Origin of the sequence: Modestobacter sp. VKM Ac-2983 (genome assembly GCF_026967885.1) — a bacterium.
Taxonomy (GTDB): domain Bacteria; phylum Actinomycetota; class Actinomycetes; order Mycobacteriales; family Geodermatophilaceae; genus Modestobacter.
Genome location: NZ_JAPVBK010000007.1, coordinates 57079 through 111408 on the forward strand (window position 1 = coordinate 57079; position 54330 = coordinate 111408).

The window sequence follows — 54330 nt, forward strand, 5'->3', positions numbered from 1 at the left end:
ACGCCGGCACGGTGTGGTTCGACGCCGCCCGCCCGGACCTGCTCGACGCCGTCCTCGCCCTGATCGCCGACCGTACGATCGACCGGTGATCGACACCTCCGGCCCGCGGGTCCTCCTCGGCCACGGCACCGAGAACGACTTCGTCGTCCTGCCCGACCCCGACGGGGACGTGTGGCCGGAGGCGCGGCTGGACCCCGAGCTGGTGCGCCGGCTCTGCGACCGCCGGGCGGGCCTGGGCGGGGACGGTGTGCTGCGGGTCGTCCGCAGCCGGCACGTGCCCGACGCCCCCGGTGTCCTCGGTGCCGCGCTGGCCGACTGCGAGTGGTTCATGGACCACCGCAACGCCGACGGCTCGTACGCGGAGATGTGCGGCAACGGCATCCGGCTCTTCCTGCACGTGCTGCTGGCCGAGGGGCTGCTGGAGCGGGCCGCGGCGGAGGCCGGCGTCCTGGTCGGCACCCGGGGCGGTCCTCGCCGGGTGGGCGCTCGGCCCGACGGCGGCTACTGGGTCGACATGGGCCCGGCGGTCCCGCTGGGCCGCAGCGAGGCGCGGGTCGCCGGGGTGGCGCACCCTGGGCTGGGGGTGTCGATGGGCAACCCGCACCTGGTGTGCCTGACCGACGTGGACGTCGACACCCTGGACCTCTCGGTGCTGCCTGGGGTCGATGCCGCGATGTTCCCCGAGGGGGTCAACGTCGAGCTGGTGAACGTGCTCCCGCCGGAGGGCGCCTGCGCGCACGTGCGGCTCCGGGTCCACGAGCGCGGCGTGGGGGAGACCCGCTCCTGTGGCACCGGCGCCTGCGCGGCGGCGTTCGCCGCTCTGGAGGCCGGCCGACGCGACGTCGGGACGGTCCTCGTCGACGTGCCGGGCGGCCGGCTGTCGGTGGAGTTCGACGGGGTGACGACGGTGCTCTCCGGCCCGGCCGTCGTCGCCGCCGCCGGGACCCTCACCCGGGAGTGGCTCGCCGGCTGAGGGTCCCGGCTGCGCCGGACTCAGGTCAGGGACGGTCGGGCTCGTCGGCCCGCGTCTCCGGGTCGTCGGTGGGCGCTTCGGGCTTGTCGCCGGGCCCGACGTTCCCGGTGCCGCGGGGAGCTCCGCGGCCGGTGTCCTGGTCGGCGCCGCCGAAGACGTTGCGCGGCGGGTCGAGGCCGGCGGGGTCGCGGCCGGGGTCGTCGAGCTCCTCGTCAGGGCTGGTCATCGTCGTCCTCTCGAGCGGTGGACCGTGCCCCGCCGCCCTACCCGGCACCCGGCCGGCCAACCGGCCGGCTGCTCAGCCGGAGCGTTCGGGGTCGTTTCCGGCAGTGGGCGCCCGGGCCTCGGGCACGGTGGTCACGGCGGACGACGGGAGATCCGGCCCGTCGGGCAGCTCGCGCATCCGGATGAGCGGGCTCAGCACCACCCAGCCGGCCGCCAGCACCTGACCGCCCGCGGCGATCCACAGCGCGGGCAGCACCCCGAGCCAGGTGCCCAGGACCCCGCCGAGCAGCCCGCCCAGCGGCATGGTGCCGAACACGATGAAGCGCACCGAGGCGTTCATCCGGCCCAGCAGCGCCGGCGGGCAGAGCCGCTGCCGGAAGCTGACCTGGGTGATGTTGTAGACGACCACCGCCCAGCTGAAGCCGAACTGGCCGAGCGTGAGGAAGACCAGCGGGGCGCCGACGGCGGCCAGTGGGGTGAGCGCGGTGAACGGCACCATCACCATGATCGCCAGCGGGATGGCGCGGCCCTCCCCGACGCTGCGGGCGAACCGCGCCGCCGTCGCCGCGCCGACCAGGCCACCCACGGCGCCGGCGGAGAAGACCAGCCCGAGCGTGCTCTCGGAGAGCTCCAGCCGGCGCAGCGCGTAGAGCACCAGCAGGGTCGTGGTGATCGTGGAGAACAGGTTGGACGTGCCGGTGCAGGCGACGATCCGGCGGAGCAGCGGCTGTCGGACGACGAAGGACAGTCCTTCGCCGATCTCGGTGCGCAGGGACCGCCGGCCGGCCCGGTCGGGGACGGTGTCCGGTTGGTGGATCCGGCCGAGGAACCACGCGGAGAACAGGAAGGACGCCGCGTCGACGGCGATCAGCAGCGGAGCGCCGAGCACCCGCAGCAGCACGCCCGTGATGCCCGGGCCGGCCACTTGGGCGACGGCCCGGCTGGCCTCCAGCTTGCCGTTGCCGTCGACGAGCTGGTCGCGGTCGACCAGCGCCGGCAGGTAGCTCTGGTAGGCGACGTCGAAGAAGACGGTGGCCGTGCCGGTGGCCGCTGCGACGACGAACAGCTGCCCCAGGGTGAGGACGTCGAGGACGTAGGCGATCGGCAGGGTCGCCAGGACGGCGGCCCGCGCCAGGTCGGCGGTGACCAGCACCCGGCGCCGTCGCCAGCGGTCGACCCACGCACCGGCCGGGAGGCCGATGAGCAGGAAGGCGGCGGTCTCCAGCGCGGTCAGCACGCCCATCTCCAGCGGCGTCGCGTCCAGCAGTGACACCGCCAGCACGGGCAGGGCCAGCAGGGTGACCTGGGTGCCGACCTGGCTGACCGTCTCGGCGGCCCACAGCTGCCGGAAGTCGTGGTGCCGCAGCAGGCTCCGTTCGCGGGTCACCGGCGCAGCCTCACGTACTGATTGGGGGGTGTCAATCACTGTCGCAGGCGGACGTCCTACGCTGCCGGGATGGGCGAGGCGGAGACCGGGGCGGGTGCGCGACGGATCCTCGGGGAGCGGCGTCCGGCCACCGACGCCGAGGCGCGCGCCCTGGCCTCCGCCGTCCGGCTGCGGATCCTGCGGCTGTGCCTGGACGAGGCCCTGACGAACAAGGAGATCGCCGCCCGGCTGGGCCGCAACCCGGCCACCGTGCTGCACCACGTCCGCACCCTGGTCGACACCGGCTTCCTCGCCGCCGAGGAGGCGCGGCGTGGTGCCCGCGGCGCCCGGGAGGTGCCGTACCGGGCGACCGGGAAGAGCTGGCTGATGGACGGCGCCGGCGCCTCGGGGACCGCCCGGGACGCCGCGCTCGCCGCGTTCCTCGAGGAGGTCGCCGCCGTGGGGGAGGCCCGGCTGGAGAGCACCCGGCTGGGCCTGCGGCTCGGTGCGGCGGACCTGGCCGAGTTCCGGGAACGGCTGCACCGGCTGCTGGACGAGTACGCCACCCGGCCGGCGGACCCGGGTGCCGAACGCTGGTCGCTGTACCTGGGGATGCATCCGGAGCTCTCCGGTGTTGTACCCGGCGATGACAACAGGTGATGTGACAAGTCGCTCGCCCCACGCTCAGGGGCATGCCACGCTGGAGACGATGACGACAGCCCAGAACCGCGCGATCCTCGACGAGGCCGAAGCCCGTGTCGACAAGGCGCGCGCCAGCATGCCCGACACCAAGCCGGCACCGGCCGGTCAGTGGGACGCCGCCGACGACACCACCGGCTCCTACGTCAAGGAGGAGCGCGGCGCACTCCGTCGGGTCGCGGGGCTCGGCACCGAGCTCACCGACGTCACCGAGGTCGAGTACCGCCAGCTCCGCCTGGAGCGGGTCGTCCTGGTCGGCGTCTGGACCGAGGGGACGGCGGCCGACGCGCAGCGTTCGCTGACCGAGCTCGCCGCGCTCGCCGAGACCGCCGGTTCCCAGGTGCTCGACGCGCTGATGCAGCGCCGGGACAAGCCGGACCCGGCCACCTACGTCGGCTCGGGCAAGGCCGCCGAGCTGCGCGAGGTCGTCGCCGCCACCGGCGCGGACACCGTGATCTGCGACGGGGAGCTGGCCCCCGGCCAGCTCAACCAGCTGGAGAAGGTGCTCAAGGTGAAGGTGGTCGACCGGACCGCCCTGATCCTGGACATCTTCGCCCAGCACGCGACCAGCCGGGAGGGCAAGGCCCAGGTCGAGCTGGCCCAGATGCAGTACATGCTGCCCCGGCTGCGTGGCTGGGGTGAGTCGCTGAGCCGGCAGGCCGGTGGTCGGGTCGCCGGCGGTGGCGGCATCGGCACCCGTGGTCCGGGTGAGACGAAGATCGAGACCGACCGGCGCCGGATCCGGTCCCGGGTGAGCAAGCTGCGCAAGGAGATCGCCGGCATGGCGACCGCCCGCACGACGCAGCGGAACTCCCGTGACCGGAACGCGACGCCGAGCGTCGCGATCGCGGGATACACCAACGCCGGCAAGTCCAGCCTGCTCAACCAGCTCACCGGGGCCGGCGTGCTCGTGCAGGACGCGCTGTTCGCCACCCTGGACCCGACGGTCCGCCGCGCGCAGACGCCCGAGGGGCGCGAGTACACGATGACCGACACGGTCGGGTTCGTGCGCCACCTGCCGCACCAGCTGGTCGACGCGTTCCGCTCCACGCTGGAGGAGGTGGCCGACGCCGACCTGCTCGTCCACGTCGTCGACGGTGCCGACTCCGACCCGCTGGGCCAGATCGACGCGGTGCACACGGTGCTCAACGAGATCGACGCGTCCGCCGTCCCGGAGCTGATCGTCGTGAACAAGGTCGACGCCATGACCGAGGAGGACATGCTGGCGTTGCGCCAGGCGCTCCCCGGGGCGATGTGGGTGTCGGCCCGGACCGGTGAGGGCATCGAGGCGCTCCGCGACGTGATCGCCCAGCGGCTCCCGCACCCGCACATCGACGTCGAGGTCCTCGTGCCCTACGACCGGGGCGACCTGGTCGCCCGGGTGCACCGGGACGGCGAGGTCGTCGAGGAGGCGCACGAGGCGACCGGGACCCGGTTGACCGCGCGTGTCGACGCCGGCCTGGCCGCCCAGCTCGACGGCTTCAGCACACCTGCTGCCGAGGCCTGATCGAGGCTCCACCGCTCCCCGACGCGTGGACGTGTGCGTCGGACCCGTGAGCAGGCTCGTCGGATCACGAGCAGGTCACGGCGCCCCGGTACCGTGAAGCGGTGACCAGGGGAGCGGTGGACCGGCCGGCGGCCACCGGAGGCCGACCGGCTGCACCGGTCATCGGGGTGGGCCGGCCGCCGTGGTGGCTGCTCGTCCTCGCCGCCCTCGTCACCGTCGGGGTGACCGTCAACCTGCTCGGCCGCGGGTGGTTGGAGCGGATGGACCTGCGGGTCTCCGAGGTGACCAGCGTCTGGGCGCTCCGGGACTCCTGGGCCTACTGGCCGATCTGGGTCGTCACCCAGATCGGCGGGCGGGTGACGATCCTCGTCGTCCTGGCCGGCCTGGTCGGCTGGTTGGCCGTGCGGCAACGGACGCTGGTGCCCCTGGTCCGGGTGGTCGTCGCGCTGGCCCTGCTCACCACCGTGGTCTACGCGTTCAAGTGGGGCACCGGTCGCACGGCCCCGGCGTTCCCCGGGTCGTTCTTCCACCTGGACGGGGCCAGCTACCCGTCGGGGCACGTGGCGAACGCCGTCCTGATGTGGGGGGTGGCCCGGTGGCAGGCCGTGGAGTTCGGCCTGCCCCCAGCAGTGCAGCGGGCCACCTGGGTGCTCAGCGTGCTGGGGCCGGTGGCAACAGGTGTGGCCATGGTGGCGCTGGACTTCCACTGGGTCACCGATGCCGTGGTCGGGCTGTCGGTCGGGCTCCTGCTGTTGGGCGTGGTTCACGGACTCGACGCTGTCGGACTGCCACGCTGGGTTCGTGCCAGAGCCGGCCGATCGCAGGCGTAGCCGCGCCCCCCGCCGCAGGGCGGCCGGCGCCGTCCTCGGCGCGCCCGTCGGCCTGCTGGTCGCGTTGGTCCCCGCCGGGTCGGCGGCCGCCGACGACGCTGTCGCCTCCTTCGGCGAGCCGGTCACCCGGTGCGAGATCACCGATCCGCGGCTCCCTGAGCTCTCCGGCCTGGCCAGCGCCGGCGAGGCGATGCTCGCGATGAACGACGGCGGCGACCGCGCCGAGGTGCTCGTGCTCGACGGGGCCTGCACGGTGGGTGAGGTGCGCACCGCGGAGGTCGACCCTTACGACCCCGAGGACCTCGCCCTCGCCGCGGACGGCACCATCTGGTTGGCCGACATCGGGGACAACGCGCAGAGTCGCGAGACGGTCGCGCTGATCGGCCTCCGTCCCGACGGGACCACCGTGCTGAGCAGGTTGACCTACCCCGACGGCCCGCACGACGCGGAGGCGCTGCTGCTCGCGCCCGACGGCACCCCGTACCTGGTGACCAAGGAGGTGCTCGGCGCCAGCTCGGTGTACCGGCCCGATGCGCCCCTCGCCGACGGGGCCACCGTGCCGATGAGCAAGGTGGCCGGGCTCGGGTTCACGTTGACCGGCACGCCGGGCGGTCCCGTGGGCCGGGCCGGACAGTTGCTGGTCACCGGTGGCGCGGTGTCGGCCGACGGCTCACGGATCGCCCTGCGCACCTACACCGACGCCTACGTCTGGCCGCTGAGCGGTTCGGACGTCGCCGGGGCGTTGGCCGGCCCCCCGGTGCGCGTGCCGCTGCCGGAGGCCCCGCAGGGCGAGGCCATCGCCTTCGCGGCCAACGACCGGGACCTGCTCGTCGCCGGGGAGGGGCTGCCCGGGGCGGTGACCCTGGTGCCGGCCGCCGGTGACCTGGCGGCGCCGCCACCGGCGGCGGCCACCGAGGCCGCTGCCGGGTCGCTGGCGACGGCCGGTGGGGTGGCCCCGCTCACCGCCGGCGTCATCGCCGCAGTCGCGGCCACCGTGCTGGTGTGGATCGGCGGCAAGATCCGGCGGCGCCCGGCCTGATCAGCGTCTGGCTCGCTCACCAGCCGGATCGCATGACGACTCGGCCGGATGACGAGCCGAGTTCGATGAGCGCCGGGCCGCACGGCGAGCCCGGCGCCCCGGTAGAACTCAGACCCGGCGCAGCACGGTGACGACCCGGCCGAGGACCGTGGCGTCATCGCCCGGGATCGGCTCGTACGCGGCGTTGTGTGGCAGCAGCCACACGTGCCCGTCGCGCCGCTTGTAGGTCTTCACCGTTGCCTCGCCGTCGATCATCGCGGCGACGATCTCGCCGTTCTCCGCGGTCGGCTGCTGCCGGACGACGACCCAGTCGCCGTCACAGATCGCCGCATCGACCATCGAGTCACCCGCCACCTTCAGCATGAAGAGGGTGCCGTCGCCGACCAGTTCCCGGGGGAGCGGGAAGACGTCCTCGACGGCCTGCTCGGCCAGCACCGGACCACCGGCGGCGATCCGCCCGACGAGGGGCACGTAGGTGGGTCGGGGAGCCGAGGCGTCGTCGACACCGCTGCCCGCTCCGGATCCGGCCAGTGCTGCGGCGGCGTCGTTCGTCGCCGTGGCGGTGCTGTCGCCGGGCAGGCGCACGTCGAGGGCGCGGGGTCGGTTCGGGTCACGGCGCAGCCACCCCTTGCGCTGCAGCACCGACAGCTGGTGGGCCACCGACGAGGCGGAGGAGAGGCCGACCGCCTCCCCGATCTCACGCACCGAGGGCGGGTAGCCACGGCGCTCGATGGAGTCACGGATGACCTCGAGCACCCGCCGCTGCCGCTGGGTCAGACCGTCGCCGTCCGCGGCCCGGTCGGGGAACTCCCGCACCGCGGCTCCCGCCCCCGCGACGGTCGTCGGTGCTGCGCCGTCGGCGGGTGCCGAGTCGGCGGCTCCACGCCGCGAAGGGCTCTTGCCGCCGCGCGCCTTCGGGCCGTCGACCGCCATGTGTCCTCCTCGTCCGGCTGCCTGGGCAGCAGTTCCCGGTGGCGCCCTGCCGTGCCGACAGCCGTGTCACCACGGCGAGCCGGACCGTGGACGCCGTCCTCGATCGCCTCGGAACCGTATCGCCTCGGACGCTCGTGTTCAAACAGGTGTTCGAAGAAGTCGTCGTGTCGGCGTGTTCCTGTCGGGGGTGTGCGGTAGACATCGCACACACGTTCGAATCGAACGTGCGTTCGATGAGCCCGGTACCGAGACACCTGGAGCACCCCGATGGCCATCCCGCAGCTCGAGCGCCCCGTCGCCACCCCGGCCTCGTTGGCGGTCGTGCTCCCGTTCCCGGGGGCTGGTCAGGTGGCGCCCTCGCCCCGCCCGCCGGTGCAGGGTCCGCCCGTGCGGCTGTCGCGGGCGCCTCGCCCGGCACTGCCGGTGGTGCTCCGGCGTGACGTCGGGCGCGCCGAGGCGCGTGCGGGCCGCCGGGTCGGTGTCGTGGACGGTGGCTCGGCCGGTCGCGGCGGTCGCGTGCGGCAGGCAGGCGGCGGGGTGTCGGTGGGTTGGGGTGACCCGGCACCGCTGCGCCTGACCCGGCGCGGGCGGCGGGTGATCGCCGGGCTGTCCATCGCCTTCGGGGTGTCCGTCGCCGCGGCGACGATCGCGATCGAGTCCGGCGGCGCCGGAGGGGGCCTGGAGCTGGCCGGCTCGGCGACGATCGTCGTCCGGTCCGGGGACACCCTGTGGTCCATCGCCGGTGAGATCGCCCCGGAGGAGGACCGGCGCGCCGTCGTCGACGCGCTCCTCGACGTGAACGGCCTCTCCGACGTCGACCTCGTCCCCGGCCAGGTGCTCGAGCTGCCCTGATCGGGCTGCGTGGTGCAGGTGTGCACCACGGCGGGTGGTGAGGGTGGCGGCCGCCCGTCGTCCCTGAGTGCTCCGGCTCGGCCGCCTCCAGGGCGCCCGTGCCTTGGTGGGGCAGGGCTGTTCCGGCGGCGATGGCTGTGGCGAGAGGGGTCCCGAGGGGCGTCCGGGGCAGTTGCGGAAGACGACACGCACCCCGGGGCTTGCACACCTGTGGGGGTGGTCGTACGGTTCCACCACAACATCTAGTAGTTACAGAGCTGTAAGCCCCATCCACAGCCGTTCCACACGTTCTCCCCGGCGCATCCACCGGATGTCCCCGGCGCAGTCCACAGCACGGCCATCGGGTCGGGGTCCGGTCACGGTGTCACGTCGCCGCGACGAGAGCCCTCGCGACACCTCGGGAAGGAGGAGATCGGGATGCGCTGCCCCTTCTGCCACAACCCCGACAGTCGGGTGATCGACTCCCGGGAGACCGACGAGGGAGCGACCACCCGCCGTCGACGCTCCTGCCCGGGATGTGGGCGCCGCTTCACCACCGTGGAGGAGGCCGTCCTCGCCGTCGTCAAGCGCAGCGGCGTCAGCGAGCCCTTCGCCCGGGGGAAGGTCGTCGCCGGTGTGCGGCGGGCCTGTCAGGGACGTCCCGTGGACGAGGACCAACTGGCGTTGCTGGCCCAGCAGGTCGAGGACGCGGTGCGGGCCACCGGCTGCGCCGAGATCCCCAGCAACGAGGTCGGTCTCGCCATCCTCGGACCGCTGCGCGACCTCGACGAGGTGGCCTACCTGCGCTTCGCCAGCGTCTACCGCAGCTTCTCCTCGGTCGCCGACTTCGAGAAGGAGATCGCCGAGCTCCGCGCCGCACCGGCCCGGGGTTCCGTCAGTGCCGGCGACGGACCGCTCGCCGAGCGAGGCGCCGTCGGTGAGGACCAGGAGATGCCTGCGGGCGGGAGCCCCCGCCGGCGGGCCGCCGAGCGTCCGCGGCCGGCCGACACCGGCAACGCCGCCGGCCCGTGAGAACTGTCCGACCCCTCCGCTAGACAGGTCTCGACGAGGAGACCGCACCACCCGGCTCCGGCACCCGCCGGCTTCCCCAGCCGCTCCGCCCGCACCACCGCACCAGTCCGACCCAGGGAGCCCTCGCACGATGACCGAGACAGCCGACCGCCTCACCACCAGCCGGAACCGCCGCACTCCCAAGGCCCCCAGTCGGGGGAAGGGCCTCAAGGTCAAGCGCGTGTTCACCACTGCGGGTGTGCACCCCTACGACGAGGTCGTGTGGGAGCGCCGCGACGTCGTCATGACCAACTGGCGGGACGGCTCGATCAACTTCGAGCAGCGCGGGGTCGAGTTCCCGGCCGAGTGGAGCATCAACGCCACCAACATCGTCACCACCAAGTACTTCCGTGGCGCGGTCGGCAGCCCCCAGCGCGAGACGAGCCTGCGCCAGCTCATCGACCGGGTCGTCCTGACCTACGGCGCGGCCGGCCGCGAGCACGAATACTTCGCCAGCGAGGGCGACGCCGAGCTCTTCGAGCACGAGCTGACCTGGATGTTGCTGCACCAGGTGTTCAGCTTCAACTCGCCGGTCTGGTTCAACGTGGGCACGGCCTCTCCGCAGCAGGTCAGCGCCTGCTTCATCCTGGCCGTCGACGACACGATGGACTCGATCCTGAACTGGTACCGGGAAGAAGGCCTGATCTTCAAGGGCGGCTCCGGCGCCGGCCTGAACCTCTCCCGCATCCGCTCCTCCAAGGAGCTGCTCTCCTCCGGTGGCACCGCGTCCGGGCCGGTCTCCTTCATGCGCGGGGCCGATGCCTCGGCCGGCACCATCAAGTCCGGTGGCGCCACCCGCCGCGCGGCGAAGATGGTCGTCCTCGACATCGACCACCCCGACATCGAGGAGTTCATCGACACCAAGGCGCGCGAGGAGGACAAGATCCGCGCGCTGCGGGACGCCGGGTACGACATGGACCTCGGTGGCCGGGACATCACCAGCGTCCAGTACCAGAACGCCAACAACTCCGTCCGGGTCAACGACGAGTTCATGCGCGCGGTCGAGGAGGGCACCGAGTTCGGGCTGCGGGCCCGTGAGGACAACCGGGTCATCGAGACCGTCGACGCCCGTGAGCTCTTCGGCAAGGTCACCAAGGCGGCCTGGGAGTGCGCCGACCCGGGCATCCAGTACGACGACACCATCAACGACTGGCACACCAACCCCGAGACGGGGCGGATCAACGCCTCGAACCCGTGCTCGGAGTACATGAGCCTGGACAACAGCTCGTGCAACCTGGCGTCGCTGAACCTCATGAAGTTCCTCAAGGACGACGGCACGTTCGACTCCAAGAACTTCGTGAAGTCCGTCGAGCTGATCATCACCGCGATGGACATCTCGATCTGCTTCGCCGACTTCCCGACCGCCCCGATCGGCGAGACCACCCGCGCCTACCGTCAGCTGGGCATCGGCTACGCCAACCTCGGCGCGATGCTCATGGCGACCGGCCACGCCTACGACTCCCGCGGCGGGCAGTCCCTGGCCGCCGCCATCACCTCGCTGATGACCGGCACCGCCTACCGTCGCTCGGCCGAGCTGGCCGGGGTCGTCGGCGCCTATGAGGGCTACGCCCGCAACGCCGACGCCCACGCCCGGGTCATGCGCAAGCACGCTGCCGCCAACGACGCGATCCGCCCGGTCGGGGCCGACGACGCCGACGTGCTCAAGGCCGCGACCGCCGAGTGGCAGGAGTGCCTGACCATCGGCACCGAGAACGGCTGGCGCAACGCGCAGGCCTCGGTGCTGGCCCCCACCGGCACGATCGGCTTCATGATGGACTGCGACACGACCGGCATCGAGCCGGACTTCTCGCTGGTCAAGTTCAAGAAGCTGGTCGGCGGCGGCTCGATGCAGATCGTCAACCAGACGGTCCCGCGGGCGCTGAAGAGCCTGGGCTACCAGGAGGAGCAGGTCGAGGCGATCGTCGAGTACATCGCCGAGCACGGCCACGTCGTCGACGCCCCGAGCCTGCGCCCGGAGCACTACGAGGTGTTCGACTGCGCGATGGGCGAGCGGTCCATCTCCCCGATGGGCCACGTGCGCATGATGGCCGCGGTGCAGCCGTTCATCTCCGGCGCGATCAGCAAGACGGTGAACATGCCCGAGTCGGCGACCGTGGAGGAGGTCGCGGACATCTACTTCCAGGGCTGGAAGATGGGCATCAAGGCGCTGGCCATCTACCGCGACAACTGCAAGGTGGGCCAGCCGCTGTCCGGCGGCAAGGGCAAGAACGACGGCACCAAGGACGAGGCGCCCGTCGTCGAGGCGGCCCCGGCCACCGCACTGTCGCACCCGGTGCGCAAGCGGCTCCCGAAGAAGCGGACGAGCGTCACCACGTCGTTCAGCGTTGCCGGCGCCGAGGGCTACATGACCGCCGGGATGTACGAGGACGGCAGCCTGGGCGAGGTCTTCCTGAAGCTCGGCAAGCAGGGATCGACCCTGGCCGGTGTCATGGACGCCTTCTCGATCGGGATCTCCCTGGCCCTGCAGCACGGGGTGCCGCTGGAGACCTACATCCAGAAGTTCACCAACATGCGGTTCGAGCCGGCCGGCATGACCGACGACCCGGACATCCGGATCGCCCAGTCGGTGATGGACTACATCTTCCGTCGGCTGGCGCTGGACCACCTGCCGGTGGAGAAGCGGGCGAACCTGGGCATCTTCACCGCCGAGGAGCGCTCGGCCCAGGTCGCCGGCTCCTACGGCACCTCGGCCTCGACCCCCTCGGTCGAGGAGGACGACGTCGACCTGGAGCAGCTGCGCGGCTCCGCGCCGATCGAGACCGCCAAGGTGGAGGAGAAGGTCACCCCGGCCGGCCCGACGTCGATCAAGGAGGCCCACTCCTCGGCCGAGCTGCTCGAGCTGGTCACCGGCACCGCCACCGACGCACCGCTGTGCATGACCTGCGGTACGAAGATGCGCCCCGCCGGCAGCTGCTACGTCTGCGAGGGCTGCGGCTCCACCAGCGGCTGCAGCTGATGTCGAGTCTCACCACCACTAGGTCACGGGATTCTCGCGAATAGGTCGCGGATTTTCACCTATAGGTCACTCGGTTCTCCCGAGTAGGTCACGGTGACGCGGGGGGTGCGAGGACCACGTACTGGTCTTGGCACCCCCTGTGTCTTCTGACGGCACACATGTACGGGACTCCTGGACTGCGAAGGAGTCGGCTCCTCTGCCCGACTGCAAAGACAGGCGTCTTCGTGGACCTCTTAGGAGTCAACATGTCGCTCTACCTTCCGGACCTGGACCCCACGACCCGCGAGTTCATGCTCCGCGAGTTCGACAGCGAGCAGGCCGGGTCGCCGTACGTCCCAGCCGTACTCAGCGCCCATGGGTTAAGCGTGTGGCCGACGATGATGCGCAACGCCATCGAGTTCGGTGACGACGACACCCTGATCAACGACCTTTGGGGTACCCCTGCTGTGTTCGTCCAGCAGGAGACGTACCTGCGGCAGGGACTCATCCGCACGAGATCGGTCAACGTCCGGCAAGCCGCCGAGCGACTCGGGACCGGTGAGTTCAACACTTGGTATGTGCGAGGGCTCGCGGCCCGCTTCCTCGACGAAGGCATCAGCCACGTGATGGTCTACCGAGCCGCCGAACCGAAGTGGGCTCCCTCCGGCTGTACGGAACACGAAGGGACCATCGTCCCGGTGCAGGAGGTCTACGACGGTCACCGTGCCCGGTACTGGCCGACCGAGGATCCGGACGCCTTCGCGATTCCGTTCCAGCCCGGCTGTCATCACAGCATCGGTCGGGTCGCGTAGCGCCCGGGCGGATATTACGGCCGAGTTATCGTTCCCTGGGCTCGCCCGGCCGGACCCCGGCCACCCCGGCCACCCCGGCTGGACTGTTAGGACTCGCGGTTACCGTCATCGGGTGCCCCGACAGGTGCTCCGCTCCCGCACTGCGCAGGCAATCGCATGAGTCGTCGCGGCAAGCGCACTCCCCGCCAAGCGCCCACAGTGCCGTCCACTCCGCTGGAACATCGCCTCGCGCAGGTCATGGATCCCCAGGGGGAGACAAGGACGATGATCGAAGCGCTGGACGCCATCGCCGAGGTCCCCGACCTCGTCGAGTCACTTCGCACCAGCGGGCTCGACCTGGGCGATCTGATCAAGGCGCGCAACGAGATGGACTCCATCCATCGCGTTTCCGCTCAGGCAATCCGCCTGTTCGCCCCGCTCGGCTGGGCACCGTCAGGCGCGATGCCCATGACCCCCTACGCGGCAGCCATCGCGTCGCTCGCGAGCGACGGCAAGCAAGCAGCCGAACAGATCCTCGTCGAGGCGTGGGACAACGAACACCGCCTCCGGCGGCCGGTGCAGCAGATCAGCGTCCTCGGCCACCCGGAAGAGGACTACCGCAACCTCTTCCGGCAGCGGTCACTTCTGCTCGGCAAAGCGCTCACCCATCACCAGACCGGAGCCTACGAGGCATCAATCCCTATCGTGCTCGCCCAAATCGAGGGACTGGTCGCCGACGTCACTGGCGGCAAGTTGTTCTTCTCCCGCAACCCGAGCAAGGCAGCGGATGTGGTCGACGCGTCAGCCATCGCTACCCAGCATGAAGCCCTCCCGGTAGTCCGTGACTACTTTTCAGCGGGCATGGACTACACGGCCAGTGAAGGATCGCTGAGCCGACACGGCATCCTTCATGGTCGCGACCTGGGCTACGCCACGCGCATCAACTCGGTCAAGGCGTTCGTGCTGCTTCAAGCCCTGGTGGAGTGGGCGCAACCACTCGTCCAAGCAGAGGTCGCGGCACGGAAAGCAGCGCGCGAAGCGACATGGGCCGGATCGGACGAGGTCGATGAACTCGGCCGCCGCCGCGACGCCCGCGAGTTCCTCGCCACGCGCTTGGCGCTGCGCTACCTGCACTCCTGCCAGATGGGCTGGCACAACCAGTTGGGCAGGTACCGCGACGACCTGCTTCCCCTCGTTGAGTCCCACTTCGTCAAAGATGGACTCCCAGCAGCACACGGGATCGTAATGCACGTTCAGTCCGATGGTCAGTCCTGGTGGGCATGGCGGCAGACCATCAGTGGCTGGTGCCTCGGAACCGGAGCCGTCGGACCCACACCCTCGCAGTGGTTCTACGACGCACCTGTGCCACCCAGGGACGGTCCGAACGAGAGTCCTGAAGCGTGGGGTGGGCGGGAGCATGCTGTCTTGCCCAACTGGCAGTCCGGCTGAGCAGTCTCGGTCGCCGCTTGACCCAACGGGTGTGGCCTGGCGTCCGAGACCAACTAGCCACCGGTCCGAGGACGCCCTCGCGGCGATGGCCGCGTCCGACCAGACGATGTGCTTGCGGCTCGGCTCAAAGTCGGCGGCACGGGCTAGAAGAGGGTGTCCATCTCCACCGTCGGGCGACGCGGTGACCGCTGAACCAAAGAGGATGGGCGCTTCGCGGTCGCACGCCGGGCGATCGTTTTGGCAACTCGTTGTCCCCGGTCCGCCCCAGGGACTTCCGGGACACCAGCCAGGTACCGCCGCCCTGGCTGGCTGCCAGCCCGGCACACTCCAGCAAGGCCAGCGCTTCACGGACGACGGTCACCCCGCCGATGCCGTACTCCCCCTGGAATCTGGTGGCGGTGGCCTGCTCCTCGACGGTGATGTCGGTGCTGCCGCCGCCGAACGCGTTGCGCCACGTCCGGGTCCACAGGTGGGTGGCCAGGTACAGGGGCTTGATTGGGTCGTTTATGAACCCGCGCCGGGATTTGATCGCCACGAAGTGGGCCGCCCGGATGCTCAGCCCTTCATCGAGGTATCCGCCGATGTGCGGGACGCGGTCTCCAGCATGAAGGACGCCGTTGTCAGGGCCTTGAAGCCGTTGGAACGAGTAGTGGGACTCGCGTCGGACGAACTGCACGATGCACGGTGATTCCGCCGGTGAGTACGGGTGGTCAAGGCTGGCGAAGCGCTCACGGATGATGCGGCGGACCGCTGCCAAACCGATGTCCATGTCCACCAGCAGCACGACGTCCACGTGCTGGACCGGGACCAGCCGTCCTCGGGCGTCGGGGACGTGGTCGAAATCGGCGTAGTGGCCGATCTGGGAGCACAACTTGTCGACGCTGTTGTCGTGCAGCTCCATCTTGGCGATCTCGCCGACGATGGCAGTGCCGTCGGTGAACAGGACGGTGAAGTCCGGGGTGTAGGTCTTGCCCTCGACCTTGATTCGGGGAAACCGCTCGAAACGAACGACAGTGTCCTGGATGCCCTTGCCCCAGGTGAAGAGCCACTCCAGCGCGGACACCACATCGACGTGCTGGTCGTAGGTGGTGAACTCCTCAAGCAGGTGCTTCTCTTCGGCTGCGCTGCCGGACGCGGGGGCGGGCATCGGTCAGAAAGGGGAAACCAGGTCATCCAGCGACACGGGCTGCGGCGACGCTGCCTCATCGATCGCCAGGGCTGAGAACTGGTCACCGAGGCTCTGGGTGAGGCGGGAGAGCGCGCCCATGCTGGCCCGAAAACCAGGATGAACTTCGATGACGTCCGGTTCGGTGACGAACACGTCGAAGTTGGACCCGTCAGAGGCGTCGCTGACCACCAAGTGCAGGTAGGGGTTGCGGTGCAGCACCGCGACCGCCAGGTCGCGCTGACTCTCCAGAGCGGCGATCACGTCGCCGGTCGCCTCAGCGTCCACCAGAGTCGGCTGGGGGAGTCGGATGGTGATCGGGTTCAGCGGTTCCTCGTCGACCTGCCGTTCCCGACCGGACAGCAGTTCCCGGCGACGCGCGGCGGCGGTGGCCAACCGGCCCAGGACCTCCCGCTCGAACAGGCCGAAATTGCCGTTGTAGTAGGTCGCTCCGGCCCGTCGCCGTAGGTGCAGGCTGATCACGTCGGCGATGTGCAGCCGAAGTGTCCGGACCGATGCGCCCTCAGCCTCGGTCTCCCGGATGGCCTCATGGTGGGAAGGCCGCAGCGAAGATGCGCGGGCTGCCCAGCCCCGGGTAAGCGAGGAGAAGTCCGAGGGCCTGCGGGCGGTCAGGCGACTGACCTCCACCTCACCGAACTCCGACAAGGCGGTACCGATGTCGGTGAAGTCGTCGTGGTTCAGGAACACCGGCACGACGTCGGGGGCGGCCTTGACGACCCATCGCTCGACCCGCTGCCAGCGCGGATCAGTGGGCGGCACGCTGCCGACGAGGTGGAACACGCCCTCATGTGCGGTCGGCCATGCGCCCAAAACGAAGTCGCCGTGGCTGTCCTCAACATGCAGCAGCGAGACCGGGCCGACGGCGACGAGGGTGAGTACACCCCGGGGGCGAAGCAGCACGAGCGGGTTGTCGCCTGAAAGGAGCACCGTCTCCACGGCGACTGGCTCGGTTGGCGTTCCGGCGGCGCGACCAACGGCCTCGACCAAGGTGCCGAGGTCCTCCCCGCGTTCAGCCCGCTCCCACAAGGAGAAGTCCAAGCGCGTCATCTGCGCGACATCGCGGGTGATCATGGCTTCTCCCTTCCGGTCGGAGCGAACCCGTGCTGCCCATCATTCACGTCGGCGACTGGCAGGCACCTCCACAGGCCAAACGAACAGCCCATAGGAGTCAGAAGAGGAACTGCGCTCGGCCGAACATCCAGGGCCCAAAGTGCTGGGGCTAGAAGCTCCGATTTAAATCGTTCGACCGGCTCTGTCAGACCCCAGCCATACCGTCGGCTAGACCAGAGCCCTGACCACCGGGAGCAACAACAGATGACGCGCAACACTTGGCCGCGCGACAGGTACGTCGGTCGCGGCGGGGGCCTTTACGTTGGGCAAAGTGGGGGCCTGTACGTCGGGCCTGGAGGCGGTGCGTATCCCGGTCCGGGCGGCGGCTTATACCCCGGCCCTGGCGGTGGGCTCTACCCGGGACCGGGCGGCGGGCTGTACCCGGGCTCTACCCGGGACCGGGCGGCGGGCTGTACCCGGGCTCTACCCCGGGCCGGGCGGCGGGCTGTACCCGGGCTCCAGTGGCGGTCTCTACGTCGGGGCCTGCGAAAGCCCGTACCGCAGTAATCAGCCCCCGATGACAGCCCTCATCCCACACCTACGGAGCATCGGCATGACCGACGTTGCGAACACCCTCGCGCAGGCTCACGGGTTGAACCTCTGAGGACTCCGTCGGCTGGTGAGATCCCGAGTGACGGTCGACTGAGACTCGACACCTGCGACAGTCGTCGCAACGGGTCACGGCTCTGGGGGTCGGCGCGATGCCGTCGGCAGTGACGCTCGACGCAGTCACGAACGGATGACCGCCCGCACCAGCGCTGACGTGAGATGACCGAGAGGCCGGGTCCCGCGAGGGGCCTCGCTTCTCGGCGTCCCACCGACCGTCACGGGGAGGGCGACCCCCGTCGCCACGGTCCCCGAGCCCGGCCGGGGACGCACGCAACCTACGAGTTCCCGGCGCAGCGACCGGGTACTGAAGACGCGCCCAGGCGACGACCTCTAGGAGAACGGCCATGCGCGTGGAAGACCTGTCCGGGAACGACGCCACGGTGTACCGGGTGGTGGCCGAGTTGGAGGACGCCAGCTCGGCACCGCATCTCCAGGCCATCGCCGGCCGGGCCGGCCTCGACGTGGAGGAGACCCGTACGGCCCTGCACCGGCTGATGAACAGCGAGCCCAGCCTGGTGCACGAGACCCCCGACCCGAGCCGGACGGAACTCGGTCCGGTCTACGAGCTGGCACCCCGCGGCACCTGAGCCAGCACCGCGGGCAGCCGCCGGGACCGCCTGGACTGCCGGTGGGGTGCAAGTGCCCGGCGAGCATGGGGTGATCGGTGGACGGGTAGAGCCAGCAGGGTCCGTGACCGGTCGTCCTTCGGAGGCAGCCATGCGCACCCACCGTCCCGGCCCGCACGGCGGCATCCGCCGTCGGCTCTTCCCGCTCCTGATGGCGGGCGGGTTCGCCCTGGGCGCCACCGGTTGCTCGGGCGACGAGGTCGAGAACGAGGACATCGCCCCGGTCGAGGACACCGTGGCTCCGGTCGACCCGACGGTGGAACCGGACGAGTAGTCGTCGCGGCGGGAGAGCACCGCATCGACGTGAAGGCCGCGCTGGCGAGCGCGCGGCGCGACGTGCGTGCCCTCGGCGCCCGAGGGCCGTCCCCCGAACCCCGCCATCGGGGGAGCCGACTACGTTGGCCGGGTGGCGGATCGGGGTGACCAGCAGGCGCCACCCCGGACCGAGGATCGGCACCTGCTGGCCAAGAGCAGCGGCCGTGCGTTCGGTGGTGCCCTGCTGTTCGCGCTGCCGCTGCTGATGACCATGGAGATCTGGGAACTCGGCCTGTCCATCCCGAGGTACCGCCTCGGCCTGCTCCTGGCGGCGACCGTGCTGCTCGTCGTCTTCCTCTCCCAGCACTTCGGTGCCGGGATGCCCGGCGTCGGCTGGCCCGGCTACCTGGCCGACGCGGGCGTGGCCTTCGTGATGGCCGCGGTGGCGACGGCGCTGGTCCTCGGGGTGCTCGCGGTGATCAGGCCCGTACAGGGCTGGCAGGACTCCTTGTCGATCATCAGCTTGGAGATGCTCCCGGCCGCCGTGGGGGCGTCGTTCGCGCGCAGCCAGCTGGGCGTCGGCGGCCGGCGGGTCCCGACCACCACCTACGGCGGCGAGCTGCTGCTGATGGCGGCGGGTGCGGTCGTCTTCGCGGCCAACATCGCGCCCACGGAGGAGGTCGTGTTGCTGGCGGCGAAGATGGGCGCCTGGCACCCGGTGGCCCTCGTCGTCCTGTGCCTGGTCCTGATGCACGGCTTCGTGTACTCGGTGGGGTTCCGGGGACAGGAGCCGGCCGTCGGCGGGGTGCTGCGCTCGTTCCTGACCCTGACCGTCGTCGGCTACGTCATCGCGCTGGTCGTGTCGGCCTACCTGCTGTGGACCTTCGGCCGGTTCGACGGGGTGGGTGCGGCCATGGCCGTCACCGAGGCCGTCGTCCTCGCGCTGCCGGCGAGCCTGGGTGCGGCGGCCGCCCGGCTGATCCTGTGAGGACGACGTGAGCGACGCCGAGGACCGCGACGAGACCGGCACCCCCGACGGCGACACCAGCCGCGGCGAGTACCTGCTCGGCGCCCTCGGGGCCGTGGTGGTCCTCCTGGTGCTCGGCTTCCTCGTCCACCAGGCCGTCGTCGTGCGCGACGGGGGTCCCCAGCTGTCGGTCACGGTCACGGAGGCGCAGCAGGTCCAGGGCGGCTGGGCGGTGCCCGTCGAGGTGGTCAACGAGGGCGGCCAGACCGCCCAGCAGGTCGAGGTGACCGGGGTGCTCTCCCGCGACGGCAGTGAGCTCCAGCAGGCGACCGCGACGTTCTCCTACCTCGCGCCGGGCAGCCGGCAGTCGGGGGCCCTGCTGTTCTCCGCGGACCCCACGGACGGCAGGCTGGAGATCCGTCCGGCGGCCTACACGCTGCCCTGACCGGGTAGGGCCCGGCCACGGCGACCAGCCCGGAGCCCCCCGGGCCCGGGCGGCCACCGGCGAGCAGAGGAGTGAGATGACCAGAGATCCCCGTCGCCTGCCGAGCGAGCCCGCTCCCGGCTGGCGGCGTCGCGCCCTCCCACTCGGCGTGGTGCTCCTCGCCTCGGCAGCACTCGTCGGCTGCGGGCAGGACCCCGACCCACTGCAGCCGGAGGTCACAGCCGAGGAGCTCGAGGACGTGCGGGACGAGATCGGCGCACTCGAGCGGCGGGTCGAGGCGCTGGAGGCCGATGGCGCGACCGAACCGACGGCCGATCCGGGGGCTCCGGCCCCGGAGACCTCACCGCCCGCGGAGGCGACTCCGCAGTTCACCGAGGGCGAGGACGTGTCCGTCCGGGCCGAGGTCGTCGGCCTGATCGCCACCACCGACATCGGAACCGCGTTCCGCGTCTCGACGGGCTCCGGGCGGGCCCTCGCGGTCGTGTCGGCGACCCCGGTGCAACCGTTGGAGGTCCAGGACGTCGTCCGGGTCTCCGGGACGGCGACGGCGGTGGACCGCGAGACCTTCGAGCGCGAGTTCGGGATCGCCCCGACGGTCATCTTCGACGACCCGGAGGCCTTCTTCGCCGGGGAGACCGGGCAGATCGCCATCGCCGCCGACCAGGTCGAGCCGCTCGACGGGGCGACCGTCGACTGAACCTGGCCCTGCGGCGGGGTCAGCCCGGGGGAGTGCTGACCGGCAGCGGGTGGGCGGCCCCCTCGAGGTCCGAGGCGGGCGCCGGATGGGTCCGCAGGTGCTCCACCACGCGGTAGGTCACCGCCAGCATCGGGACCGCCAGCAGGGCGCCGGGGATGCCGGCGATCAGGCCGCCGGCGGTGACCCCCAGCAGGATGACGATCGGGTGCAGCCGGACCGCCCGGCCCATGATCAGCGGTTGCAGCACGTTCCCCTCGACCTGCTGGACCACCAGCACGACCACCAGCACGATCACCGCGTCGGTCACGCCGTTGGTCACGAGGGTGACCAGCACGGCCACCGCACCGCTGACGGTCGCGCCCACGATCGGGACGAACGCGCCGATGAAGGTCAGCAACGTCAGCGACAGCCACAACGGCACACCGAGCACGAGCAGGGCCAGTCCGATGCCGACGGCGTCGATCAGCGCCACGATGATCACCCCGTGGACGTAGCCGGCCAGCGTGTCCCAGGCCGCGAGCCCGGCGCCGTCGACCCGGGCCCGCATGCGGTCGGGCACCCGGTCCAGCGCCCAGGCCCACATCCGGGGGCCGTCCTTGAGCAGGAAGAACACCAGGAAGACGATCAGGACCACACCACCCAGCGCGACCAGGCCGAGCTGTGCGCCGGCGCCGGGGCTGGGCGTGGCCTCGTAGAGCCGGGTGACGATGTCGTTGCGGACCTCGGCGACCTGCTGTGCGTCCAGCTGGAGGGGCCCTTCGATCAACCAGACCCGGATCCGGTCGATGCCGGCGGCGAGCGGACGGGTCAGGTCCTGCAGCGTGGCGACGGCCCGGAAGCCGATCAGGAAGCCGATGCCGGCCAGGACACCGAGCAGCAGCAGCACGGCGGCCAGCGCCGACAGCGCAGCCGGGGCGCCGGCCCGGCGCAGTCGTCCGGCGACCGGCGCGCTCAGCGCGGTCAGCAGCACCGCGACGGCCACGGCGAAGGTGAGCATCGGCAGCCGGAAGAGCAGCCAGAAGCCCAGCCAGACGACGGCCGCCCCCGCCAGCGTGGCCCCGCTCACGGCCATCACCCGCAACGCCCAGCCCGGCACGGCGTCCCCCCACGTCGGGCCGGGTGCGGGGACAGGCGCGGCGACCACAGCGGGCGCGACCGGTGCATCGGGACGAGGGGCGGGGTCCGCAGCGGCGGTGGGCGGCGGTTCGGGGACCGGCCGGGTGTCGGTCGCACCGGCGACCGCTGAGGCGCCGCCCTCTCGGCCGGCAGCCGGCGGCGGGGTCCGACCGACGACGGTCCTGGTCCGGCGGCTCATCGTGCGCTCCTGCGTCCCGTGCTCAGCACGATCACGTCCCTTCCGTTCGCGGCCGGTGCGGTGCCCGGCGCGGCGCCGCCCGGTACCCGACCGGCAGCACGGCGGGACCCGGCAGGGGACACGATCCCAGCAGCGACGCAGGTCCAGCCTGCCCGGTGTCCGGCCGCGCCCGGCACCGGGCAGGTGACCGGCCCACCGTTGCCGGACTCGGACGTCGATCGGCCTGCCCTGGGCAGGCGGCGGAGGGTGGGCTGGGTCATCGGGGGTGACGTACCCGAGCCGGGAGCCTCGTCAATCCCGGCCCGGGCAGCGGCGGCGTCAGCAGGTCGGGCCGTCGTCGTCCGGGCGGGTGATCGGCTCGGCCGGCGGGGTCGTGGAGGCGACCGCCGGCCGCTCGGAACCCGCCGTCCGGCCGAACTCCTGGGTCGCCCACACCGAGCCGTCGGGGGCGCAGAAGACGCCCACTCCGAGCCGGTCCCAGCCGGGGTTGAGGACGTTGGCCCGGTGCCCGTCCGACCGCATCCAGCCGGAGTGGATCGTCCCGGCCGGCACCGGCCCGGTGGCGGTGAAGATGTTCTCGCCGACCGCGCGGAACCCGGAGAGCTCGTCGCCCTGCAACAGCGCCCGGATGTCCTGGTGCTGGAACTGGCCGGTGTCGGCCATCTCCGTGCTCCAGTGGCGGGCGACCGTGGCCAGCGCGTCGTTCCAGGCCACCGGTTCCAGCCCGCGGGCCTCCCGCTCGGCGTTCACCCGGTCGAACACCGCCCGGGCGATCTGCTCCTCGGCCGGCGCCTCCGCGCCCCCGGCCGGCGCCGACTGCGGTGCCGGGGCGGAGGCGACGAGGGGGTCGGACCCGGAGGAGGAGGCGACGACGCAGCCGGTGGCGGTGAGCAGTGGCACCAGGACGGCGACGAGGGCGGCGCGGATGCGGGTCACCGTCGGGCACTACCCGGCCCGGGCCCGGCCAGCCGCCGCCCGCGCGGGCTGCGGCCCTTCTGTGACCGGCGGCCGGGCCGTCACCGGTGCACGGGACACCCGCGCCTGGACCCGGCGCCTCGCCGCTGCACCTCGACGCCACCCCCTCGACGCCGCCCCCTGCGGGGGTGTACACCACTGCCGATGACGATCCCGCTGACCGGTCTGGACATGCCGGTGCTCGTGCCGGCCGGGGTGCCGGCGCACGCCCTGTGCGTGCTCGCCACCGGCCACGGCCGGGTGGGCAGCTCCCCCTCCTACTGGGAGGACGTCAGCATCGGCCCGCGCCCGGAGCCGGAGGCGCCGGCCGACGCATCGCCGGCGTGGTCGCTGCGGACCATCGCCCGGCGCGGCTGCCGCCCGGGCGGGGACGGCGGCTGGACCACCGACGGCGGGCTGCGCAGCATCGCCGAGACGGCGGTCACCAGCATGCTGCTGAAGCTGGTCCCGTACGGCGCCTCCGCCGCGGAGACGCTGCGCTCCACCGAGGAGGCCGGGGCCACCGGTCGCGCGGTCGCCGCCCGGCTGGACGACGTCCGGACCTGGCCCAGGACGGCGCTGGACGTCGACGGACATCCCTTCGTGCTCTGGCTGCACCGGCGCCCGGAGGGGTTCGCCGGGGTGGCCGACCTGGGCCCCTGCCGGGTCGTGCTGCACGGTCGGCGTCCGCCGCCGTCCTGGCGGTTCACGCTGCTGTCGGCGGAGGCGGCGCAGACCGCGTTCGGGGCCTGACCGCTCAGGCCGCGCCCGAGCGCACCGCGCGGCCGGGCAGCACGTCGGTGCGCAGCTCCCGGTCGCGGACCACCGGCGTCCCGCCGACCAGCACGTGCCGGAAGCCGCTGGACGGCGCGACCCGGGTGTACGTCGCGTGGTCGGTGACCGTGTCGGGGTCGAACACCACCAGGTCGGCGTCGGCGCCGACCTGCACCCGGCCCTTGCGCCGCATCGCGGGGACGGCGCCCTCCAGGATCTGCGCCGGCAGCAGCGACGAGCGGCGCAGCGCCTCGGTCAGGGTGAGCAGGCCCCGTTCCCGCACCAGCCAGCGCAGCGTGCGTGCGTAGGACCCGGCCGAGCGGGGGTGGGTGACGAGGTCCGACCGGGGCGGCCAGGCGTCCGGGGCCGGGGCGCCCCGCGGCCCGACCAGCGGCATCGCGTCGGTGGCGATCGCGGTGTCGGCGAGGGTGAACGACCGCTCGAGGACGGCGAGGTCGGCCGGGTCGTCCTCGTCGAGGAAGTGCACCACCACGCCACCGCCCGGGTCGGTCGCCCGCAGCTCGGCCAGCCGGTGGTCGTCGGCCACCCGCTCCCCGGTGGGCAGGTAGGTCAGCTGCCGGGGGCCGATCCCCATCCGGTGCAGCAGCTCCGGGGCGAGGAACGCGGCGCCGATGACCGTGGCGCCGGCGCCGTAGGGGTAGGCCTCGGTGCTGACCCGGACCCCGCGGCCGCGGGCGGTGTCGATCGCGCCGGCGACCTCGTCGATCATCCGGGTCGAGGTGCTGTTCACGTGGCACATGTGCATGTGCGCGCCGGTGCCGGCCGCGGCGCCGATCACCTCCAGGGCGCCCTCCAGCGAGGTGCCGGGCTCGGCGGTGGAGATGAACCGGGTGTGGGTGAAGGTCGGCACGCCCAGCCGGGCGGCGAGGCCGGCCAGCCGGAAGTACTCGGCCCGGCCGCTGTCCGGGGCGTAGCCGACCAGCACCCCGATGCCCAGCCCGCCGGCGGCGACGCCGTCGGCCAGCAGCTCCAGGATGCGGCCGACGTCCCGGTCGCTCGCCGGCCCGCGCCAGTTCGGCAGCGACTGGTGGGTGGCGAAGAGGTCCAGCGAGCCGTCGGCGTCCAGCGGCACGCCGTCGAGCACGTGCATCCGGGCGTCGGTCCAGGAGGCGGAGAACCCGAAGTTGACCGGCCGGCCCTCGGCCTCCGCCCGGTCGTACGCGCCGGCGACCGGGAGCACCCCGGCCTCCAGCTCCAGCGCGGTGGTCACGCCGTCCAGCGCCTGCAGCCGCAGCCCGGTGATGCTCTGCGCGTGACTGTGCAGGTCGACGAAGCCCGGTGCCAGCACCGTCCCGGTCACGTCCCAGACCTGCCGGGCCGGCGGCGCGACCTCGGCGACGTGCGTGATCGTGCCCCCGGTGACCCCCACCGCCCGCACCGCGTCCAGGCCGGTCTCCGGGTCGATGACCCGGGCCCCGGTCAGCACCAGGTCGGCCACCGGTGTCGGCATCAGGCCTTCCGCGGGTTCGCCCGCACCCCGTAGTGCAGGTACTCGGCGCCGTTCGGCAGGGCGTAGAACACGACCGCCATCCACGTCTCGGACTCCGGCGCGCGGGTGGCGAACACCCCCTGCTCCACCGGGTGCAGCTCCATCTCCTCCACGGTCGCCCCCGACTCCTCGGCGATGCGGCCGGTGGGGATCACCCGCATGACCAGACCGCCGTCCCGCTCGAACACCTCCGTGGTGATCGAGCTGCGCTCGTAGGTGCCCACGTAGCGGGTCAGCTCCACCTCGGGTGCCTCGGCCGGTGGCTCCAGCTGCTCGGCGACCCGCACGCCGGCCAACTCGTCGAAGACCTCGCTGTACAGGTCCTGGAACAGGTCGCGGGGCTGGCCGCCGTTGGTGAGCAGGGCCACCGCCAGCCCCGCGCCCGGCAGCACCCGCAGGAACGCGTTCTGGCCGAACGTCGTCCCGTCGTGGCCGTACAGCCGCTGGCCCTGCCAGTCGAACCGGATCCAGCCCAGGCCCCAGGAGTCACCGAGGGACCACCGGTCGGGCAGGTCGGTGGAGTGCGCCTGCATGGCGGCGGTCGACTCCGGCGACAGGACGGCGGTGCCGTCGGTCGCCCGGCCCTCCGACAGGTGCATCCGGGCGAAGGCGGTGACGTCGCGGGCGGTGGCGTTGACGAGGCCGGCGGGGCCGAGGGAACGGGGCAGCATCCAGACCGGCGCCACCTGCGGCTCCTGCTCCGGGTCGGGGGTGATGTGCCCGACCGCGACGCGGTGCCGGATCGCCTCCTCCGGCAGCGTGGAGGTGTGGGTCAGGCCGAGGGGCTCGATCACCCGCTCCCGCAGGGCGGCGTCCCAGGTCTGGCCGGTGAGCACCTCGACCACCCGGCCGGCCAGCGTGAACCCAGAGTTGCAGTAGGAGAAGGTGGCGCCCAGCGGGTGGTTCTGCGCCACGTCGGCCAGCGCGGCGACGTAGCGCTCCAGCACGTCGTCGCCGCGGCCGGTGTCGGTGAAGACGTCGCCGTCGATGCCGCTGGTGTGGTTGAGCAGGTGCCGCATGGTGACCTGGCGGGTCACCTCGGGGTCGCCCAGCTGCAGGTCGGGCAGCACCTCCACCAGCGGGGCGTCCAGGTCCAGCTTCCCCTCGTCGACCAGCTGCATGACCAGGGTGACGGTCCACACCTTGGTGATCGAGCCGATCTGGAAGACCGAGTCGGTGGTGACCTCGACGCCGGTCGACCTGTTCAGCACGCCGGTGGCGGCCTCCACGAGCTCGTCTCCGTCGGTCCCCAGCCGCAGGACGGCGAGGCTGGCGCCGGGCACCTGGTGCTTGGCGGCCAGTTCCTCGAGCCGCTGCTGCCAGTGCTCCTGGTCGATCTCGGGTCGTGCGGTCGTCGTCGTCACGTGCTGCTCCGTCCGGTCGGGCCCCGGGCCGTCACGTCCGGCCCATGGGCGCAGCCTCCCGCCCCGGCCACCGGGGTCTCTTCGTGCGGCCGCACGAACGCGCTGGTCCAGGCCTGGTCGCGGCCACCAACCACCGGCCGCGGCGCGCTCCTACCGTTCCGGCATGACGAAGCTGGACGAGGTCGGGGCCTGGATCCACGAGCACCTGCCGGCCCTGCTGGCCGCGCACGAGGTGCCGGCAGCCGGGGTGGCGGTGCTCGCCGACGGCGAGGTGGTCGACGCCGCCGCCGGGCTGCTCAGCACCGCGACCGGGGTGACGGCGACCCCGGACGCGCTGTTCCAGATCGGCTCGATCACCAAGGTCTGGACGGCGACCCTGGTCATGCAGCTGGTCGACGAGGGCCTGGTCTCGCTGACCGACCCGGTCAGCGTCCACCTGCCCGGCTTCGCGCTGGCCGACGAGGACGCTGCCCGCACCCTCACCGTCGAGCAGCTGCTCAGCCACACCGCCGGGTTCGAGGGCGACGTCTTCACCGACACCGGCCGCGGCGACGACGCCCTGGAGCGCTACGTCGCCGGCCTCGACGACCTGGCGCAGCTCTTCCCGCCCGGTGAGCAGTTCTCCTACAACAACGCCGGCTACTGCGTCCTCGGCCGGCTGGTCGAGGTGCTGCGCGGCAAGCCCTACGACGAGTGCCTGGCCGAGCGCCTGTTCACCCCGCTGGGCCTCACCCACGCCGCGGCCAGCCCGTACGAGGCGATCGTGCACCGGGTGGCGGTCGGCCACGTGCGCCCGGAGCCGGACGCCCCGGAGGTGCCGGCACCGATGTGGGCACTCGCCCGGTCCAACGCCCCGGCCGGCTCCACGCTGGCGATGCGACCGCGGGACCTGCTCGCCTTCGCCCGGATGCACCTGGAGGCCGGCAAGGCGCCTGACGGGTCGACGGTGCTGGACGCCGGCACGGTCGCGACGATGCAGGAGCCCCGGGTGCAGCTGCCCGACATCCGGGTGATGGGTGACGCCTGGGGGCTGGGCTGGGAGCTGTTCGACGGCCACGGCACCCCGGTGATCGGCCACGACGGCAACACCATCGGCCAGGCCTCGTTCCTCCGGGTGCTGCCCGAGCGGGGCATCGCCGTCGTCCTGCTCACCAACGGCGGGGACCCCTACGGGCTGTACCGCGACGTCGTCGGGCACGTGCTGCGCGAGCTCGCCGACGTGCAGCTGCGGGACCTGCCGGTGCCGCCGGCCGACCCGCCCCGGGTCGACGCGACCCGCTACGTCGGCACCTACAGCAGCCGGGTCGCCGACCTGGTCGTCAGCCAGGACGACGGCGGCCGGGTCTGGCTGGAGATGCTGCCCAAGGACGAGGCCCTGGAGCTGGGCGAGCAGCCCGAGCGCAGCGAGCTGGTCTCCTTCGCCCCGGACACGCTCATCCCGGTGCAGGCGCAGTCCGGCCTGCACGTGCCGTTCGCCTTCCTCGGTGACGACGGCGCAGGTCACGCCCGGTTCATGCACATCGGCCGCGCCGTCCCGCGGGTCGCCGGATGACACCGCCCGGTCGGCTCGTCACCCCCGACGAGCCGGTGCGGTCGGCCTCGTCCGTCCGGACGAAGAACCTGCGGCTGTCGCGCGGCAGCCTTCTCGCAATCGCCGCATCAGGAGAGGACACACCATGAGGCTCATCCGGACCGGCGTCGGCGTCTCCGCCGCCACGCTCCTCCTCGCCGGGTGCGGCGGTGGAGACGACGGAGGTGGCGGCAGCGGTGAGGTCGTCGACGGCGGCACCTTCACCATGGCGCTGTCCTCCGACCCGGGGAACCTCGACCCGCAGGCCTCGGCGGCCAGCGACCTCTTCCAGCTCAGCCACTTCGCCTACGACTCGCTGGTGTTCATCGACAGCGAGGGGGAGGTCGTCTCGGGGATCGCCGAGGACTGGACGGTCGATGCCGAGACCGTCACCCTGACCATCGGCGACGACGTCACCTGCTCCGACGGCTCACCCTTCACCGCGAGCGACGCGGCGGCGAACCTCAACTGGATCGCCGACCCCGCCAACCAGAGCCCCTTCCTCGGGGTCTTCGTACCGGTCGGCGTCCAGGCCACCGCGGACGACGCCACCAACACCGTGACCATGGACCTGGCCGGGCCCGCGCCCTTCGTGCTGGAGGGTCTGGCCGGCGTCCCGATGGTCTGCGCCGGTGGGCTGGAGGACCGTGAGCAGCTGGCCTCGGAGACCCTCGGCACCGGGCCGTACGAGCTGACCGAGGCTGTTCCCAGCGACCACTACACCTACACCCTGCGCGAGGGGTACACCTGGGGCCCCGACGGCGCCAGCACCGACGCCGAGGGCATGCCCGACGAGATCGTGGCCCAGGTCGTCGGCAACGAGACGACCTCGGCCAACCTGCTGCTGTCCGGGGGGCTCAACGCCGCCCAGGTCCTCGGCCCGGACGCCGAGCGGCTGGCCGAGGAGGGCCTGTTCGACGCGACCGTGACCGCGGTGCTCGGCGAGATGTGGTTCCACCAGGCCGAGGGCCGGCCCACGGCCGACCCGGCGGTGCGGATGGCGCTGACCCAGGCGGTCGACCTGGACCAGCTCGCCGAGGTGCTCACCTCCGGCCGCGGCGGACCCGGCACCACGTTCGCCGCCTCTGCACCGGCCTCCTGCCCCGGCGACTCGGTCTCCGGCGCGCTGCCCGAGCACGACCTCGCGGCGGCGCAGCAACTGCTCGACGAGGCCGGCTGGCAGGTCGGCGCCGACGGCGTGCGCAGCAAGGACGGCCAGCGGCTGGAGCTGACGTTCCTCTACGACAGCGCGCTGGGCGCGCCCGGCTCCGCGGCCGCCGAGCTCGTCGTCGCAGCCTGGACCGAGCTCGGCGCGGAGGTGACGACGACGCCGAAGGACGAGACCGCCGCGGTCGAGACCATCTTCGGCACCGGTGACTGGGACGTCGCCTGGATCCCGGTCAACGTCAGCAGCCCTGACCAGATGGTGCCCTTCCTGTCCGGCCCGACCGTGCCCGACGGCAACAACTTCGCCGCGATCGACAACCCCGACTACACCCAGCTGGTGGGCGAGGCGATGACCATGATCGGCACGGAGGGCTGCGACACCTGGCTGGAGGCGGAGGCCGCCCTGGTCCGGGACGCCGACGTCGTCCCGTTCGCCAACCAGGACGTGAGCTTCTTCGGCAGCGGCGCGGAGTTCGAGGTCGTCGACGTCCTCCAGCCGACCAGCATCCGGATGGTCGACTGACCCGGCCCCGGACGACGCGGACGGCGGAGAGGGGGCGACGGTGACGAGCACGACGACGGCGACCGGCGCGACGGCAACGACCGGCGCGACGGCGGGGCACCGGGGGGTGGACGCGGCGCTCGACAGCCCGTGGCTGCGGTTCGCCGCCCGGCGCGCCGGCCGGTTCGTCGTCTCGCTGTGGGTGCTGGTCACCGCGTCGTTCCTGATGATCCACCTGATCCCGGGTGACCCGGTCCGGGCCGCGCTGGGGCCGACCGCACCGGCGTCGCTGGTGGCGGCCCGGCGGGCGTCCCTCGGCCTGGACGACCCGCTGTGGCTGCAGTACGTGCACTACCTGCAGGGCGTGTTCACCGGCGACCTCGGCACGTCGCTGACCTCTCGGCTGCCGGTCTCCCAGGTGATCTCCCAGCGGTTGCCGGCGACGGCCCAGCTGGCGGTGCTGGCGTTCCTGGTGGTGGTGGTCCTGGCCGTCCCGATCGGGGTGGCGATGGGCGTGCTGACCCGGGGTGGGCGGGCCCGCCGCCGCGAGCTGGCGTTCTCCTCGGCGAGCGTCGTCGCCGGGGCGGTCCCGGACTTCCTGCTCGGCGTCGGCCTGGTCTACGTCTTCGGCGTCCAGCTGGGCTGGCTGCCGGTGGCGGGCCAGCAGGACGCGAGCTCCTACGTCCTGCCGGTGCTGGCTCTGGCCGTCGGGCCGGCCGCGGCGCTGGCCCGGATCATGCGGGTGGAGATGCTGTCGGTGCTGCAGGCCGACCACGTGCGCACCGCCCGGGCCAAACGCCTCCCGGCGCCGGAGATCTACCTCCGGCACGCCATGCCCAACGCGCTGACCTCGACCATCACGCTGGGCGGGCTGCTGCTCAGCGCGCTGGTCGCCGGCACGGTGCTGGTGGAGAACGTCTTCGCCTGGCCGGGGCTGGGCAGCACGATCGTCTCCTCGATCCTGCTCAAGGACTACTCCGTGGTGCAGGGCATCGTGCTCGTCTACGGCGCCGGGGTGCTGCTGGTGAACCTGACCGTCGACGTGGTGCTCGCGCTGCTGGACCCGCGCTCGGCCATCAGGGAGAGCTGAGCCGATGACGATCGCACCCGTGCCGCCCACCGACGCCGACCAGCCGGCCGCCCCCTCCCGACGGTCGGCGGCGGGCGCCCGCTGGCTCGCGGTGCTCCGCACCCCGGTCGGCGCCGGCGCGGGCCTGCTGCTGACCGTGGTGCTCCTGCTGGCGGTGTTCGGCCCGGTGTTCTGGTCCGACGCGGCCGACACCGTGGACACCACCGCGGCGATGCAGGGCGCCTCCGGCGAGCACTGGGTCGGCACCGATGCCCTGGGCCGCGACCTGTTCGCCCGGGTGCTCGTGGCCACCCGGCTGTCCATCGGCCTGGCGCTCCTGGCGACGCTGATCGCGGTGGTCCTCGGGTTGCTGCTGGGCACCGCACCCCTGCTCCTGGGCCGGCGCGCCGGGCGGCTGGTGACCGCAGCGGTCGACATCGCCGTCGCCTTCCCCGGGCTGCTGCTGGCGCTCTTCTTCGCCGTCGTCTTCGGGGTGGGGGCGACCGGGGCGGTGCTGGCCATCGGCTTCGCCGGTGCCCCCTCCTTCGCCCGGCTCTCCCACACGCTGGCCGCCGGGATCGCCGACCGTGACTTCGTCTCCGCCGCCCGCATCGCCGGGGTCGGCCGGGTGCGGGTGCTCATCCGGCACGTGCTGCCCAACATCGGCGAGCCACTGGTGGTGAACGCGACGATCGGTGCCGGCGGCGCGCTGCTGGCCTTCGCCGGGCTGTCCTTCCTCGGCCTGGGCGTGCAGGCGCCCAGCTACGACTGGGGACGGCTGCTGCAGGACGGGCTCAGCGGTATCTACATCCACCCGGAGGCGGCGCTGGCCCCCGGCGTCGCGATCGTCGTCGCCGGGCTCGCGTTCAACCTGTTCGGTGAGGCGGTGGCCAAGGGCATCGGGCTGACCGCCGCCGTGAACGGGGCGTACCCGGTGCGCAGCGGCCCCCGTGCCGACACCGTGCCGGCCCCGGTCACCGACGACGGCACGCCGGCCACCGACCCCGGCCCGGCGGCCGGCCGGCCGGTGCTCGACGTCCAGGACCTCTCGGTGACCTTTCCGGGGCCCGGTGGCCTGGTGCGCCCGGTCCGCGGGGTGAGCTTCCGGATCGGCCGGGGCGAGGCGGTCGGGGTCGTCGGGGAGTCCGGTTCGGGCAAGTCGCTCACCGCACTGGCGATCGCCCGGCTGGTCGAGCAGCCCGGCGAGGTCACCGCGGACCGGCTGGAGTTCCAGGGCACCGACCTGCTGACCGGGTCCGAGCGCAGCCACCGTCGGTTGCTGGGCACCGCGTTCGCGATGGTGTTCCAGGACCCGATGACGTCGTTCAACCCGACCCGCCGGATCGGGCGTCAGCTGGCCGAGGTGGCCGAGGAGCACCAGGGGATGAACCGGCGGCAGGCGATGGGCCGTGCCGTCGACCGGCTGCGCGCCGTCCGCGTCCCCGCGGCCGAGCGCCGCGCGCACCAGTACCCGCACGAGTTCTCCGGCGGCATGCGGCAGCGGGCGATGATCGGCATGGGCCTGATGGGGGAACCGACGTTGATCGTCGCCGACGAGCCGACCACCGCGCTGGACGTCACCGTGCAGCGTCAGGTGCTGGACCTGCTGGCCGCCGTGCGCGCCGCGGACGGCGTGGCGCTGATGCTGATCAGCCACGACGTCGCCGTCGTCGGCCAGGTCTGCGACCGCGTGCTGGTGATGTACGCCGGCCGGGTGGTCGAGGACCTGCCGGCCGCCGAGCTCGGCACCGCCGCCCGCCACCCGTACACCCGGGCACTGGTCGCCGCGGTGCCCGACATGCACGTCGACCTGGACCAGCCGCTGCCGGTGATCCCCGGCCGGCCGGTCGACCCGGCGCACCAGCCCCCGGGCTGCGCCTACGCCCCCCGCTGCCCGCTCGCCTCGGCACGGTGCACGGTCGAGGACCCGGCCCTCGCCGACGACGGGACCGGCTGGCGGGTGGCCTGCTGGCACGCCGGTGAGGTCGCCGACCTCGCCGTCCCCGGTGCGGCACCCGTCGCCGTCTCCCTGGGGGAGCGGGCATGAGCGAACTGCGGTTCGACGACGTCAGCGTCCGGTACGGCTCCCGGCGGCGGGCGATGACCGCCGTCGACCGGGTCAGCCTCACCGTGCCGGACGGCGCCGTCGTCGGGCTGGTGGGGGAGTCCGGCTCGGGCAAGTCGACACTGGCCCGCGCGGCCGTGGGGCTCACGCCGTTGTCCGGGGGCCGGATCCTGCTCGACGGGGAACCGATCCGGCACGGGTCGGGCCCGCGGCCGGTGCAGATGGTCTTCCAGGACCCGTACTCCTCGCTCGACCCGCGGATGACGATCGGGGAGAGCATCGCCGAGGCGGTGCCGCGGGGGACCGGCTCGGCCGAGCGGCGGCGGGAGGTGGCCCGGTTGCTGGAGCTGGTCGAGCTGGACCCGGCCCGGGCCGGCGCCCATCCCGGTCAGCTGTCGGGCGGCCAGCGCCAGCGGGTGGCGTTGGCCCGGGCGCTGGCCGCTCGGCCCGCGGTGGTGGTCGCCGACGAGATCACCTCCGCGCTCGACGTGTCCATCCAGGGCACGGTGTTGAACCTGGTGCGCCGGCTGCAGCGGGAGCTGGGCACCTCGATGCTGTTCATCTCGCACAACCTGGCCGTCGTCCGGTACGTGGCCAGCGAGATCGCCGTCATGTACCTGGGCCGCATCGTCGAGCACGGACCGGCCGAGCAGGTCCTCGCCGACCCCCAGCACCCCTACACCCGGGACCTGCTCGCGGCCGTCCCCGCGTCCGCGCACGCCCGGCCCGCCGGGCGGGACGCCGAGCCGGCCCCGGCGGCGGTGGCGGCCGCGGAGCCCGCCGACCCGCACGCCCCGCCGCCGGGGTGCCGCTACCACCCGCGCTGCCCGGTCGGGCCGCTCGTCCACCCGGAGCGGGAGGTCTGCCGGACCACCGAGCCGACGGCCGACCACCGGCACGCCACGGCCTGCCACTTCGCGCCGGCGCACGCCCCGCTGGCCCGCCTCACCGACTGACCGGGCGGCGCCGGCCCGGGGTCAGCCCATCGACTTCTGGCCGTCGATCGTCTCGCGCAGGACGTCGGCGTGGCCGGCGTGCTGGGCGGTCTCGGCGATCACGTGCAGCACCACCCGGCGGGCGGACCACCGGGCGCCCGGCTCGAACCACGGCGCCGGCGGCAGCGGGTGGGTGACGTCCAGGCTCGGCAGGGTCCGGACCAGCTCGTCGGTGCGCTCCGCCACTGCCGCCTGGTCGGCGAGCAGGCCGGCCAGCGTCTCGTGCGGTCCCATCACGAACTCCGCGGCCCACTCCTCCGCCGTCGACTCGTCGAACGCCGGGAAGGTGGTCGGGCCGGTCACCATGAACTCCGCCCACATCCGTTCCATGGCGGTGACGTGCTTGAGCAGGCCGCCCAGGGTCAGCTCGCTCGCGGTGGGCCGCAGCCGGGCCTGCTCGTCGGTCAGCCCGCGCACGGTGTGCGCCAGGAACCAGCGGTGCTTGGCGAGCGACTCGAGCAGGTCGGCCCGCTCGGCGGCGACAGCGGTGGTGGTCTCGGTGCTGGTCATCGGTGTGCCCTCTCGTCGATGGGATCTCGTACCGACGATGCTGCCGGGTATCGGTGCCAGATCCTGTCCGCGATGGATGGCAGTCTCAGCGCATGGTCGACCCCACTTCCCGTGCGCTGCGCCTGCTCTCGCTGATGCAGGGCCGCCGCGACTGGGCCGGCGCCGACCTGGCCGGCCGGCTGGGCGTCTCGCTGCGCACGCTGCGCCGGGACGTGGACCGGCTGCGCGAGCTCGGCTACCCGGTGGAGGCCCGTCCCGGGGTGGACGGCGGCTACCGGCTGGCCGCCGGGGCCGCGCTGCCGCCGCTGGTGCTCGACGACGACGAGGCGGTGGCGCTCACCGTGGGGCTGCAGGCCGCGGCGGCCGGGGCGGGCGCCGGGATGGCCGAGGCCTCGGTGCGGGCCCTGACCAAGGTGGTGCCGGTGCTGCCCGCCCGGCTGCGCCGCCGGGTGGAGGCGCTGCGGGCGATGACGGTGCCTGCCCCGCCCTGGTCCGACGGCGGCCCCGCGGTCGATCCGGGCGTGCTGGTGGCGGCCGCCCAGGCCTGCCGGGACACGGAGCGCTTCGGGTTCACCTACACCGCCGCCGGGGGGCGACCGGCGGAGCGGCTGGTGGAGCCGCACCGGCTGGTGCCGCTGGGGCGCCGGTGGTACCTCGTCGCCTACGACCCGTCCCGGGGTGACTGGCGCACCTTCCGGCTGGACCGGATGTCCGGGCTGTGTGGCACCGGGGCCCGGTTCGCGCCGCGACCGTTGCCGGCCGAGGACGCCGCCGCGTTCGTCCGGGCCGGCATGGAGCAGTTCCGCACGCCGACCGTCGTGGAGGCGGTGGTCGAGGCCCCGGCAGCGGTCGTCCGGGACCGGGTCGGCCGCTGGGTACGGGTCACCGACGAGGGCCCGGACCGCTGCCGGCTGCACCTGGAGACCGACGACCTCGACTGGCCGGCCCTGGTGCTGGGCGCCGTCCGCGCGGAGTTCACCGTGGTCGCCCCGGAGGAGCTGCGGGTGCGGCTCGCGGAGTGGTCGGAGCGCTTCGCCCGCGCGGTGGCCGGCTGAGACCCGTCACCAGGCACCGTTCACCAGCGGAGCAGGCGCAGCTCCAGCATCGCGGCGAACCGGGAGTCGGCGTCACCCAGGTCGATCCCGCCGACCTCGGCGATCCGGCGCAGCCGGTAGCGGAAGGTGTTCGGGTGCACGTGCACCCGGGCGGAGGCGGCGATGGCGTCCCCGAAGGCGTCCAGCCAGGCCCGCAGCGTCTCGACCAGCTGTGCGCGGTGCGCGGCGTCGTACTCGGCCAGCCGGGCCACCGGCCCCGAGGCCTCGTGCCCCTCGGCGGCGGCCAGGTCGGCCAGCTGCAGCATCAGCGACTCGATGTGCACGTCGGCGGCGCGGGCCACCCGGCGCGAGGTGGTGCCGTTGCGCAGCACCCGCAGGGCCCGGTCGGCGGCGTCCCGGGAGCGGGTCAGCGCCGAGACGTCCAGCGCGACGGTGCCGACACCGACCATCCCGGGCACCCGGCCACCGGTGCGCTGCAGGAACTCGGTGGCCACCGCGGCGGCCCGCACGTCGGCCGAGGGGGCGTCCGCCCCGACCGGCAGGACGGCGTAGCAGACCCCGCCGACCAGGGCGACGACCGAGCCCGGGTGCAGCGCGGTCAGGTGCACGGCCAGGGCGTCGGCGGAGCGCTGCCGCTCGGCCTCGCGCCGGGCCAGGCTCAGCGTGCCGTGCTCGTCGGTGCTCTCGGTCAGGCCCATCGCCAGCACGATCAGCGGCCGGTCGGCCAGCCCCAGCCGGCTCAGCGCGTCGACCGTGCCCGCCCCGCCCTCCAGCGCCGTGGCGACCAGCTCGCTGGCCAGCCGCCGCTCGACGTCGGCGCCGGCCCGCATCCGCAGCAGGTGCAGGGCGACCAGCTTCGCCGTGTCCACCAGGCTGCGCTCCCTCGCCGGGTCCAGCGGTGCGTCGACGGCCGCCCAGATGGTCCCCAGGATCTCGTCACCGGCGCGCACTGCGACCGCCACCCGGGCGATGGTCACCTCCGGCATCCCGAGCACCTCGGGCGACATCCACACCGGCCGGTCGGTGGCGTAGAGCTGCCGGAAGACCCCCTGCGCCTCCAGCTGGCGGGTGAACCGGTCGGGCACCTGGCGGCCGAGGATCGTCTGGATGCGCGACTCGTCGGCCTCGTCCTGGCGGCCGGAGAAGGCGAGGATGTGCGAGCTGCGGTCCTCGATGGTCACCGGCGCGTCCAGCAGCGAGGCGATCGCGTTGGCCAGGGCGAACAGGTCCCCGGCGGGCACCCCGCCCAGCGACTCCGGCCCCGCCGTCCCGACCTCCCCCTCGCCGAGGAGCGAGCGGACCAGGGTGGCCAGCTGGTTCCAGCTGGCACCGCGGGTCAGCGCGAGCAGCACGGTGCCGGTGCGCTCGGCGACCGCGGAGATCCGCGGGTCGGCGGGCGCCGGCGCCCGCACGACCAGCCCGGCCCCGCCGGCGGCGGCGGTCTGCTCCAGCAGGTCCAGGACGGCGTCCGGCTCGTGCACGCCGACGCCCAGCACCAGCGCCCGGGAGGGCAGCGCCGGGGGGTCGACCGGGTCGTGGATGACCAGCCCGCCGACCCCCTGATCGGCCAGGTCGGCCGTCGGGTCGCCGGCCGCGACCTCGAGCAGGGTGGTGCCGAGGTGGTCCAGGACGTGGCCGAGGCTGGCGCGGGGGGCCGCCGCCGGGGCAGCGGCGAGCGTGGACAGACCCGGGACCGAGCTCGCAGGCAGGCTCACCGGGCCGACCCTAGGGGTGGCGGCGGCCGCGCGGACAGTCCTCGCGCACGACTCGGGGGTGCCCGGTTCGTCGGCCTGGACGAACGGGCGCGGTCACCGTAGGCCGATCTCCTCCACCGAGGTGGTGACCTCCTCGAGCAGCGCGGCATCGGGCTCGACCCCCAGGCCGGGGCCGGTCGGCACCCGCAGGTGCCCGTCGTCCAGCCGGAACGGCGGCGTGATGTCGGTGGCGTAGTAACGGTCGGAGGCCGAGGTGTCCCCGGGCAGGGTGAAGTTCGGCAGCGCGGCCAGCGCCACGTTCGCCGCCCGGCCCAGCCCGGTCTCCAGCATCCCGCCGCACCAGACCGGCACGCCGTGCGCGGCGCACACGTCGTGGATCCGCCGGGCCTCCAGGTACCCGCCGACCCGGGCGGGCTTCACGTTCACGATGGAGCAGGCGCCCAGCGTGATCGCCGCCGCGGCCGAGCGGGCCGAGGTGATCGACTCGTCCAGGCAGATCGGCGTGCGCACGATGCGGGCCAGCTCGGCGTGGCCCAGCACGTCGTCCTCGTCCAGCGGTTGCTCGATCAGCAGCAGGTCGAAGGGGTCCAGCCGGGCCAGGTGCCGGGCGTCGGAGACGGCGTAGGCGGTGTTCGCGTCCACCTGCAGCGCCATGTCGCCGAAGCGCTCCCGGACGGCGCGGACCGGCTCGACGTCCCAGCCCGGTTCGATCTTGAGCTTGATCCGCAGGTAGCCGGCGTCCAGGTAGCCGCCGACCGCGTCGAGGAGCTCCGGGATCGAGTCCATGATCCCGACCGAGACCCCGCAGGGCACGCGGTCGACGGCTGCGCCGAGGAACGAGCCGAAGGAGCGCCCGTCCGCGCGCAGCTCGGCGTCCAGCACCGCCGTCTCGATCGATGCCTTGGCCATCCAGTGCCCGGAGTACGGTGCCAGCGCCCGGCCGACGGCGTTGGCGTCGAGGTCGGGGACGGCGGCGACGGCGGGGAGGAAGAACCGGCGCAGCACGTCGGCGACGCCGTCGACGTACTCGGCGGAGTAGCGCGGATCGGGCAGGGCGGCGCACTCGCCCCAGCCCTCCGCCACGTCGGTCCGTGCCCGCACCAGCAGGATGTCGCGGGCGGTCTGACTGCCGAACGACGTGCGGAACGGTGCCACCAGCGGCATCCGGATCCGGCGCAGTTCCACGGCCTCGAGCTTCACGGTGTGGCCCTCCCGGCCTCAGGGGCGCCGGGCGGACCCGGGCCGTCGACGACGTACCAGCCCTCGCGGGCGAACCCCCGCACGCAGGCTCCTGCGGTCAGCGCACCGCCGAGGGCGGCGCGCACGGCGATGCGCCACTCCGCGGCCACCGCGGCATCGCGGGCACGCAGTGTCTCCACGTCGGCCGGGACGGCGATCAGCGCGGGCACCCCCGGCGTCCCGGGCCGGGCCTCCGGGCGCCCGCCGGGCCCCACGGTCAGGACGGCGGCCGCACCGGCCGCCAGCAGGGCCGGCAGGTCGACCTCCACCGGCCGGCCGGCGACGGCCCGCACCACCGCAGGGGCCTCCAGCGACCAGCAGGTGAGCAGCCGGTCGGACTGGTCGGAGGCGTTGATCGTGTCGGCCATCGGCCCGTAGAAGTCGGGCAGGTACTCCACCGGGGTGGCGGCCAGCCGGCCCAGGTTGAACCAGGCGTTGCGCCGGACGAGCGGGTCGAAGGTCCAGCTGATCCGGTCGATGCCGTGCTCCAGTGCCCACGCCCGCTGGTGCAGCTTCAGCGCCCGCCCGACGCTGCGTCGCTGCGCCGACGGCACGACGCCGGTGACGTGGCTGTGCAGGGCGGTGCCGGACGGGGCGGCGAAGAAGCCCACGCACGCACCCACCAGCTCATGCCCGGCGTAGGCGCCGAACAACGGGTTGCCGGCCTTGGTCAGGGCCCGCATCAGCTCCACCGTCACCGGCGGGTTGTCCGGGGCCGGGTGCCAGATGGAGTCGAAGAGAGCCTGGACGGCTCGCAGGTCGGCCAGGTCGGTCAGCGCGGCGACCCGCACTCCCGAGGCGGCGGCGGCCTCCGCGGCGACGACCCAGGCGGCGCCGGCGCCGGCGCGGGCCGCCCCCTGACCACCCGGCCCGGCGGCGGGCAGGGGCAGCGGGGTCCCGGCGATCAGGTCGGTCACACCGCCCATGGTCGGTGCGGTGGTCCCGCCCGGGCTTGGTGCGGGGTGCTCATTCACCGGGGCGCTCTTCGTCCGCGACGCCAACGCCCCCGCCGTCCAGCACCGTCCGCACCAGGCCGGCGAGGAGCGCTGCCCGACCGGGGAGCTGGTCGGCGAGCACGTGCTCGTCGACGGCGTGCGCCCCACCGCCGACCGCACCGAGCCCGTCCAGCGTGGGCACCCCGATGCCGGCGGTGAGGTTCCCGTCGGAGGCGCCCCCGACGGTGACCCCGACCGGCGCCGGCAGGCCCAGCTGTTCCGACACCGCGGTGGCCAGCGCGAACAGCCCGGCCGAGGCGGTCTCCTCCAGCGGCGGCCGGTTGATCCCGCCGCGCAGCTCGAGGACCGCACCCGGCAGCTGCGAGGTCAACGCCCGCATCCCGGCATCGACCCGCTGCTGCTCGGCGGCGGTCAGCGCCCGGACGTCGACGCTCAGCCGGCCGGTGGCCGGGACGGTGTTCGTGGTGGTGCCCGAGGTGAGCACCGTCGGCGTGACCGTGGTGCCCAGCGCCGGGTCGGCCAGGTCGGCGATCGCCAGCACCTGGTGGGCGAGCTCGACGGTGCTGCTGATGCCCTTCTCCGGTTCCAGCCCGGCGTGGGCGGCCCGACCGGTCACCACGAGGTCGTACATCGAGGCGCCCTTCCGGCCGGTCTTGAGCGCACCACCGTCGGCGCTGGCCTCCAGGACGAGCACCGCTGCGCAGCCGGCGGCTTCGGCGCGGATCAGGTCGGCCGACGTCGGGGAACCGATCTCCTCGTCCCCGGTGACCAGGACGGTCACCCCGTCCAGGTCCTCGCCCGCGGCCTGCAGCCGGGCCAGCGCGGTGAAGGCCAGCACGATGCCGGCCTTCATGTCGAAGCAGCCGGGCCCGCGCACCACGCCGTCGGCCACCGACCACGGGATCTCCGCCAGGGTGCCCAGTGGCCACACCGTGTCCTGGTGGCACAGCAGCAGCACCCGGCGAGGGCCCGCACCGAGCCGCCAGCGCAGGTGCGTGCAGCCCTCCTGCAGCAGCACCTCCGGCTCCGCCCCCAGCGCCTTCGCGCCCACCCGGGCCACCCGGGCCGCTCCGGCGGCCACCGCGGCCGGGTCGGCCGAGGGCGACTCGACGGTCACCAGCTCCTCGAGGTCGGCCAGGATCGCCGGCAGCAGCGCGTCGAACTCGGTGGGTCGGACGTCGTGGGGGAGCAGGTGGGTCACCGGGGGATCAGCCCTTCCTCGGGTTGGCGCGGCCGCCGGAGTGCACGTACGCGCTGCCGTCGGCCAGCTGGTAGAAGGTGACCGCCGTCCAGCCCTGGGTACCCGGGGCGCGCATCGCGAACAGTCCGTCGGACACCGGCACGAGCTCGTGCTCCTGCACCGGCTGACCGGTCGCCTCGGCCACGGCGCCGACCGCGGTCTGGCGGAGCACCAGCCCGCCGTCGCGCTCGAACACCTCCGTCTGCACCGAGCTCCGCTCGTAGGAGCCGACGTGGCGGGCGAGGTCCACCGCCGGTGGCTCGGTCGGCGGCTGCAGGCGGTCGGCCATGGTGACCCCGGCCAGCTCGGCGAAGACCTCGCGGTAGAGGTCGGCGTGGACGTCCAGCATGTCCCCGCCGTTGGTCAGCAGCGACACCACCAGGCCCTCGCCCGAGCGCCCGCCGGGCAGCACCCGCAGGAACGCACCTTGGCCCAGGGTGCCGCCGTCGTGGCCGTGCAGCCGTGCCCCGTGCCAGTCGAACCGGATCCAGCCCAGGCCCCAGGAGTCGCCGAGCGACCAGGTGTCCGGGAGGGCGGTCTGCTCGGTGGTCATCGCCGCCGCCGACTCCGCGGACAGCAGCCGGGTGCCGTCGGCGGCCACGCCCCCGCGCAGGTGCGCGGCGGCGAAGGCGGTGACGTCCCGGGCGGTGGCGTTCACCAGGCCGGCGGGGCCGAGCGAGCGGGGGAGCAGCCAGGTCGGCGACGGCTGCGGCTCGGCGCCGGGCTCGGCGGCGATGTGCCCCACGGCGGCGCGGTGCAGGATCGCCTCCTCCGGCAGCGTGGAGGTGTGAGTGAGCCCGAGGGGCTCGATCACCCGCTCCCGCAGGGCGGCGTCCCAGGTCTGGCCGGTGAGCACCTCGACCACCCGGCCGACCAGCGAGAAACCGGAGTTGCAGTAGGAGAAGGTGGCGCCCAGCGGGTGGTTCTGCGCCACGTCGGCCAGCGCGGCCACGTACTGCTCGATGCAGTCGTCACCGCGGCCGGTGTCGGTGAAGATGTCGCCGTCGATGCCGCTGGTGTGGGTCAGCAGGTGCCGCATCGTCACCCGCTTGGCGACGTCGGGGTCGCCCAGCTGCAGCTCCGGGAGCACCTCGACGAGCGGGGAGTCCAGGTCCAGCTTCCCCTCGTCGACCAGCTGCATCACCAGCGTCGTCGTCCAGACCTTGGTGATGGAGCCGATCTGGAAGACCGAGTCGGTGGTGACCTCGACGCCGGTGGCCCTGCTGAGCACGCCGGTGGCGGCCTCCACCAGCTCGTCGTCGGCACCGGGGGTCACCCGTCTGATCGCCAGCACCGCCCCCGGGACGCGGTGCGCGGCGGCGAGCTCGTCCAGCCGCCGCTGCCAGTGGGCGGCGTCCAGGGCGGGGCGGCCGTTCCCGTGCTGCTCGGCCCAGGCGATGAGGCGCCGGCTGTAGCCGACCCGGTGTGAGGGGCGGCCGTCCAGGATGAACAGGTGTGAGCCGCCCGGGAAGAGGACCAGCTCGGTGGGGACGCGCTGGGTGCGCAGCGCGGTGAACCACTGCTCGGCCTGGCCGACCGGGCAGCGCTCGTCCGCACCGCCGTGCAGCACCAGCGTCGGGGTGCGGACCCGGTGCACGTTCGTGATCGGCGAGAGGGCCCGGACGGCGTCGGGGTCGGTCACCGGGTCGCCGTACTCCAGCGCGAGCACCTCCCCGGCGTCGCTGGTGCCGGTCATGCTGGTCAGGTCGGCGACCACGCCGCCGGCGATCGCGGCGGCGAACCGGTCGGTGCGGCCGGTCAGCCAGCAGGTCATGAAGCCGCCGTAGCTGTAGCCGGTGAGCACCAGCCGCGCCGGGTCGGCCACGCCCTCGGCGACGAGCTGGTCGACCGGGTCCAGGAGGTCCCGCTCGTCGGCGGTGCCCCAGCCGCCGACGGCGCCGGTGAGGAACGCCCGGCCGTAGCCGTCACTGCCGCGCGGGTTGACCAGCAGCACCGCCCAGCCCGCCGCGACCAGCGCCTGGTGGTACGGGTGGGCGGCATCGGCCGCCGGCGCCCAGGCGTTGTGCGGGCCGCCGTGCACGTCGACCAGCAGCGGCGCCGGGCCCGGGGTCGCCGGGTCGACCAGCAGCCAGCCGTGCACCTGCGTGCCGTCGTGCACGGTGAACGTCCGGGGCTGGGGCACGACCAGCTCGACGCCGGGGAGCGAGGCCGCCGTGTGCGTGGTGAGCCGGGTGACGGCGCCCGAGCCCAGGTCCACCACGCCGACCTCGCCGTAGCTGGCCGGGTCGGCCAGGACGACGGCGGCGACGTCGGCCGCACCGGCCACCGACAGCCCGGAGACGACGACGTCGGCACCGGTCAGCACCGGGCGGGGCGTGCCCGAGCCGTCGACGGCGGTCGCGTAGACGTGCGAGCAGCCCCGGTCGCGGACGCAGAAGACGACCTCGGCGCCGTCCCGGGTCAGCTGGGGGAGGCCGCCGGGGTAGCCGGGGCCGCCGGGCATGACGTTGCGGTCCAGCGGCGCGGCCAGGTCGCGCTCGGCGGGGACGGCGTCCAGCGGCTGGACGAGCAGGCCGGTGTGGTCGACGGCGACGGTGGGCTGGCCGGTGACCAGCAGCGCCTCGCCGTCGGCGGTCCACACCACCGGGCCGGCCAGGCCGCGGCCGTCACCGACCCGGCGGGGCGGGCCACCGGCGACGTCGACCACGTGTGCCGGGGTGCGGTGGGTGAGGTCGGCGTCGGGGTCGGTGGCGGCGGCGAACGCCAACCGGGCGCCGTCGGGGGACCAGGCCGGCCGGCCGGCGTGCCAGTCGCCGGAGGTCAGCTGCCGCACCTCGCCGGTCGCCAGCTCCAGCACGTGCAGGTGCTGCCGGACGCCGCGCAGCAGCCCTGCGCCGTCGGCCTTCCAGCCGATCCGGGTGGTGCTGATCGGTGCGTCGTCGTCCTGCTCGGCGGGGCGGACCGGGGCGGTGAAGGCGATCCGGTCGCCGTCCGTGCTCCAGACCGGGGCGCCGGCGCCGGCGGGCAGGTCGGTCACCCGCTCGGCCTCACCACCGTCGACCGGCAGCACGTGCAGCTGCGCCGGCCCGTCCCCGCGGCGGAGGAAGGCGACCCGGTCGCCCCGGGGGGAGAAGGCCGGGCTGGTGTCGGCGGCGCCCCGGGTCAGTGGCACCGGCGCCCCCCAGCCCTCGGCCGAGGCGCGGACCCACCACAGCGCGTGCCGGTCGGCGTCGGCGGCGGGGTCGGTGGTGCGCAGCACGTAGACGACGGCCCGCCCGTCGGGGGAGACGGTGGGCTCGCCCGGCAGTTGCAGGGCGTGCACGTCCTCGAGCGCCAGCGGTCGACCCATGCGCCGAGCCTGCTGCCCACACCCCGGGCGGTCTTCGTACGCGGCGACGAAGGGTCAGCGCCCGCGCTGGTGGGGGCGACCAGTCGGGTCAGCTGTGCTGCCGGGCAGCGAGGGTGTTGAGCAGCGCAGCACCCTGACCGGCCCCCGGCACGGTGACGGCGAAGCGCCGTCCGTCGCCCTGGACCACCTCGAGCGCCGCACCGCCGCGCAGCACCACGCCCCGGCGCCCGTCCCGGCCGACCCGGTACCCCCAGCCGCCGAACTCCCGCATCGGCCGGACCTCGACGACGCTTGCTTCGGCCACGTCGGCCAGCGGCACCTGCCAGGAGGGCCGCCCCAGCGGGGAGCGCACGGTCAGTCCACGCTCGTCGACCCACACCCGGACGGAGCCGAACAGCAGGCCCACGCCGAGCATCAGAACCGGAGCCAGCAGCAGCTCGGCGGGGGCGCTGCCGATGAGCACCAGCCCGCCGAGCACCACGGCGCCGACGCCGAGCGCGGCGAGGGCGGGCGGCCCCATGGTCGCCCGGCGGGACCAGACGGCCCGCTCACCCTCGGCGACGGGCAGCCGGGGCGCGGTCTCCGGTGGGGCGCTGGACGCCCGGGCGGCTCCGCGCGGTGCGGCGGGCAGCAGCCGGGCGGCGGCCACCCCGCCGAGGACGGCGAGCAGGCCGGCGACGAGGCCGGCCAGCGTGGGGGAGGGGGCCGCCGCGGGGTCGAGCAGGCCGCGCTGCCCGGCGATGCTGCCCACGACGAGCCCGACGCAGAAGACCGAGATGCCGGTCGCCGAGCCGGCGACCAGTCGGCGCTCCTGTGCGGCGACCCGCCGGGTGCGCAGCACCAGGCCGGTGACCAGCGAACCGAGGGCGGGGACCACGCCGGTGAGCAGCACCGTGCGCAGCGGGTCGGCGAAGCCGTCGGCGCCGTCGACGCCCCAGTGGACGGCGACGGGCGTCGGCAGCTCCGGCCGCCAGGCGGCCACCAGGGCCGCCCCGGCGGCCCAGACCGCCAGCGGCAGCGCCACGGCCGCGACCTCCCGGGCCCGGCGGAACGGGCTCCGTCCAGCTGGGGCGCTCATGCTCTCGTTCATGCCATCGCCTCTCTGACCATCTCGGTGACCTCGGCGGCGCTGAGCCCCAGGCGCCGCGCCTCGTCGACCAGGGCGTGCACCGCCTGGCGCAGCGCGGCGACCGCCGGCGCGGCGTCCGGGCGCACCTGGGCGCCGCGGCCGCGGCGCAGCTCGACCAGTCCCTCGGCCCGCAGCTCCTGGTAGCCCCGCAGCACGGTGTGCAGGTTGACCCCGAGCGCGGCCGCGAGTTCGCGGGCGCCGGGGAGGCGCTCTCCCGGGGCGATCTCGCCCACGGCGATGCCCCGCCGCACGGCCGCTGAGATCTGCGCGTGCAGCGGTGCAGGGGAGTCGGGATCGATGCGCACCAGCACGTCGGCAATCTAACTGTTCTATGCGGACTAGAACAAGTCTCCGTGCATCGGACCGACGGGAGCGGGTAGCGGCTGCCCATGAGCCAGAGCGGTCAGCAGTCGCGCGTCGCCGTCGTCACCGGGTCGGAGTCGGGCATGGGCCGGGCGATCGCCGTGGCCCTGGCCGAGGCGGGCTGCGACGTCGGCGTCACCTGGTACCGCGACCGCGCCATGGGCGAGGAGACCGTCGAGCTGGTCCGCCGGGCCGGTCGGCGCGCCGAGCTGAGGCACCTGGACCTCACCCGGCTGCCCGGTGCCGCCGATGTCGTCGACGACCTGGCGGACGCGCTCGGCGGCCTTGACGTGCTGGTCAACGATGCCGGCACCGGGCACCTGTCGACCGTCCTGGACACCGACTGGGAGACCTGGCGCACCGTGCTCGCCACCGACCTCGACGGCGCGTTCCTCTGCCTGCAGCGCGCCGCCCGCCGGATGGTCGACGCCGGCCGAGGGGGCCGGATCATCAACATCACGAGCGTGCACGAGCACCTGCCCCGGGTGGGCAACGCCGCCTACAGCGCGGCCAAGGGTGGGCTCGGTCTGCTGACCCGGGTCGCCGCCCTCGAGCTGGGCGAGCACGGCATCACCGTCAACGCGGTCGCCCCCGGGGAGATCGCCACGGCGATGACCGGGCAGGAGGACGAGGACCCGACCGCGCCGGGCAAGCGCCGGCCGGGCATCCCGGTGCCCCGCCCCGGCGACGCCCGGGAGGTCGCCGCCGTCGTGGCGTTCCTCGCCTCCGACGCCGCCGGCTACGTCACCGGCGCTTCGTGGGCCGTCGACGGCGGCATGATGCAGATGGGTCCGCAGGCCGGCTCCGACCTGACGTCGGACGACTGGCGCCGCCCCTGACCGCACGAGGAGGTGTCGAGCTGGACGACGACGGCCTGCACCCCATCGCCGAGGAGCTCTACGCCGTCGCGCCCGAGGAGTTCATCGCCGCCCGCACCGCCGCCCGGGACCGGGCTCGGGCCGCCGGGGACAGGGGGCTGGCGAAGGCGGTCGCCGCGTTGCCCAAGCCGACGACGGCGGCCTGGGTGTGCAACCTGCTGGCCCGTCGACGGCCCGGGGAGGTCGACCAGCTGCTCGAGCTCGGCGACCTGTTCCGGCAGGCGCAGGCCGACCTCTCCGCCGACCAGCTGCGCGCGCTGGGCCGCCAGCGCAACCAGGTGGTCGCCGCGCTGGCGCGCGAGGCGCGCACGGTGGCGCGCCGGGAGGGACACGACGTCAGCAGCGCGGTCACCGAGCAGGTGCAGAGCACGCTGCGGGCCGCGATCGCCGATCCCGACGCCGGGGCGGCGCTGCAGGCCGGCCGGCTGACCACGGCGCTGTCCTACAGCGGCCTCGGGCCGGTAGACCTCAGCGGCGCCCTGGCGCTCCCGCTCACCTCCGGTCCGGCCGCGGCCGAGAGGGACCCAGCGGGAGCTGCGGGAGCCGAGGCGGATGCGGGCGCCGACGCAGCCGATCAGCGCTGGGAGGAGCAGCGCCGCCGGGAGGCCGAGGAACGCCGGGAGGCCGAGGAGCAGCGCCGCCGGGAGCTGGCCCAGGCCCGGCAGGACGCCGAGGACGCCGCCCAGGTGGCTCGGGCCGCCGCCGCGGCAGCCGACTCGGCCGAACAGCAGCTGTCCGGGGCGGTCGCCCGGTGCGACGACCTGCAGGTGCAGGCCGCCCGGCTGGCCGAGGAGCTCCGCCGGGTCGAGCGGCGGGCGGCGGATGCCGCCGGTGCGGTCCAGCAGGCCGAACGGCGGCGGGATGCCGCCGTCCGCCGGTCGCGCACCGCTGCCGCGATCAGCGACCGTGCTGCCGAGCGGGCCCGGGGGCTGGCGGACGGGAGGCCCTGAGCGCGGGGGGTGGTCGCTGCCTAGGGTGGCCGGGTGCCGGTCCAGCTCGTGCCCTTCCTGCTCGTGGTCACGCTCCTGACCCTCACGCCAGGTCCGGACATGGCCCTCGTCCTGCGCAATGGTGTGCGCGGCGGCGTCCCGGCGGCCTGGTGGACCGGTCTCGGCTGCTGCACGGGGATCGCGGTGCACGCCACCGCCGCCGTGATCGGCCTGTCGGCGTCCTCGCCGCGTCGGCCACCGCCTTCACGGTGGTCAAGCTGGCCGGGGCGGTCTACCTGGTCTACCTGGGCCTGGCCGCGCTGTGGCACACCCGGCGGAGGGAGCCCGGCACGCCGCAGCCGACGCCGGCGCCGATGCCGGCGGCGGCAGCGCGGGGCACGGCCTTCCGGCAGGGCCTGGTGACCAACCTGCTCAACCCGAAGGTCGCCCTGCTCTTCCTCACCCTGATCCCGCAGTTCGTCTCTCCCGGGGAGCCGGTGCCGGCCACCACCGCCGTGCTGGCGGCCGTGGTCCTGGGCCTGGCCGTGCTCTGGTGGCGGCTGTTCTCGCTGGCCGTCGCGCCGCTCGGCCGCCTGCTGTCCCGCGGCCGGGTGCGCATCGCGTTCGAGCGGGTCACCGGCACGGTCCTGGTGGCACTCGGCGTGCGCGTGGCACTCGCCGATCGCTGACGAGCACCTGTCGGAGGTCCTTCGCCGCGACGGTCCGGCCGCTGGGTCGGCACCCCTCGGCGCTGGTCGGCTCGGGGTCAGCCGTCCCCGTCGCGGCGGGCCATCAGCCGGCGGAGCCGCTTGCCGGCGTACAGCTCCGCGTCGGCCCGCTGCAGCAGGGTGGCCAACGAGTCACCGGCCCGGGCGGTCGCCGTCCCCACGGACCAGCCGATCGGCCCGCCGTCCAGCCGGGTGATCAGCTCCCGTGCGCCCGGCCCGTCGGTGGCGGGCAGGCACAGCACGAACTCGTCGCCGCCGTACCGGCCGAGCAGGTCGGCGGTGCGCAGCCGTGCCTCCCAGTGGTCGGCCACCTGCTGCAGCAACCGGTCGCCGGCGCCGTGCCCGTCCCGGTCGTTGACCGCCTTGAAGTCGTCGAGGTCCAGGACGGCGACCGTCAGCGGTTCGTCGCTGCGCAGCGCCCGCGCCAGGCTCCGGCCGGCCTCGGCCTCCCAGGACCGGCGGTTGGGCAGGCCGGTGAGCGGGTCGGTGGCCGCAGCGGTGCGCAGGGCGCTGTTGAGCCGGGCGTGGGCCTCGGTGAGGAGCAGGGCGCTGACCGCGGTCATCAGCCACGGGAGCGCCGCGGCCGAGGGGAGGGCAACAGCAGCGCCCAGGCTCGCCGCCCCGACCGCCAGCCCGGCGTGGGCCCGGGCCGCGGGCAGGGAGCAGAAGTGTGCCGCGTAGAGCCCGATCGCGATGAGCACCGGGCCGAGCCCGACGATGCCGACGGCGGTGACCGACCGGGAGGCGAGCAGGGCGACCAGCAGCGAGATGCCGGCCAGGGCGGTGTGCCCGCCGGCCTGCGACAGCCGGCCGCCGCGCGCGAGGAGCGCCGCTGCGCCACCGATCCCCACGGCGGCGAGCACCCCGGTGAGGGCCACCGGGGTCTCGGGGTGCATCGGTCGCAGCGCGCCGGCCACGCAGAACAGCCCGCCCCTCCCGTAGAGCAGGGCCAACAACCCGACCCTGGCCGGGACCCGTCGGTCCGCCGTCACCTCGTCACCCGCCGCTCTCCATGTCACCGCGTGCATCGGCGATCCGGGCAGGAGCCTGCACCACGGGGCCCCCGGGCCGACCCGTCCGGGTGATCCGGCGGCGGGTCGCCGTCCCAGGTGCCGGCGCTGCCGCGGGGCTACGGTCGGGTGATGGCCGACCTGCGCTTCTACTTCGACCCGGTGTGTCCCTTCGCCTGGATGACCAGCAAGTGGGTCCGGATGGTCAGCGCCCAGCGCGACCACCGGGTCGAGTGGCGGTTCATCTCGCTGCGGCTGCTCAACGCCCACGTCGACTACGCAGCCCAGTTCCCGCCGGAGTACGAGGCCGGGCACACCGCCGGGTTGCGGCTGCTGCGCGTGGCGGCCAGGGTCCGGGCCGAGCACGGCCCGGACGTGGTGGGCGACCTGTACGAGGCCCTGGGCCGGCAGGTCTTCGAGACCGCCCCCGCCGAGGGCGAGGACCCGGGGCGGCGGGGCACCCGGGAGTTCCTCGCCCCGGTGCTCGCCGAGCTCGGTCTGCCGGCCGAGCTGGCCACCGCGCTGGACGACGAGTCCTGGGACGCGGAGCTGCGCGCCGAGACCGACGAGGCGCTCGCGCTGACCGGCAAGGACGTCGGCACCCCGATCCTGCACTTCCAGCCGCCGGAGGGCGTGGCCTTCTTCGGCCCGGTGATCAGCCGGCTGCCCTCGGAGGAGGAGGCCGTCGCGCTGTGGGACCACGTGGTCGGCCTGGCGAGCTTCCCCGGTTTCGCCGAGCTCAAGCGGAGCCTGCGGGAGCGGCCCCAGCTGCCCTCCTTCGGCGTGCCCGCCGACGCCGCCGGCCAGCAGGAGGACTGGCACGGGGGCAGTCGCCGGCAGCACCGCTGAGCCGAGGGGAGCGGCCCCCGGGCCGTGCGACGCTGACCTGGATGCTCCACAGCTCCTGACTTCCGCCGGACGGAAGCAGGGGTGACGCGAGAGCGCACACATGGCACAACCGGCATCGACTGCTCATCGACGAGACGAGGACCACATGGCACTGCTCGAGGACGGCGCGTGGCGCGGCAAGATCTGGACCGGCTCCTGGACCGACGGCAGCGGGGGCACGTACACCGCGGTCGAGCCGGCCACCGGTGCCGAGCTCGGTGAGGTCGGCAAGGCCACCCCCGCCGACGTGGAGAAGGCCGGCGCGCGTGCGGCCCAGGCCCAGCGGGAGTGGGCGGCGCTGCCGTTCGAGCAGCGCGCCGCGGTGCTCCGCCGGGCCGGTGACCTGCTCACCGAGCACGCCGCGGAGATCAAGGAGTGGCTGGCCCGGGAGTCCGGCGCCATCCAGCCCTTCGGCGACTTCCAGGTGCACACCAGCGCCCAGGAGTGCTACGAGGCCTCCGCACTGCCCAGCCACCCCTACGGCGAGCTGCTGCGCAGCGGCTCGCCGCGGCTGTCCTTCGCCCGGCGGGTGCCGGCCGGCGTGGTCGGGGTGATCGCGCCGTTCAACGTGCCCACCATCCTCGCCATCCGGGCCATCGCCCCGGCGCTGGCGCTGGGCAACGCGGTGGTCCTCAAGCCCGACCCGCGCACCGCCATCTGCGGTGGCGCGGTGTTCGCGCGAGTGTTCGAGGAGGCCGGGGTGCCGGCCGGGGTGTTCCAGGTGCTGCCCGGCGGCGCCGACGTCGGGCAGGCGCTGGTCACCGACCCCGCCGTCCGGGTCATCGCCTTCACCGGCTCCACCAAGGCCGGCCGCTCGGTCGGTGCGCTCGCCGGTCAGCACCTCAAGCGGGCGCACCTGGAGCTGGGCGGCAACTCCGCGCTCATCGTCATGGGCGACGTCGACGTGACCGCGGCCGCCTCGGTCGGCGCGTGGGGCACCTTCGCCCACCAGGGGCAGATCTGCATGGCGACCAGCCGACACCTGGTGCACGAGTCGATCGCCGAGGAGTACACCGCCATCCTGACCAGCAAGGTCGAGAACCTGCCGGTCGGGGACACCTGGCGCGACCAGGTGGCGCTGGGCCCGATCATCGACGCGGGTCAGCGCGACCGGGTCCACGGCCTGGTCACCGCCAGCATCGACAGCGGCGCCACGGTCCGCACCGGCGGCACGTACGAGGGCCTGTTCTACCGGCCGACCGTGCTCGGCGACGTGCCGGTCGACTCCCCGGCCTACCAGGAGGAGATCTTCGGCCCGGTCGCACCGGTGACGCCGTTCTCCTCGCTGGACGAGGTGGCGGCGATGGCGGCCGGCACCGAGTACGGATTGAGCCTGGGCATCCTGACCCGGGACGTCTACGCCGGGCTGCAGCTGGCCGAGCGAATCCCGTCCGGGCTGGTGCACATCAACGACCAGACGGTGAACGACGAGGCGGTCGCCCCGTTCGGCGGGGTGGGCGCCTCGGGCACCGGCTCCCGGCACGGTGGCCCGCAGGCCAACATCGAGGCGTTCACCGAGACGCAGTGGGTCACGGTGCGGGGCGACCTGCCGGCCTACCCGTTCTGACCCTCTCCGCACGACGACGGCCCCGGTCCCGCAGCAGCGGGACCGGGGCCGTCATCGTGGTGCAGGCGCAGATCAGGCGGGTCGATCAGCGGGGGCCGATCAGGCGGAGTCGCGCCCGGTCACGTCGACCGGCTCGCCGGTGTGCCGTCGGCCCCCGGTCTTGGAGACCTCGAAGTCCGCACCGAGCTCCTCCAGGGCCAGCCGGCCGTACACCTGCTGCTGGGTGGCCGTCCGCTGCGAGCGGCCGCGGCCCAGGAAGCTGACCGCCCAGTGGATCGCCGTGGTGAACCGGTTCTTGAAGCCCACCTGGTACATGATGTGCACGCCCAGCCACAGCACCCAGGCGAGGAAGCCGCCGAACTGGAACTTCCAGGTGTCGGCGACCGCGTGGAACCGCGAGATCGTGGCCATGCTGCCCTTGTCGAAGTACGTGAACTCCGAGGCGGTCGGCCGGCCGGCGACGCGCGCCTTGACGGCGTCCGCCGCGAACTTGCCGCCCTGGATGGCGACCTGGGCGACGCCGGGCAGTCGCTTCAGCGAGATCATGTCGCCGACCACGTGGACCTCGGGGTGACCGGGCAGCGTGAGGTCGTCCTGCACCGAGATCCGGCCGGCGCGGTCGACCGCGGCACCGGACTGCTCGCCCAGGATCTTGCCCAGCGGGCTGGCCTGCACACCCGCCGCCCAGATCTTGGTGGCGGCGTGGAGGCGGCGCTCGTGCCCGTCGCCGTCCTTGACCACGATGCCGTCGGCGTCGACGTCGGTGACCATCGCGCCCAGCTGGACCTCGACACCGATCTCGTTGAGCTGCCGGTGCGCCTTCTGGCTGAGCTTGTCGACGAACGGCGGCAGCACCTTCGGCGCGGCGTCGAGCAGGATCACCCGGGCACTGGTCGGGTCGATCCGCCGGAAGTCCTTGCGCAGCGTGCGGCGGGCCAGCTCGGCGATCTGCCCGGCCATCTCCACCCCGGTCGGGCCGGCGCCGACGACGACGAAGGTCAGCAGCCGGTCGATCTCGCCCGGGTCGGTGGCCAGCTCGGCGAGCTCGAAGGCGCCGAAGATGCGGCCGCGCAGCTCCAGGGCGTCGTCGATGCTCTTCATGCCCGGGGCGTACTCGGCGAACTGGTCGTTGCCGAAGTAGGACTGCCCGGCGCCGGCGGCCACGATCAGCTCGTCGTACTCGTGCACCGTGGTGCGGCCGAGGACGGTGGAGGTGACGGTGCGGGCGGTCAGGTCGATGTCGGTGACCTCTCCGAGCACGACCCGGGCGTTGTCCTGGTCGCGCAGGATCTCCCGGGTGGCCGGGGCGATCTCGCCCTCGGAGAGGATGCCGGTCGCCACTTGGTAGAGCAGCGGCTGGAAGAGGTGATGGCTCGTCTTCGCCACGAGCGTGATGTCGACCGGGGCCTTCTTCAGGCCCTGGGCGGCGAAGAGACCGCCGAACCCGGACCCGACGATGACGACCCGGGGGCGCCGTCCGGTGGACTCGGTCACGGGGGTCACACTGGCTCCTGATGTCGTCATGATGACTCATCCTCCCACTACTGCTCTGGAACGTTCGGGCGCCCTCCGCCGCGGGGCGCCGTCGTCCCGGACACAGTCGGCATCCAGGTGAGCAGCCTGGAGGCGAACGGTGTTCCCGTCGCGGTGTGCGTTCCCGGTCTCGGTCTCGACGAACGTTCCTGGGCACGGGTCCGGCGGCGGGCCCGGGTCGTGGTGGTGCGGCTGCCGGGCATGGGCGCCCGGGGGCCGGTCGGCACCCTGGCGGAGCTGACCGACCAGCTGCTGGCGGCGCTCGGACCCGGCCGCTGCGTGCTGGTCGCCCACTCGCAGAGCTGTCAGGTGGCGGTCGCGGCCGCGGAGCGGGACGCCCGGGTGGTCGGCATCCTGCTGCTCGGCCCGGCCACGGACCCGGCGACCCGCCGGATGCGTGTGCTGGCCGGCCGGTGGGTGCGCACGGCGCTGCGCGAGCAGTGGTGGCAGGTGCCGGTGATCGTCGTGCAGTGGCTGCGGACCGGGCCCCGGGACATGGCCGCCCTGTGGCGGCGGACCGTGCACGACCGCATCGACGAGCGGTTGCGCCGGGTGCGGGTGCCGGTGGTCGTCGTCCGCGGCACGCGGGACGCCCTGTGCCCAGCGGGGTGGGCAGCCCGCCTGGCTGCGAGTGCGCCCCTGGGCCGGCTGGTCGAGCTGCCGGGGGCAGCGCACATGACCCCGCAGACCCGCCCGGACGACGTGGCCGGCCTGCTGACCGGCCTGCTCGCCCAGGTGACCGAGGAGCAGGCCGGCTGATCGCCCGGGCGACTACTTGCGGCGGGAGCGGGCGGCCCGGCGGGTCGTGCGGCGACCGGTGAGCGCCTCGGTCAGCAGGCCGAGCCCGATGCCGAGCATCCAGACGTCCTTGGCGATCGCCAGCCCGTCCTGGGTGGGGGCCACGCTCCGGCCCGGCTTGGTCATCCCCGGGGTGCGCAGGTAGAGCCCCAGCAGCCCGCCGGAGAAGGCGGTGAGCGCTGCGCCGGCGACCGCAGTCGGCACCAGCGGGGTCAGCAGCAGGGTGCCGAGGGTGATCTCGGCCGTGGACAGCCCCTTGGCGAAGGTGGTCGCCGGGACCTTCGTGAGCACGGGGTAGGTGCCGGAGGCGAAGCCGTGCAGGCCGGCCGCGGTGGCCTCGTCAGCACCACGCTTGCCGAGGCCGGAGTTCAGGATGAACGCGCCGGTGACGATGCGCGGGGCGATCTCGCTGGGGGTGATGGGCAGGCGCATGGCGACCTCTACTCGTTCCGGGGATGCTGCAGTGCTCAACATCATGATCCGGGTCACCGGGCGCGCCCGCGACCGGGGGCCGGGCGCGAGAACGGGCTGGGGGCGGCCTCAGCAGTGCTGAGGCGACGAGACGGCCGCCTTCCTCGTGCGGGACCTGGGCACCGCCGAGGGCGGGTTCGCCTCGGCGCTGGACGCCGACA

49 protein-coding genes and 1 pseudogene (1 of these 50 only partly in view) are annotated in these 54330 nt (G+C 73.8%); 30 read left to right on the plus strand and 20 right to left on the minus strand.

Annotation, left to right across the window (positions count from 1 at the left end; genetic code table 11):
* On the plus strand, positions 1–89 hold the end of the coding sequence (gene miaA, locus O2W18_RS21330; RefSeq protein ID WP_269189425.1) for a tRNA (adenosine(37)-N6)-dimethylallyltransferase MiaA. Its footprint begins 865 nt before the window's first position; the window shows 89 of its 954 coding nt (coding positions 866–954); its start codon lies beyond the left edge, outside the window; it ends in the stop codon at positions 87–89.
* A complete protein-coding gene (gene dapF / locus O2W18_RS21335) occupies positions 86–973 on the plus strand; it encodes a diaminopimelate epimerase (protein ID WP_269189426.1) in 888 nt (295 codons plus the stop codon). Before miaA ends, dapF begins: the two co-directional genes overlap by 4 nt.
* 25 nt (positions 974–998) lie before the next feature.
* Here dapF and O2W18_RS21340 read toward each other — a convergent pair whose 3' ends face one another.
* Both O2W18_RS21340 and O2W18_RS21345 read right to left on the minus strand, forming a co-directional pair.
* The gene (locus O2W18_RS21340; protein ID WP_269160231.1) at positions 999–1199 is read right to left on the minus strand and encodes a hypothetical protein; all 201 of its coding nucleotides are present in this window, start codon (positions 1197–1199) and stop codon (positions 999–1001) included.
* Positions 1200–1271: 72 nt separating this feature from the next.
* A complete protein-coding gene (locus O2W18_RS21345) occupies positions 1272–2585 on the minus strand; it encodes an MFS transporter (protein ID WP_269189427.1) in 1314 nt (437 codons plus the stop codon).
* A gap of 69 nt (positions 2586–2654) precedes the next feature.
* Between O2W18_RS21345 and O2W18_RS21350 the strand changes: the two genes are divergently transcribed.
* From O2W18_RS21350 to O2W18_RS21365, 4 genes are all read left to right on the plus strand, one after another.
* Complete coding sequence (locus tag O2W18_RS21350) at positions 2655–3224, plus strand: ArsR/SmtB family transcription factor (RefSeq protein ID WP_269189428.1); 570 nt, start codon at positions 2655–2657, stop codon at positions 3222–3224.
* A gap of 49 nt (positions 3225–3273) precedes the next feature.
* Positions 3274–4770: a GTPase HflX gene (gene hflX / locus O2W18_RS21355; RefSeq protein ID WP_269189429.1), complete on the plus strand. Its 1497-nt coding sequence runs from the start codon at positions 3274–3276 to the stop codon at positions 4768–4770.
* A 101-nt stretch (positions 4771–4871) separates the two neighbouring features.
* Entirely contained in the window at positions 4872–5600 is a 729-nt protein-coding gene (locus O2W18_RS21360; protein WP_269189430.1) for a phosphatase PAP2 family protein, read from the plus strand.
* On the plus strand, positions 5572–6639 hold the full coding sequence (locus tag O2W18_RS21365) for a hypothetical protein (RefSeq protein ID WP_269189431.1): 1068 nt from the start codon (positions 5572–5574) through the stop codon (positions 6637–6639). Before O2W18_RS21360 ends, O2W18_RS21365 begins: the two co-directional genes overlap by 29 nt.
* Positions 6640–6747: 108 nt before the next feature.
* Here O2W18_RS21365 and lexA read toward each other — a convergent pair whose 3' ends face one another.
* A complete protein-coding gene (gene lexA / locus O2W18_RS21370) occupies positions 6748–7572 on the minus strand; it encodes a transcriptional repressor LexA (protein WP_269189432.1) in 825 nt (274 codons plus the stop codon).
* A 267-nt stretch (positions 7573–7839) separates the two neighbouring features.
* Here lexA and O2W18_RS21375 point away from each other — a divergent pair, with 267 nt between their 5' ends.
* From O2W18_RS21375 to O2W18_RS21395, 5 genes are all read left to right on the plus strand, one after another.
* The gene (locus O2W18_RS21375; protein ID WP_269189433.1) at positions 7840–8424 is read left to right on the plus strand and encodes a LysM peptidoglycan-binding domain-containing protein; all 585 of its coding nucleotides are present in this window, start codon (positions 7840–7842) and stop codon (positions 8422–8424) included.
* A 417-nt stretch (positions 8425–8841) separates the two neighbouring features.
* The gene (gene nrdR / locus O2W18_RS21380) at positions 8842–9435 is read left to right on the plus strand and encodes a transcriptional regulator NrdR (RefSeq protein WP_269189434.1); all 594 of its coding nucleotides are present in this window, start codon (positions 8842–8844) and stop codon (positions 9433–9435) included.
* Between the two features lie 130 nt (positions 9436–9565).
* Positions 9566–12451, plus strand: coding sequence for a vitamin B12-dependent ribonucleotide reductase (locus tag O2W18_RS21385; RefSeq protein ID WP_269189435.1), 2886 nt, complete (start codon positions 9566–9568; stop codon positions 12449–12451).
* A gap of 245 nt (positions 12452–12696) precedes the next feature.
* On the plus strand, positions 12697–13242 hold the full coding sequence (locus O2W18_RS21390; protein WP_269189436.1) for a hypothetical protein: 546 nt from the start codon (positions 12697–12699) through the stop codon (positions 13240–13242).
* A 264-nt stretch (positions 13243–13506) separates the two neighbouring features.
* Positions 13507–14670, plus strand: a complete 1164-nt coding sequence (locus O2W18_RS21395; protein ID WP_269189437.1) for a hypothetical protein — start codon at positions 13507–13509, stop codon at positions 14668–14670.
* A gap of 124 nt (positions 14671–14794) precedes the next feature.
* On the opposite strand, the gene O2W18_RS21400 is transcribed toward O2W18_RS21395, so the two are convergent.
* Both O2W18_RS21400 and O2W18_RS21405 read right to left on the minus strand, forming a co-directional pair.
* Positions 14795–15817, minus strand: coding sequence for a hypothetical protein (locus O2W18_RS21400; protein ID WP_269189438.1), 1023 nt, complete (start codon positions 15815–15817; stop codon positions 14795–14797).
* A gap of 3 nt (positions 15818–15820) precedes the next feature.
* Positions 15821–16927, minus strand: a complete 1107-nt coding sequence (locus O2W18_RS21405) for a hypothetical protein (RefSeq protein WP_269189439.1) — start codon at positions 16925–16927, stop codon at positions 15821–15823.
* A 992-nt stretch (positions 16928–17919) separates the two neighbouring features.
* On the opposite strand from O2W18_RS21405, the gene O2W18_RS21410 reads away from it, so the two are divergent.
* The 5 genes from O2W18_RS21410 (at position 17920) to O2W18_RS21430 (ending at position 20565) form a co-directional block, all read left to right on the plus strand.
* Positions 17920–18162, plus strand: coding sequence for a hypothetical protein (locus O2W18_RS21410; protein WP_269189440.1), 243 nt, complete (start codon positions 17920–17922; stop codon positions 18160–18162).
* 130 nt (positions 18163–18292) lie between these two features.
* Positions 18293–18475: a hypothetical protein gene (locus O2W18_RS21415; protein WP_269189441.1), complete on the plus strand. Its 183-nt coding sequence runs from the start codon at positions 18293–18295 to the stop codon at positions 18473–18475.
* A 132-nt stretch (positions 18476–18607) separates the two neighbouring features.
* On the plus strand, positions 18608–19444 hold the full coding sequence (locus O2W18_RS21420; RefSeq protein ID WP_269189442.1) for a TIGR02587 family membrane protein: 837 nt from the start codon (positions 18608–18610) through the stop codon (positions 19442–19444).
* Positions 19445–19451: 7 nt separating this feature from the next.
* Positions 19452–19868 (plus strand): hypothetical protein, encoded by a 417-nt coding sequence (locus O2W18_RS21425; protein ID WP_269189443.1) that lies wholly within the window; start codon positions 19452–19454, stop codon positions 19866–19868.
* Between the two features lie 76 nt (positions 19869–19944).
* Complete coding sequence (locus O2W18_RS21430; protein WP_269189444.1) at positions 19945–20565, plus strand: hypothetical protein; 621 nt, start codon at positions 19945–19947, stop codon at positions 20563–20565.
* A 19-nt stretch (positions 20566–20584) separates the two neighbouring features.
* Here O2W18_RS21430 and O2W18_RS21435 read toward each other — a convergent pair whose 3' ends face one another.
* On the minus strand, positions 20585–21880 hold the full coding sequence (locus O2W18_RS21435; RefSeq protein ID WP_269189445.1) for an AI-2E family transporter: 1296 nt from the start codon (positions 21878–21880) through the stop codon (positions 20585–20587).
* Positions 21881–22198: 318 nt separating this feature from the next.
* On the minus strand, positions 22199–22816 hold the full coding sequence (locus tag O2W18_RS21440) for a CAP domain-containing protein (protein ID WP_269189446.1): 618 nt from the start codon (positions 22814–22816) through the stop codon (positions 22199–22201).
* Positions 22817–22999: 183 nt separating this feature from the next.
* On the opposite strand from O2W18_RS21440, the gene O2W18_RS21445 reads away from it, so the two are divergent.
* On the plus strand, positions 23000–23587 hold the full coding sequence (locus O2W18_RS21445; RefSeq protein WP_269189447.1) for a hypothetical protein: 588 nt from the start codon (positions 23000–23002) through the stop codon (positions 23585–23587).
* Between the two features lie 4 nt (positions 23588–23591).
* Here O2W18_RS21445 and O2W18_RS21450 read toward each other — a convergent pair whose 3' ends face one another.
* A complete protein-coding gene (locus O2W18_RS21450) occupies positions 23592–25079 on the minus strand; it encodes an amidohydrolase family protein (protein WP_269189448.1) in 1488 nt (495 codons plus the stop codon).
* Complete coding sequence (locus O2W18_RS21455) at positions 25079–26482, minus strand: serine hydrolase domain-containing protein (protein ID WP_269189449.1); 1404 nt, start codon at positions 26480–26482, stop codon at positions 25079–25081. Before O2W18_RS21455 ends, O2W18_RS21450 begins: the two co-directional genes overlap by 1 nt.
* Positions 26483–26645: 163 nt before the next feature.
* Here O2W18_RS21455 and O2W18_RS21460 point away from each other — a divergent pair, with 163 nt between their 5' ends.
* From O2W18_RS21460 to O2W18_RS21480, 5 genes are all read left to right on the plus strand, one after another.
* Positions 26646–28034, plus strand: coding sequence for a serine hydrolase domain-containing protein (locus tag O2W18_RS21460; protein ID WP_269189450.1), 1389 nt, complete (start codon positions 26646–26648; stop codon positions 28032–28034).
* Positions 28035–28158: 124 nt separating this feature from the next.
* A complete protein-coding gene (locus O2W18_RS21465; protein WP_269189451.1) occupies positions 28159–29742 on the plus strand; it encodes an ABC transporter substrate-binding protein in 1584 nt (527 codons plus the stop codon).
* A 40-nt stretch (positions 29743–29782) separates the two neighbouring features.
* Positions 29783–30811 (plus strand): ABC transporter permease, encoded by a 1029-nt coding sequence (locus tag O2W18_RS21470; RefSeq protein ID WP_269189452.1) that lies wholly within the window; start codon positions 29783–29785, stop codon positions 30809–30811.
* A 4-nt stretch (positions 30812–30815) separates the two neighbouring features.
* Positions 30816–32837 carry a dipeptide/oligopeptide/nickel ABC transporter permease/ATP-binding protein gene (locus O2W18_RS21475; RefSeq protein WP_269189453.1) on the plus strand — a complete coding sequence of 674 codons (2022 nt, stop codon included), beginning with the start codon at positions 30816–30818 and terminating at the stop codon, positions 32835–32837.
* Positions 32834–33811 (plus strand): ABC transporter ATP-binding protein, encoded by a 978-nt coding sequence (locus tag O2W18_RS21480; RefSeq protein ID WP_269189454.1) that lies wholly within the window; start codon positions 32834–32836, stop codon positions 33809–33811. The genes O2W18_RS21475 and O2W18_RS21480 overlap by 4 nt, the downstream gene beginning before the upstream one ends.
* 21 nt (positions 33812–33832) lie before the next feature.
* Here the strand turns inward: O2W18_RS21480 and O2W18_RS21485 are convergent, their stop codons facing one another.
* Complete coding sequence (locus tag O2W18_RS21485; protein WP_269189455.1) at positions 33833–34360, minus strand: DinB family protein; 528 nt, start codon at positions 34358–34360, stop codon at positions 33833–33835.
* 92 nt (positions 34361–34452) lie between these two features.
* On the opposite strand from O2W18_RS21485, the gene O2W18_RS21490 reads away from it, so the two are divergent.
* Positions 34453–35415, plus strand: coding sequence for a helix-turn-helix transcriptional regulator (locus tag O2W18_RS21490; RefSeq protein WP_269189456.1), 963 nt, complete (start codon positions 34453–34455; stop codon positions 35413–35415).
* Between the two features lie 20 nt (positions 35416–35435).
* Here the strand turns inward: O2W18_RS21490 and O2W18_RS21495 are convergent, their stop codons facing one another.
* The 7 genes from O2W18_RS21495 to O2W18_RS21525 all read right to left on the minus strand — a co-directional run bounded on the left by O2W18_RS21495 (position 35436) and on the right by O2W18_RS21525 (position 45315).
* Positions 35436–37130, minus strand: coding sequence for a PucR family transcriptional regulator (locus O2W18_RS21495; RefSeq protein ID WP_269189457.1), 1695 nt, complete (start codon positions 37128–37130; stop codon positions 35436–35438).
* Positions 37131–37223: 93 nt separating this feature from the next.
* Complete coding sequence (gene menC / locus O2W18_RS21500; RefSeq protein ID WP_269189458.1) at positions 37224–38330, minus strand: o-succinylbenzoate synthase; 1107 nt, start codon at positions 38328–38330, stop codon at positions 37224–37226.
* A complete protein-coding gene (locus O2W18_RS21505) occupies positions 38327–39295 on the minus strand; it encodes a GNAT family N-acetyltransferase (RefSeq protein ID WP_269189459.1) in 969 nt (322 codons plus the stop codon). The genes menC and O2W18_RS21505 overlap by 4 nt, the downstream gene beginning before the upstream one ends.
* 40 nt (positions 39296–39335) lie before the next feature.
* Positions 39336–40526 carry a M20 family metallopeptidase gene (locus O2W18_RS21510; RefSeq protein ID WP_269189460.1) on the minus strand — a complete coding sequence of 397 codons (1191 nt, stop codon included), beginning with the start codon at positions 40524–40526 and terminating at the stop codon, positions 39336–39338.
* 7 nt (positions 40527–40533) lie between these two features.
* Positions 40534–43875, minus strand: a complete 3342-nt coding sequence (locus O2W18_RS21515; protein WP_269189461.1) for a serine hydrolase — start codon at positions 43873–43875, stop codon at positions 40534–40536.
* A gap of 88 nt (positions 43876–43963) precedes the next feature.
* The gene (locus O2W18_RS21520; RefSeq protein ID WP_269189462.1) at positions 43964–44953 is read right to left on the minus strand and encodes a hypothetical protein; all 990 of its coding nucleotides are present in this window, start codon (positions 44951–44953) and stop codon (positions 43964–43966) included.
* Positions 44954–44961: 8 nt separating this feature from the next.
* Positions 44962–45315, minus strand: coding sequence for a GntR family transcriptional regulator (locus tag O2W18_RS21525; RefSeq protein WP_269189463.1), 354 nt, complete (start codon positions 45313–45315; stop codon positions 44962–44964).
* 78 nt (positions 45316–45393) lie between these two features.
* Between O2W18_RS21525 and O2W18_RS21530 the strand changes: the two genes are divergently transcribed.
* The 4 genes and pseudogenes from O2W18_RS21530 to O2W18_RS21540 all read left to right on the plus strand — a co-directional run bounded on the left by O2W18_RS21530 (position 45394) and on the right by O2W18_RS21540 (position 47863).
* On the plus strand, positions 45394–46206 hold the full coding sequence (locus tag O2W18_RS21530) for an SDR family oxidoreductase (RefSeq protein WP_269189464.1): 813 nt from the start codon (positions 45394–45396) through the stop codon (positions 46204–46206).
* On the plus strand, positions 46125–47195 hold the full coding sequence (locus O2W18_RS21535; protein ID WP_269189465.1) for a hypothetical protein: 1071 nt from the start codon (positions 46125–46127) through the stop codon (positions 47193–47195). Before O2W18_RS21530 ends, O2W18_RS21535 begins: the two co-directional genes overlap by 82 nt.
* A 63-nt stretch (positions 47196–47258) precedes the next feature.
* Positions 47259–47402, plus strand: a pseudogene (locus O2W18_RS21805) (LysE family transporter); the annotation flags it as partial.
* Positions 47345–47863: a LysE family translocator gene (locus O2W18_RS21540; protein WP_269189466.1), complete on the plus strand. Its 519-nt coding sequence runs from the start codon at positions 47345–47347 to the stop codon at positions 47861–47863. The pseudogene O2W18_RS21805 and the gene O2W18_RS21540, both read left to right, overlap by 58 nt.
* A 77-nt stretch (positions 47864–47940) precedes the next feature.
* Here O2W18_RS21540 and O2W18_RS21545 read toward each other — a convergent pair whose 3' ends face one another.
* Positions 47941–48894, minus strand: a complete 954-nt coding sequence (locus O2W18_RS21545) for a GGDEF domain-containing protein (protein ID WP_269189467.1) — start codon at positions 48892–48894, stop codon at positions 47941–47943.
* Between the two features lie 150 nt (positions 48895–49044).
* On the opposite strand from O2W18_RS21545, the gene O2W18_RS21550 reads away from it, so the two are divergent.
* Positions 49045–49761 (plus strand): mycothiol-dependent nitroreductase Rv2466c family protein, encoded by a 717-nt coding sequence (locus O2W18_RS21550; RefSeq protein WP_269189468.1) that lies wholly within the window; start codon positions 49045–49047, stop codon positions 49759–49761.
* Positions 49762–49906: 145 nt separating this feature from the next.
* Positions 49907–51367 (plus strand): benzaldehyde dehydrogenase, encoded by a 1461-nt coding sequence (locus O2W18_RS21555; RefSeq protein WP_269173582.1) that lies wholly within the window; start codon positions 49907–49909, stop codon positions 51365–51367.
* Between the two features lie 99 nt (positions 51368–51466).
* Here O2W18_RS21555 and O2W18_RS21560 read toward each other — a convergent pair whose 3' ends face one another.
* Positions 51467–52870: an NAD(P)/FAD-dependent oxidoreductase gene (locus tag O2W18_RS21560; RefSeq protein ID WP_269189469.1), complete on the minus strand. Its 1404-nt coding sequence runs from the start codon at positions 52868–52870 to the stop codon at positions 51467–51469.
* A gap of 108 nt (positions 52871–52978) precedes the next feature.
* Here O2W18_RS21560 and O2W18_RS21565 point away from each other — a divergent pair, with 108 nt between their 5' ends.
* A complete protein-coding gene (locus O2W18_RS21565) occupies positions 52979–53659 on the plus strand; it encodes an alpha/beta fold hydrolase (RefSeq protein ID WP_269189470.1) in 681 nt (226 codons plus the stop codon).
* Between the two features lie 12 nt (positions 53660–53671).
* On the opposite strand, the gene O2W18_RS21570 is transcribed toward O2W18_RS21565, so the two are convergent.
* A complete protein-coding gene (locus O2W18_RS21570) occupies positions 53672–54130 on the minus strand; it encodes a hypothetical protein (protein ID WP_269189471.1) in 459 nt (152 codons plus the stop codon).
* Positions 54131–54330 lie beyond the last annotated feature (200 nt).

Excerpts from the sequence above, each read along its gene's own strand:
- O2W18_RS21340 (WP_269160231.1), bottom strand. The coding sequence starts at position 1,199 with ATGACCAGCCCTGACGAGGAGCTCGACGACCCCGGCCGCGACCCCGCC.
- O2W18_RS21350 (WP_269189428.1), top strand. The coding sequence starts at position 2,655 with ATGGGCGAGGCGGAGACCGGGGCGGGTGCGCGACGGATCCTCGGGGAG.
- hflX (WP_269189429.1), top strand. The coding sequence starts at position 3,274 with ATGACGACAGCCCAGAACCGCGCGATCCTCGACGAGGCCGAAGCCCGT.
- lexA (WP_269189432.1), bottom strand. The coding sequence starts at position 7,572 with ATGGCGGTCGACGGCCCGAAGGCGCGCGGCGGCAAGAGCCCTTCGCGG.
- O2W18_RS21375 (WP_269189433.1), top strand. The coding sequence starts at position 7,840 with ATGGCCATCCCGCAGCTCGAGCGCCCCGTCGCCACCCCGGCCTCGTTG.
- nrdR (WP_269189434.1), top strand. The coding sequence starts at position 8,842 with ATGCGCTGCCCCTTCTGCCACAACCCCGACAGTCGGGTGATCGACTCC.
- O2W18_RS21385 (WP_269189435.1), top strand. The coding sequence starts at position 9,566 with ATGACCGAGACAGCCGACCGCCTCACCACCAGCCGGAACCGCCGCACT.
- O2W18_RS21390 (WP_269189436.1), top strand. The coding sequence starts at position 12,697 with ATGTCGCTCTACCTTCCGGACCTGGACCCCACGACCCGCGAGTTCATG.
- O2W18_RS21395 (WP_269189437.1), top strand. The coding sequence starts at position 13,507 with ATGATCGAAGCGCTGGACGCCATCGCCGAGGTCCCCGACCTCGTCGAG.
- O2W18_RS21400 (WP_269189438.1), bottom strand. The coding sequence starts at position 15,817 with ATGCCCGCCCCCGCGTCCGGCAGCGCAGCCGAAGAGAAGCACCTGCTT.
- O2W18_RS21405 (WP_269189439.1), bottom strand. The coding sequence starts at position 16,927 with ATGATCACCCGCGATGTCGCGCAGATGACGCGCTTGGACTTCTCCTTG.
- O2W18_RS21410 (WP_269189440.1), top strand. The coding sequence starts at position 17,920 with ATGCGCGTGGAAGACCTGTCCGGGAACGACGCCACGGTGTACCGGGTG.
- O2W18_RS21415 (WP_269189441.1), top strand. The coding sequence starts at position 18,293 with ATGCGCACCCACCGTCCCGGCCCGCACGGCGGCATCCGCCGTCGGCTC.
- O2W18_RS21430 (WP_269189444.1), top strand. The coding sequence starts at position 19,945 with ATGACCAGAGATCCCCGTCGCCTGCCGAGCGAGCCCGCTCCCGGCTGG.
- O2W18_RS21435 (WP_269189445.1), bottom strand. The coding sequence starts at position 21,880 with ATGAGCCGCCGGACCAGGACCGTCGTCGGTCGGACCCCGCCGCCGGCT.
- O2W18_RS21445 (WP_269189447.1), top strand. The coding sequence starts at position 23,000 with ATGACGATCCCGCTGACCGGTCTGGACATGCCGGTGCTCGTGCCGGCC.
- O2W18_RS21450 (WP_269189448.1), bottom strand. The coding sequence starts at position 25,079 with ATGCCGACACCGGTGGCCGACCTGGTGCTGACCGGGGCCCGGGTCATC.
- O2W18_RS21460 (WP_269189450.1), top strand. The coding sequence starts at position 26,646 with ATGACGAAGCTGGACGAGGTCGGGGCCTGGATCCACGAGCACCTGCCG.
- O2W18_RS21465 (WP_269189451.1), top strand. The coding sequence starts at position 28,159 with ATGAGGCTCATCCGGACCGGCGTCGGCGTCTCCGCCGCCACGCTCCTC.
- O2W18_RS21475 (WP_269189453.1), top strand. The coding sequence starts at position 30,816 with ATGACGATCGCACCCGTGCCGCCCACCGACGCCGACCAGCCGGCCGCC.
- O2W18_RS21480 (WP_269189454.1), top strand. The coding sequence starts at position 32,834 with ATGAGCGAACTGCGGTTCGACGACGTCAGCGTCCGGTACGGCTCCCGG.
- O2W18_RS21485 (WP_269189455.1), bottom strand. The coding sequence starts at position 34,360 with ATGACCAGCACCGAGACCACCACCGCTGTCGCCGCCGAGCGGGCCGAC.
- O2W18_RS21490 (WP_269189456.1), top strand. The coding sequence starts at position 34,453 with ATGGTCGACCCCACTTCCCGTGCGCTGCGCCTGCTCTCGCTGATGCAG.
- O2W18_RS21505 (WP_269189459.1), bottom strand. The coding sequence starts at position 39,295 with ATGGGCGGTGTGACCGACCTGATCGCCGGGACCCCGCTGCCCCTGCCC.
- O2W18_RS21515 (WP_269189461.1), bottom strand. The coding sequence starts at position 43,875 with ATGGGTCGACCGCTGGCGCTCGAGGACGTGCACGCCCTGCAACTGCCG.
- O2W18_RS21520 (WP_269189462.1), bottom strand. The coding sequence starts at position 44,953 with ATGAGCGCCCCAGCTGGACGGAGCCCGTTCCGCCGGGCCCGGGAGGTC.
- O2W18_RS21530 (WP_269189464.1), top strand. The coding sequence starts at position 45,394 with ATGAGCCAGAGCGGTCAGCAGTCGCGCGTCGCCGTCGTCACCGGGTCG.
- O2W18_RS21550 (WP_269189468.1), top strand. The coding sequence starts at position 49,045 with ATGGCCGACCTGCGCTTCTACTTCGACCCGGTGTGTCCCTTCGCCTGG.
- O2W18_RS21555 (WP_269173582.1), top strand. The coding sequence starts at position 49,907 with ATGGCACTGCTCGAGGACGGCGCGTGGCGCGGCAAGATCTGGACCGGC.
- O2W18_RS21570 (WP_269189471.1), bottom strand. The coding sequence starts at position 54,130 with ATGCGCCTGCCCATCACCCCCAGCGAGATCGCCCCGCGCATCGTCACC.